Annotated in this window: 38 protein-coding genes (1 of these 38 only partly in view); 19 read left to right on the top strand and 19 right to left on the bottom strand. The window is 57.0% G+C overall.

All coding sequences use genetic code 11. The features are described 5' to 3' along the window. Nucleotides 1-43 precede the first annotated feature (43 nt). The gene (locus CHB87_RS04300) at nt 44-4,096 is read right to left on the bottom strand and encodes a TonB-dependent receptor (protein ID WP_142988209.1); all 4,053 of its coding nucleotides are present in this window, start codon (nt 4,094-4,096) and stop codon (nt 44-46) included. Between the two features lie 586 nt (nt 4,097-4,682). On the opposite strand from CHB87_RS04300, the gene CHB87_RS04295 reads away from it, so the two are divergent. Next, nucleotides 4,683-4,985: a hypothetical protein gene (locus CHB87_RS04295; RefSeq protein ID WP_142988208.1), complete on the top strand. Its 303-nt coding sequence runs from the start codon at nt 4,683-4,685 to the stop codon at nt 4,983-4,985. A gap of 182 nt (nt 4,986-5,167) precedes the next feature. On the opposite strand, the gene CHB87_RS04290 is transcribed toward CHB87_RS04295, so the two are convergent. Then, the gene (locus CHB87_RS04290; protein ID WP_217897001.1) at nt 5,168-5,791 is read right to left on the bottom strand and encodes a hypothetical protein; all 624 of its coding nucleotides are present in this window, start codon (nt 5,789-5,791) and stop codon (nt 5,168-5,170) included. Between the two features lie 482 nt (nt 5,792-6,273). Between CHB87_RS04290 and CHB87_RS04285 the strand changes: the two genes are divergently transcribed. From CHB87_RS04285 to CHB87_RS04235, 10 genes are all read left to right on the top strand, one after another. Beyond that, a complete protein-coding gene (locus CHB87_RS04285; protein ID WP_089407128.1) occupies nt 6,274-8,109 on the top strand; it encodes an alpha-amylase family glycosyl hydrolase in 1,836 nt (611 codons plus the stop codon). A gap of 131 nt (nt 8,110-8,240) precedes the next feature. After that, nucleotides 8,241-9,401, top strand: coding sequence for a patatin-like phospholipase family protein (locus tag CHB87_RS04280; RefSeq protein ID WP_089407127.1), 1,161 nt, complete (start codon nt 8,241-8,243; stop codon nt 9,399-9,401). Nucleotides 9,402-9,432: 31 nt separating this feature from the next. Beyond that, nucleotides 9,433-10,629: a caspase family protein gene (locus tag CHB87_RS04275; RefSeq protein ID WP_089407126.1), complete on the top strand. Its 1,197-nt coding sequence runs from the start codon at nt 9,433-9,435 to the stop codon at nt 10,627-10,629. Beyond that, a complete protein-coding gene (locus CHB87_RS04270) occupies nt 10,626-12,083 on the top strand; it encodes a hypothetical protein (protein WP_089407125.1) in 1,458 nt (485 codons plus the stop codon). The genes CHB87_RS04275 and CHB87_RS04270 overlap by 4 nt, the downstream gene beginning before the upstream one ends. Then, complete coding sequence (locus CHB87_RS04265) at nt 12,080-13,147, top strand: ComEC/Rec2 family competence protein (RefSeq protein ID WP_089407124.1); 1,068 nt, start codon at nt 12,080-12,082, stop codon at nt 13,145-13,147. The genes CHB87_RS04270 and CHB87_RS04265 overlap by 4 nt, the downstream gene beginning before the upstream one ends. A 131-nt stretch (nt 13,148-13,278) precedes the next feature. Further along, the gene (locus CHB87_RS04260) at nt 13,279-15,339 is read left to right on the top strand and encodes a CHAT domain-containing protein (protein ID WP_176441571.1); all 2,061 of its coding nucleotides are present in this window, start codon (nt 13,279-13,281) and stop codon (nt 15,337-15,339) included. A gap of 1,407 nt (nt 15,340-16,746) precedes the next feature. Next, entirely contained in the window at nt 16,747-17,403 is a 657-nt protein-coding gene (gene darT / locus CHB87_RS04250) for a type II toxin-antitoxin system toxin DNA ADP-ribosyl transferase DarT (protein WP_089407121.1), read from the top strand. A 7-nt stretch (nt 17,404-17,410) separates the two neighbouring features. After that, nucleotides 17,411-18,466 carry a type II toxin-antitoxin system antitoxin DNA ADP-ribosyl glycohydrolase DarG gene (darG, locus tag CHB87_RS04245; RefSeq protein ID WP_089407120.1) on the top strand — a complete coding sequence of 352 codons (1,056 nt, stop codon included), beginning with the start codon at nt 17,411-17,413 and terminating at the stop codon, nt 18,464-18,466. 495 nt (nt 18,467-18,961) lie between these two features. Beyond that, nucleotides 18,962-19,279, top strand: coding sequence for a helix-turn-helix transcriptional regulator (locus CHB87_RS22810; protein WP_089407119.1), 318 nt, complete (start codon nt 18,962-18,964; stop codon nt 19,277-19,279). Then, on the top strand, nt 19,264-19,743 hold the full coding sequence (locus CHB87_RS04235) for a hypothetical protein (protein WP_089407118.1): 480 nt from the start codon (nt 19,264-19,266) through the stop codon (nt 19,741-19,743). The genes CHB87_RS22810 and CHB87_RS04235 overlap by 16 nt, the downstream gene beginning before the upstream one ends. A 137-nt stretch (nt 19,744-19,880) precedes the next feature. Here CHB87_RS04235 and CHB87_RS04230 read toward each other — a convergent pair whose 3' ends face one another. Further along, nucleotides 19,881-20,924 carry a DUF4238 domain-containing protein gene (locus CHB87_RS04230; protein ID WP_089407117.1) on the bottom strand — a complete coding sequence of 348 codons (1,044 nt, stop codon included), beginning with the start codon at nt 20,922-20,924 and terminating at the stop codon, nt 19,881-19,883. Between the two features lie 144 nt (nt 20,925-21,068). On the opposite strand from CHB87_RS04230, the gene CHB87_RS04225 reads away from it, so the two are divergent. Next, nucleotides 21,069-22,874, top strand: a complete 1,806-nt coding sequence (locus CHB87_RS04225) for a DUF262 domain-containing protein (protein ID WP_089407116.1) — start codon at nt 21,069-21,071, stop codon at nt 22,872-22,874. Between the two features lie 86 nt (nt 22,875-22,960). Here the strand turns inward: CHB87_RS04225 and CHB87_RS04220 are convergent, their stop codons facing one another. Together CHB87_RS04220 and CHB87_RS04215 are read right to left on the bottom strand one after the other, a co-directional pair. Then, complete coding sequence (locus tag CHB87_RS04220; protein ID WP_176441570.1) at nt 22,961-26,866, bottom strand: ATP-binding protein; 3,906 nt, start codon at nt 26,864-26,866, stop codon at nt 22,961-22,963. A 479-nt stretch (nt 26,867-27,345) separates the two neighbouring features. Next, nucleotides 27,346-27,951, bottom strand: coding sequence for a siphovirus Gp157 family protein (locus CHB87_RS04215; protein ID WP_089407114.1), 606 nt, complete (start codon nt 27,949-27,951; stop codon nt 27,346-27,348). Between the two features lie 161 nt (nt 27,952-28,112). On the opposite strand from CHB87_RS04215, the gene CHB87_RS04210 reads away from it, so the two are divergent. The 5 genes from CHB87_RS04210 to CHB87_RS04185 all read left to right on the top strand — a co-directional run bounded on the left by CHB87_RS04210 (nt 28,113) and on the right by CHB87_RS04185 (nt 37,148). After that, nucleotides 28,113-28,376 carry a hypothetical protein gene (locus CHB87_RS04210; protein ID WP_089407113.1) on the top strand — a complete coding sequence of 88 codons (264 nt, stop codon included), beginning with the start codon at nt 28,113-28,115 and terminating at the stop codon, nt 28,374-28,376. Between the two features lie 26 nt (nt 28,377-28,402). Next, nucleotides 28,403-28,711 carry a hypothetical protein gene (locus CHB87_RS04205; RefSeq protein WP_089407112.1) on the top strand — a complete coding sequence of 103 codons (309 nt, stop codon included), beginning with the start codon at nt 28,403-28,405 and terminating at the stop codon, nt 28,709-28,711. A 2-nt stretch (nt 28,712-28,713) separates the two neighbouring features. After that, complete coding sequence (locus CHB87_RS04200) at nt 28,714-29,412, top strand: SOS response-associated peptidase (RefSeq protein ID WP_089407111.1); 699 nt, start codon at nt 28,714-28,716, stop codon at nt 29,410-29,412. Nucleotides 29,413-29,810: 398 nt separating this feature from the next. After that, nucleotides 29,811-32,249, top strand: a complete 2,439-nt coding sequence (locus tag CHB87_RS04195) for an alpha-galactosidase (protein ID WP_176441569.1) — start codon at nt 29,811-29,813, stop codon at nt 32,247-32,249. A gap of 1,116 nt (nt 32,250-33,365) precedes the next feature. Continuing rightward, nucleotides 33,366-37,148 carry a hypothetical protein gene (locus CHB87_RS04185; protein WP_089407108.1) on the top strand — a complete coding sequence of 1,261 codons (3,783 nt, stop codon included), beginning with the start codon at nt 33,366-33,368 and terminating at the stop codon, nt 37,146-37,148. A gap of 157 nt (nt 37,149-37,305) precedes the next feature. Here the strand turns inward: CHB87_RS04185 and CHB87_RS04180 are convergent, their stop codons facing one another. Then, the gene (locus CHB87_RS04180) at nt 37,306-41,499 is read right to left on the bottom strand and encodes an ATP-binding protein (RefSeq protein ID WP_142988207.1); all 4,194 of its coding nucleotides are present in this window, start codon (nt 41,497-41,499) and stop codon (nt 37,306-37,308) included. A gap of 267 nt (nt 41,500-41,766) precedes the next feature. After that, a complete protein-coding gene (locus CHB87_RS04175; RefSeq protein WP_089407106.1) occupies nt 41,767-42,861 on the bottom strand; it encodes a hypothetical protein in 1,095 nt (364 codons plus the stop codon). Between the two features lie 230 nt (nt 42,862-43,091). Here CHB87_RS04175 and CHB87_RS04170 point away from each other — a divergent pair, with 230 nt between their 5' ends. Both CHB87_RS04170 and CHB87_RS04165 read left to right on the top strand, forming a co-directional pair. Further along, the gene (locus tag CHB87_RS04170) at nt 43,092-44,207 is read left to right on the top strand and encodes a serine hydrolase domain-containing protein (RefSeq protein WP_089407105.1); all 1,116 of its coding nucleotides are present in this window, start codon (nt 43,092-43,094) and stop codon (nt 44,205-44,207) included. Between the two features lie 129 nt (nt 44,208-44,336). Then, nucleotides 44,337-45,371, top strand: coding sequence for a type IV toxin-antitoxin system AbiEi family antitoxin (locus CHB87_RS04165; protein ID WP_142988206.1), 1,035 nt, complete (start codon nt 44,337-44,339; stop codon nt 45,369-45,371). Nucleotides 45,372-45,406: 35 nt separating this feature from the next. Here CHB87_RS04165 and CHB87_RS21795 read toward each other — a convergent pair whose 3' ends face one another. The 12 genes from CHB87_RS21795 to CHB87_RS04090 form a co-directional block, all read right to left on the bottom strand. Beyond that, nucleotides 45,407-46,762: a hypothetical protein gene (locus CHB87_RS21795; RefSeq protein WP_142988205.1), complete on the bottom strand. Its 1,356-nt coding sequence runs from the start codon at nt 46,760-46,762 to the stop codon at nt 45,407-45,409. Between the two features lie 232 nt (nt 46,763-46,994). Next, the gene (locus CHB87_RS04145; protein WP_089407100.1) at nt 46,995-47,282 is read right to left on the bottom strand and encodes a hypothetical protein; all 288 of its coding nucleotides are present in this window, start codon (nt 47,280-47,282) and stop codon (nt 46,995-46,997) included. After that, nucleotides 47,282-48,001: a VirB8 family type IV secretion system protein gene (locus CHB87_RS04140; protein WP_089407099.1), complete on the bottom strand. Its 720-nt coding sequence runs from the start codon at nt 47,999-48,001 to the stop codon at nt 47,282-47,284. The genes CHB87_RS04145 and CHB87_RS04140 overlap by 1 nt, the downstream gene beginning before the upstream one ends. A gap of 9 nt (nt 48,002-48,010) precedes the next feature. After that, entirely contained in the window at nt 48,011-49,426 is a 1,416-nt protein-coding gene (locus CHB87_RS04135; protein WP_089407098.1) for a TrbL/VirB6 family protein, read from the bottom strand. Between the two features lie 7 nt (nt 49,427-49,433). Beyond that, on the bottom strand, nt 49,434-50,105 hold the full coding sequence (locus CHB87_RS04130) for a hypothetical protein (RefSeq protein ID WP_142988203.1): 672 nt from the start codon (nt 50,103-50,105) through the stop codon (nt 49,434-49,436). A 197-nt stretch (nt 50,106-50,302) separates the two neighbouring features. Beyond that, nucleotides 50,303-50,977, bottom strand: coding sequence for a hypothetical protein (locus CHB87_RS04125; protein WP_142988202.1), 675 nt, complete (start codon nt 50,975-50,977; stop codon nt 50,303-50,305). A 155-nt stretch (nt 50,978-51,132) separates the two neighbouring features. After that, entirely contained in the window at nt 51,133-53,781 is a 2,649-nt protein-coding gene (locus CHB87_RS04120; RefSeq protein ID WP_142988201.1) for a TraG/VirB4 family ATPase, read from the bottom strand. Nucleotides 53,782-53,970: 189 nt separating this feature from the next. After that, on the bottom strand, nt 53,971-54,315 hold the full coding sequence (locus CHB87_RS04110; protein WP_089407093.1) for a hypothetical protein: 345 nt from the start codon (nt 54,313-54,315) through the stop codon (nt 53,971-53,973). Between the two features lie 7 nt (nt 54,316-54,322). After that, nucleotides 54,323-54,772 (bottom strand): hypothetical protein, encoded by a 450-nt coding sequence (locus CHB87_RS04105; protein WP_089407092.1) that lies wholly within the window; start codon nt 54,770-54,772, stop codon nt 54,323-54,325. Nucleotides 54,773-54,781: 9 nt separating this feature from the next. After that, nucleotides 54,782-55,444 carry a hypothetical protein gene (locus CHB87_RS04100; protein ID WP_089407091.1) on the bottom strand — a complete coding sequence of 221 codons (663 nt, stop codon included), beginning with the start codon at nt 55,442-55,444 and terminating at the stop codon, nt 54,782-54,784. 15 nt (nt 55,445-55,459) lie between these two features. Beyond that, nucleotides 55,460-55,894 carry a hypothetical protein gene (locus tag CHB87_RS04095; RefSeq protein ID WP_089407090.1) on the bottom strand — a complete coding sequence of 145 codons (435 nt, stop codon included), beginning with the start codon at nt 55,892-55,894 and terminating at the stop codon, nt 55,460-55,462. A 602-nt stretch (nt 55,895-56,496) separates the two neighbouring features. Further along, nucleotides 56,497-57,671, bottom strand: partial view of a hypothetical protein gene (locus CHB87_RS04090; RefSeq protein WP_089407089.1) — the 3' portion only. It continues 142 nt past the right edge of the window; only the last 1,175 of its 1,317 coding nucleotides appear in the window; its start codon lies off the right edge, out of view; its stop codon occupies nt 56,497-56,499.

The raw sequence follows: 57,671 nt of genomic DNA, 5'->3' as shown, positions 1-57,671 counted from the left end.
TTCGTACCGATCAAGCCATCATGCCGACCGAAGCAACCATGCGCTAAAAGGTCAGCCGGAGAGTGAATTGCAGCTGCCGCGGTGTCCAATAAGACGAAGCCCCTACACCACCGGCTTGCACTTGCTGCGTACCGTCGGTTGCATTGGGGTTCGTGTAACCTTGAATGTTGAACGCATTGAATGCATCGACATTGGCTCGCAGAAGTACCGTTTTCGTGATGGGAAAGACTTTGAACAGCGATAGATCGGCGTTATAGTTCATAGGCCCATGCAGAAGCGTCTTCGTGAACGGATTCGTCGACGGGCCTGGTGAAAAACCAACTTTTTGAACGGTGGTGCCGTTAAGCAGCGTGACATTGACGTTGTTGGTGTTGTAGTTGGGGTCTTGCGCCGTACCGCCTGGGGTTGCGGGGTTGTAGTTGGTGTCGATCGGGCTGGAGTAAGGAGCCCAATTGCCTGGAAGTCCAGTGACGCCTTTGCTGGACGCGTTCACGACGCTCGGTGCAAGATACCCGTTGAACCACTCGTACGCTTTATAGCAATTCCCTGTTCGACAATCGGTGATCGGCGCTCGATGTTTATAAACATGGATGGGATTGGTCGGTCCCCAGTTGGCACTGGCCACAAAGAAGTCCTGCGAGACGACCGTTCCGTCGCCCGCGACCTGCCAGCCTCCAACTACTTCATCCACGAACCGATTGACACGCGATAAATATCGTTTGCCGCGGCCAAAAGGAAGATCGACAATGCCATTGAAGCTGATACGTTGCAGCGGTATGGCAGTATCCACCTTATAGTTCTCAAACCTGTTCAAGGCACGATTGTAGGTGTACGACGGCGCACCGCTAGAAGGAGAAGGCGGGCGGTTCGGAGCTGTCACTGGATAGGCCGACGTCATTACACCTTGAGTGTTGCCGATAAAATCGCCATAGGGGTAAATGATGTTGTCATTATTGCGGTTACCGCCAACACGGAAGGGCTTGGACCAAACGTAGTTGATCTGGTACGCAATTCCGCGATGATAAAGTCTTTGATAGGAAGCCTGAAGCGCATTGTCGTTCGACCATCCCGATTTCTGCTCATAGTAGATGTATTGAGAATATGCCTTGTTGTCGTAGGGGTCTTCCAGATAGTACGACGACGGCACCGCCGTTCCGGCATTCATCTGCCAAACATAAGAGGAAGGAAGAGTATTTAGGTAATACCATTGATCCAGATTGGTGCCGTGAACGTATAGCCATGACACGCGCAACGCCGAGCTTCCCTTCAAAGCCTGCTCTACAGTGACGTTTACTTGCGACACGTAGTCCGGCGGCTGATTCGGATTGAGTGCGTAGGCGTTGAGCGATCCCGCTGTTATAGCATTGATGGAAGAAGTATCTACTACATTTGCAGTGTTGACGCCCATGATCGGCGTGCCGGACGAGAGAGGGCCAGTTGCGGTTTGCGGGGCGCGCAGTTCGTAGTTAGCCAGTCCATCGGGCGACTGGTTTCCTACGATGTAGCTCTGAGAATAGGTCGCCTCGAACGGCGAGTACCTCGCGACGGTGTTCATGACTGAGCGCGTGGGAACGGGATAGATATATCGGCCATAACCTGCCCGCAACACGGTACCGATCTTATCGCCGAAGAGCTGATACGCGAGCCCCAGGCGGGGCGCAATCGTCAGGTCGTAATTACGCAGAATAGCTGCCGGCATATTCGCTTGAGCGGGGGTCTCAAGGTTAACGCCAAGATTTTGCAGATTCGTCACAATTGCCTGGGTCGTCAGTCCCTTGTTCACGTAATATGACGCGGGATTCGGCAGCACAAGATTGTGCGTCGGCAAGTCCAGGCCGAGCATGATGCCGTCTTTTGTCCCAATCGCTGGATGGGCTTCATATCGAAGGCCAAGGTTTATCGTAAACTTCCTTGTCACACGAAAATTGTCCTGGTAATAGGCATCGAACTCCATGTCGTGGAAGTGTACATACGGTGCCGGTTTCGACACCGAATACCCGGATGCGTCTCCAATAAAAAGATCAGCCAAATAGTTGCCAGTATTGCTTAATTGCCCATAAGTGGTCTTGGTCGTCGGATCTTCGAGTCCGGTTCCCTGTGCACCGATACCGACACCGTCGGACGATGAATTGGGGATCATACCGAACCCTTCGTGACGATAGCGGGCCCCAAACTGCATCTGGTGCCTGCCAAGTGTTTTCGTCAGATTTTCGTCAATGGTGGTCACTATCTGGCTGAGGCCATAGATGTTACCCTGCCCGCCTTGCAAATCATTCTGCAGGATTGTGTCGCCGCTGCCAAAGCTCGGAAAACCGGTTTCTCCAAAATTATTGGGTAAGCCCAGCATCTGTTCATAGTTCAGATTTGGGTTACCCAATGGAGAAACGTGCTGAGCCGCCCACTGCTGACTGAGGACTGTCTCCGAAACGAGCGAGGGCGAAAAGATGTGCGTGAAGCCGATGGCTCCGGAATAGGTGACGCTGGGGAGAAAGGACACACCGCTCACGCCAGCTGGGATACCATCCGCGGCAAGCGTGGCCGGAGCATTGCCGGGGCTGTTCGTTAGAGAAACGGCACTGTAGTTGTTGCTTCCATAGCGAAGGTATGCTCGATTGTTTTCGCTAAACTGGTGGTCGAGGCGCAATGTGATGGTGGGGCTGGTTGAGTTGGAGATGCCGGGAGTGGTTAGGTTAGTGCTGACAAAAGGATTGTTGGTATTGCTCGGATTCGGCAGGATATCGAAGAGCGCCTTGGCCGTGGGCGAGAGGCGGCTGAGGGGAATCTGATTGTTGAGGAAGGGAGCACGACACCACTGATTTGCCTGGCCCGTCCCATTGCAGTTAGCCGATGGGGCGGTCGTGTTGGGGTCGTAAAGTTGCTGAAATTGATTCGAACTGTTGTAAAGCCCGCTGAAATCTCCCCGCTTCATCGCCGGTGTCGGCACATACACATTTTCCGATGTAAAGCTTCTCAGCGAATAACGCTCGAAGGCAAAGAACCAGAAGGATTTGTTTCTACCGTCGTAGATGTGCGGCAAGACGATCGGGCCTCCCGCCGAAGCGCCGAACTCGTTACGAACGAGGTGTGGCGCTGCGAAATTTGAAGGATTCTGGCGTGAGCGCGCTATGCCAAACGCATTGTTGCGCGCGGTTTCGAAAAACGAACCATGGAGCTGGTTCGTACCCGATTTTGTGGTGATGATCACCGTGCCCGGTGCGGCGTACATGGCGCTGCTGTTGGACGTTTCCACGCGTACCTCTTGAACTGCGTCCGGGTCCGGCAACTGGCCGTTGGCCGAAGTGACGCCGCCAGATTGACGGTTCGAGAGGGGCACACCGTCGGCGACGTAATCGAGCGCCTCACCCATCAGCCCATTGGCACGGGTGCCTCCCTCGACACCCGGCACGGTCACGCCTATCAGGGTGGTCACCGACCGCCCATTCATGGGGAGTTGATTGATTCTGGCATTTTCGAGCGTCGAGGAGATGGTTCCGCTGTCCGTGGTTATCAACTGAACCTGATCGGACGTGACCTGTACGGACTGGCTGACGTCCCCAAGCGCCATCACTGCATTGATGGCGGCATGTTGTTCCACTAACAGCTCCAGTACAATCCGATAGCTCTTCATGCCCGGAGCCGTTATCGTGACCCCGTATTTGCCCGTGAAGAGACCCGGGACCTGGTAGAAGCCGACGCTATTGGTTTTGGTGTCGGACGTGGTATTCGTATCCTGCTGGACCACATGCACCAAGGCTCCGGAGATAACCGCGCCGGTAGGGTCGGTTACGGTACCTTGAATCGATCCTGCTCCGCTCTGCGCGACGGCACTTGAGCAGCACATCGCTATCAGCAGAGTGAATACGATGGCGAGGAGGGGCGCCGTCGACCCGCGGCGGTTGAGTGACGTGTCTTGGCTTTCTCCTTCACGTCTCCATCTCGCAGGGGTCAACACTCGGCTTTCCCAAAGACGTTCTTTCGAGGAGACCGCCTCAGTTGCTTGAGGGACCTGCCCGTATGCCGGCCTGAGTACGAACCGCGCAAACGCATCGATCGTGTATTTCATCTTCAGCTGATTGGCTTCGACTGTAGGATTCACTGTGTTCTCCTTAAGAAGTTGTTGCAATCCTGTCCGCGTCCGGTCCACACCACGAATCACGGCGAAAGACTCTCAAATGTTTGAATTTGAGAACGGAGAACTTCTAGTTGCTCGTTCGAGCAAATCGCAAGGCTTTTCTAGATAACGCGCGTATGGTCGCGTCTGGCGAATCTCACAGATGCAGCCCTCAAGACCAGTTCCGTCGCGCATGATCTGTTGCGTAAAGCATGTCTCGTGCAACTCGACGGAGCCGGCCGAGCCAAACCGTCGCAGGAACAACCTAGAGTTCATGCTTGAAGTGCCATCTAGCGACGGCAAGACCAGCAAGCCGCTCGTTGGCTACGCCAATGCCTGGCAAAGCGGCCTCGATTTGCACGGGCTTTTCTAGATAACACCCCCGTTATCGTTGCCAGTCAGCAGTTAACGGCCGATAAGTGGAATGGCTGTGGGATCTACGCCAGACGGCTCAGCCCTTGGCGACCGTGAGGTGTTTGGCGATGTCGCTTCTGAATGATTGAAAGTCAGGTAAGGATTATGAGTACGTTGGCTGGGCCGGGGGAGACTTTGACACTCCTTCCCTGCTGTCATGAAACCAGATTGGCGGGTAGCCGACTTCGAGTTCCCGGAGGGCGGCGAGCCAGTCCTTGCGCCTGACACGAACCGCACCGCTCGTCTTTTGGGCTTCGTCGACCGCCTCGCATCGACGCCCGTCGAGGAACGCTTCGATACCTACGTCGAACGCGCACAAACCTTCGTCGAAGCGGATGGGGGCATCACCTATCAGGTCACATGTCCAGCCATCTGCGAGGAATACGCGCTCCGCTTTGTCGACCAGACGGGATCCGAAGGGAAGGCTCGCCGAGCCGACCACGAGTTCGAGCGTCCATGAAGGTGTATAGTTCCGCTCTTCTGAACCACCGCGAGGATCGACGGCGAATCAACCAACGGTGAGCGTCCACTTCCGCTCACAACGCCGCAAGGTGGCCGCGCCGATCGAAGCAGGCTGGCCGCCGGGCTTCCAGCGTACTCCGTCTTCGCAATCCCGTAGACCTCGTCGTCAGCAGCGGACTTTCAAGGTTCAGCCAGCAATTGCAGGAACTCCGCAACTGCGTCCTTGCGTAGCCAGGGATCGATCTTATGATCTTTCACGGGACCGTTGTGGTTCACCGTGATGCGTAGCAATCGCGCAACGTACTCCATCGCGAATGGGTGATTCTGCTTCGTCGCGCGCTGAAAGTCGTTGCCGTCCAGGGTGCCAACTTGTCGGAGCACCAAGGCTCGAAGATCTTTCCCGAAGTGCATCGAGTCTGCGCTGATCTGCCATGCTCCGGCTTCCATCGTTGCGGCCGCCACGGAGCGGGGATTTGTCATGTCTCGACCTGCGTCCCAGTTCCACGAAGACTCGAAGCCGGCCAAAACCCGCATTACCTCCAGCATGGCTGCTCTTCGTTGCTCGATCCCCGACCAAGGTCCCAAGGCGTGCTCGACGTTCGCATAAACGTCCTTGTGTGCACTCGGGGTAAAGAGGTCTTCCGGCGCGGTGCGTCCCCACGCAATAAGCTCGTCCAGAAACGCGTCCGGAGGGACGCCTCGATTGTCGACCCTCTGCTTCGACGCAACATAACGAGGCTTCACCCGCTCAGCTTGGCCGAAGGCGCGGGTAAGAGATGGAAACGCTTGTAAAAAGAGACCCATACCTGTTGCTCGAAGAAAAGTCCTACGCTTCATCGTACTGGCGTCCTTCTGCAGGGGATTTACATCGCTAAGGTAGCTCGATCGGTGGAGACACAATAAGTCTGCCACGAGTTACCTTCCGCCGCCGCCAATTTTGTTGAATGCCAAGCACGATACGAGGACGCCTCAGAGCCGAACGCGATGCTTTGGGTAGCGAACCGGTTTAATCTGCATGCCGGATTGCCTTAGCCAATCATGGCGATCAAAAGAAAGGCATTCCGCGCCCGAAAGTTCCAGTGGGAAGAGTATAAGAACTGGCGCGGCCTTCAAGCGGTGAAGTTGCTATAACACCCGGCGAGATGAAAGCGAAAGAGCACCTTTCCCGGATTGCAAAGCGCGCCGAATTTTTGTGAGAGCAACTGAAAACCCCTGTTCGACTGCCGCGAATTTCCTGCTAATATCCTCACATCCAGTTTCCCAATAGAGCTTCTTCCGGAGACCATATGAATGCTCCGTCTCAAAAGCAAGACGGCATGGGTAGCCTTCTCTACCCCGACGGGACCGCCAGGTTCCGTGTCTGGGCGCCATCCGCATCTGGAATCGATGTCGTCCTCTGGAATGCCGTAGGAGCTTCGAAGTCATACCCACTTGCCAACGAGATCGGCACGCCGAACTGGTCCGCGGACGGCATTCCCGCCATTGTCAACACCTGCTATCAGTACGTGATCACCACGGCTCCCGGACAGGACAACGATGCGTCGAAGCCGCACTGGCGTACCGATGCGCGCGCCCTCCAGGTGGAAAACTCGACAGAGGCGGGACGGGGCTATGTCATCGACCCCACCCTCTTCACCACCAATCGCACAACGTTCACGACGCCTCCGTTTGAGGATTTTGTCATCTACCAGTTGCATGTCGGCTCGTTCACCGGCCGCAATGACAACCTCAATCGCACCGTCCCCACCTCCACATTTGTTGAACTCAAGAATCGTCTTCCGTATATTCGGAGCCTGGGCTTCAATGCCATCGAGCTGCTGCCCATCTCGAACTTCCAGGCGGATGTGGCGGGAGGAGCCGGCGAAGGCTATGGGCCGTCCGATCTGTTCGCATCGGAAAACTTGTATGCGACCTCTCCCGAGAAGGCAGTCGCGGAACTGATCGAACTGATTGACGCCGCCCATAGCATCGGTCTGGCCGTCATCTTGGACCTGATCTTCAACCATGCCGCGCTGAACAACAACCGCTATTGGCAGTATGACGGCAACTGCTCTGGCGATAACGGACACCCTGGCGGGATCTACCACGTTCACGGGCATCATACGGACTGGGGCGAAGGGTTTGCCACCTGGCAGCGCGAGGTCAGAAATTTCCTTCTGGATAACGCTCGCTTGTACCTGCGAGACTACCGGGTCGACGGACTTCGCTTCGATGCGGCGCAGGCCATCGACCCAGCCGCCGTCTCCGAGATCCTCTGGTCGCTTCGCATCGAATATCCGAGCAAGTACCTCATCGCGGAGTACAACCCATCGGATCCCGGAACGACGGTCGCTTCACCTCAGGATGCCTATGGCTATCTTGGATTCTGTGCGACATGGAACATGGACAGTCCGTGGAGGATGTACGACATTCTGAACGGCATCAATGTTATCGACTATCTCTGTAAGCGAATCGGCGACTTTTCGGATTCCAATCCCTGGCACCTCGTTCAGTACCTCACCGGCTCCCACGACCAGATCTATTTGGACGACAAAAACCCCAATGGACTGTACATTGCCCAGCGGTTCGGTGGTCGTTTGAATGGCTACGCTCGTGCGAAGAGCCGTCTTGCCTGGGCTCTCAATGCCACGCTCGCCGGCACGCCCATGCTCTTCATGGGGACAGAGGGACACATTGACGGTTACTGGAATCCGTGGGTCGAAGGGCAGATCGACCATCGACTCGATTGGCTCCGCATCGGGGACGATCTGGGTGCGCCAATGCAGCGCATGGTCGCGGACGTGAACAACCTCCGCTGGAATCACGCCGCGCTGCGCTCGCCTGCGGGACAGATCACGCACACTGACGATACGAACAACGTCGTCGCATTCAAGCGTTGGAACAACGCTGGCGATGTGCTCCTCATCGTCGTCCATGCCGGTGACGGACAATGGAGCGACACCTCCTATGAGGTGGGTCTCGACGGTGACGGCGGCACATGGCAGGAGATCTTCAACTCCCAGGCGCCGGTTTATGGCGGCGTCAACGCCGTGGGCAATCCCGGCTATCGGCTTGGCGCCAACGACGGTCGGCTGTCGGTCAGTCTTGCAAGCTGGTCGGTGCATATATTCGTCAAACTCTGAGCGAGTTTCGTGAGTTTCTGAAGCACCCGGTCGGCAAGGAACTTCGTTCCGAGATCGCATCGGAAGTCGATATGGAGCGGAAGTTCTTTCCCGCTCCGTCTCAATCATGAAGATCGAGGGAAGGAGGGCTTATGTCGGATTACTGCGAACCTGTTTTAGACCCCGCGGGAGATGCGCCCGCAGCCGGAATCGGCCTATGCCTCTCGGGCGGCGGCTACCGGGCGATGGTATTCCATCTCGGCTGTCTGTGGCGTTTGAACGAGATCGGTCTCCTCGGCGGTTTGAAGCGCATCTCAAGCGTCTCGGGCGGTTCCATCGCAGCGGCCGTGCTCGGCATGAACTGGTCGAAGCTGGGACTGTCTCCGGCAACGCCGACCACCTCCGCAGCTCTGTTCCGCCAATACCTCGTCGACCCCGTGCGCACCATGGCGTCTACAACCGTCGACGCAGGCGCGATCCTCGGGGGCATCTTTCTGCCCGGGACGATCGCGGACCATGTTGCCGGTAAATACGACAGCCTACTCTTTCATGGCAAGACCTTGCAGGATCTTCCTTCCGACGCGGAAGGGCCCCGCTTCGTGATTAACGCCACCAACGTTCAGTCGGGAAAGCTCATGCGCTTCTCGCGTCCCTACATGCGGGACTTTCGGGTCGGCCAGATCCTGAACCCCAGCCTCCCTCTGGCGATTGCGGTCGGAGCCTCTTCGGCGTTTCCTCCGATCCTGTCGCCCGCGGAGATCGATCTCGACAAATACGGCCTCGCCTTTGCTCCTGCGGACGGCACCGAGGATCTGGCCTTCGCGCCCTACACCACGAAGCTCGTTCTCAGCGATGGCGGCGTCTACGACAATCTGGGGCTCGAAACGGTCTGGAAGCGTTATGACACGGTGCTGGTCAGCGATGGCGGCGCTCGTTTCAGCGCGGACGCCGAACCTCATACCGATTGGGCTCGTCACGCCTACCGCGTCCTCGACATCATCGACAGCCAGGTGCGGTCGCTCCGGGTCAGGCAGCTGGTCGACTCCTACAGCAGGAAGGTGAGGCAAGGAGCTTACTGGGGCATGTGGCAGGACGCTTCGGTCTACAAACTCGACCTTCCGTTTGCCTGTCCGATCGCCCGCACAGCGGAGCTCGCCTCGACGCCGACCCGTCTGCAGGAGATGGATCCGACCCTGCAGGAGCGCATCGTCAACTGGGGTTATATGATCGCGGATACCTCCTTGCGGAAAAACTTCGCGGGGACGACGATCGCCGCGCCCACCGCTTTGCCCTATCCCGCTTCCGCTATTTAGTATTTGGTCCTAAAAAAGTCGAGGAATTTTGATGCCGTTCGAGAACGACCCCGCTCTGATCTATCTCAACAGCGAACGCCAGCCCGGGGATGCCGGCACGCACGTCTTCATCGTCGGCGTCGGCAAGTATCGATATGGACAGGGTCAGGATGCCATGGCCATGCACGGCCAAGCCCTGTCGCAACTGACCTCGCCGCCTCATTCCGCCCGAGCGATGGCCGATTGGTTTCTGCAGCACTTTCGCCGTCACGACAAACCGCTGACAAGCCTTGCCATGGTGTTATCCGAAGAGAACCCGCAAGGCTATACCCTTCCCGGTCGGCCGGAACTCGGCGCGCAGGCGATACCCGCTGCGACTCTCGAGAACGTCGAGGCGGCGGCCGACCGCTGGGCCATGCGGCTTGAGTCGAACCCGGCGAATATGGCCGTCTTCTACTTTTGCGGCCATGGCATTGCGAACGGAATGAACGCCGCAGCTCTGCTCGAGGACTTCGGGAGGCCACAACGCCCTCTCACGCCGGCCATCGACCTCATGGCCTCGATCGCCGTCATGAAGAACTCGACGGCTAGGGAGCAAGCGTTCTTCATCGATGCCTGCCGAAGCGATGCCGACGATCTCTACACAAATCAAAGCGCCATCGGACAGAAGTTGGTCGAGATCGTAATGAACCCCGCGATGGGCCGGAGGCCGGTCAAGCAATTCTCCTTGTTCCCGTCGATCCGCGGACATTTGGCCTACGCACGACCGAACCAGCCTAGCGTATTCTGCCGATCCTTGCTTGATGCCTTCAACTTCGCCGCGGCCGACGACAGGAGTCTGCCCGGCTGGAAGACCCGGATGGCGACTATTCTGGACGCCACGACGAAGCTGATGGAGCTGCGTGTGCCCGCCGACGCTCGCGATGTCAGTACGCCGAACGCCATGAATGCGGTTTCGTTCGACTTCAACGAGATCGATCCGCCCGTAATGGTCCATTCCTTTGTCTCCCTCTCCGACCATGCATACTGGCAGGATGTAACGGTCGAATGCGCTCCCGACAAGTATTCGGCCGCCACACATTTCCGCACAGGCCACGAGACGCTGCCCGAATGCTACTGCTGTTTTCCCCTTCCAGAGGGGCAGTGGAACATCCGCGCGACCGGCCTCGCGCCGGAGCGTCGTGTCGAGGAAAGAGATTGGTCCCTTCGTGCCCCGGTCGTTTATATCGAGCTGGAGGTGACACCATGAACGTATCCATCCTGCGCATTGGCGTCGTTCAACCCAATGCCTCCGGGTATGCGGCAGGAGCGGCAATCGTCTCCGTTCAACGGCTTACGGACGGGCGTGTCGGCCGACTCGCTCAAGGCTGGTCTCAGCAGAAGCCGGTGACCGTGACTGGCGACGCCCATGACGTTCGCTTCACAACCTTCGCGCTTCCCGGCGACGGTTACTATTCGGCAAGTTTAAGACGTCCGCGTGGATCGGATCTCACGCGCGAGTGTTACGTCGGCTCGCAGCAGACGTGGGACGAAATCATCCGCTTGAAAGACTCTCCGCATGAGTTCCTCTCCTGGGAGTTCTTCGCAGGCAATCTTCCAGCGGCGAAGGTAGTGCCCTCCTTCGCGCGGGATGATGGAGATTCCATGAACGAGACGCTGTACCGCTCAGACACCTCAGATCGAAATGCGGGTCCGATGCGATTCTCCTCGAAGACAACGCGGTCTTCAAGACGCGGCGGGATAGGGCGCGGTATACAGCGTATCGTACCCTCGGCTCCGGTTTCCCATCAGGCAAGCTTCCCGGTGGTCAAGGCTGCCGTGTTTCGGTCTGGTGTCAGCCCATGGGATATGGGGCACGATCGCCTCGAGGCGATCGTGCGCTTTAAGAATCTTCCTTCGACCGCCGACTTTTCTTCATGGCGCAGCGATCGAAACGAGGCCCACGCACTCTGGGAGTACCCTGTGCCGGAGTTCGACGAGGCGTTGTTGTGGATACCCAGCCCCGACGCTCAGCCCCACAGTGCGAAAGAGCTCGAGCGCTATCCACGTTGGCTGGCCTTTGAGAACGGCCGCAACGTCGACATCGTCTCGGTGCCATGGGGCTGGTGGGGCGGACGAAGGAGCGCGCAGGAAGAGATCCGCTTTATGTACGATCGGTCCCTCCAACGACGCTCGACCCCGGGCGCTCTGTCCTCGCTGACGATGACCTTGTTCGATCATCGTTGGTTCGGATTGCTGCAGTTCCTTGGCTCAGGCCGCCTGATCGAAGCTGGCGAAATCTACGACGACACTCCCGAAAGGGCTCTGTTTGAGAAGCTTGAGGCTCCGCTTCCTGCGGTGGCTGGCGCCATCGTTTTAGTAAGTCGCGTCGACAGCGTGGAGCTCCAGGAATGGGACGACTGGTTGGCGAACCTGAGTCACTGGTTTCCCCAAATACCCGACGGGCCAATTCTCCTGGGCTGCCGCGCGCTTCAGCGAGCCCAGAGCGGCGACGATGTCGAAACGGCCTTCCGACACCTCAAGCTGGGCATGGCTCGCGGTCTTCCATTTTTTTCGGCGTCGATTCGGATGCTCGCCTCGGCGCTCGCACAACTCGGTGGTAACTTCAGTCCTGAGGCGCCGGATCTCTACGCGCGCGTCGCGGCTTTAGCCTCGCACGCCGATCCAAGTCAGCCTTTCACCGTGCTACGGTTCGGTCGATGAGTACTCTCTTCGAACTGACCCTCCATGCCGCCGGCGACGGGGACTGTCTGGTGCTCCGTTGGGGAGACGCCGAGAAACCGCGAAGTCTGCTCGTCGATCTGGGGCGAGAGGCATGCTATCAATCGATCCGGCCTCAGCTGGAGCGTTTGGGTGACATCGAACTCTTCGTGATGTCCCATCTCGACGCCGATCACATTGCGGGCGCGATGCCCATGGTGCGAGCGCAGTCCGCTCCTTTTCGACCTCGCCGGGTCTGGTTCAACGCCGGTCGGCAGCTCGAAGGCGCAAAGGCGCGCATAGACGGGGTGGAGTCTTTCTCGGTCCTTCAAGCTCTGAACCTGCAAAGAGGGATCGAACACTTCGGCTGGAGTTGGAACGAGGGATTCGAGGATCGTATCGTCTCGACGGAGAGCGTCAATCCCGGCCTGGCGATCGAACTTCCGGAAGGTCTTATGCTGCATCTCCTCTCTCCAACGGATCTTCAGCTCGCGAAGCTGCTGCCGACTTGGCAAAGGGAGGCTGCGAAACTCGATCGGTCTGAGAGCGTTTCCGCCGCAGAGGGGTTTGAGACCTTCGGTCTTCTCCACGTTGAAGAGCTGGCGTCAAAACCTTATCAAGCCGACACCAGCGCGCCGAACGGCACATCGATCGCCTTCATTGCGGAGTTCGAGGACAGGCGTGTCTTGCTGGCCGCAGACGCGCACTCCGAAGTCTTGGAGCGTAGTCTGCGACGGTTGGGGGCTACTCCTGACAGCCCGTACAGAATCGACCTCTGGAAGATGGGCCATCATGGGTCGAAGGCGAATACCTCGCCTGGCCTTCTCAAGCTGATCGATTGCCAGCGATTCGCGATATCGACAAACGGAGAACGTCATAGCCATCCGAACCCCGAAACGATCGCCAGAGTTCTTACAGCTTCGACTCGGGAAAAAATCTTTTACTTCAATTACGGTCAGCCGCAGACGAACGCGTGGAATCAATCTCCCCTCACGCAGCGATGGAACTATCGATGCGTCTATCCCCGCGAACAAACCCAAGAGGGAACGCTGGTAATTCCGGTCTGATTTCTATCCGCCTCACCTTTCGATTAGCTCCTCAATATCCCGTCAGAGGCCGGACGCGCAATGGACCAGTCCGCGTCTTCGGCGTGAGTCCCTTTAGAACATATCCGCAACACCATGGAGAAGACCTGAGCATGCAACACATCCTGTTCTTGGCGGCAAATCCGTTGGACACCGGCAGGCTCCGGCTGGAAGCGGAGATGAGAGATGTGCAAGACAGCCTGGAGAGGGCCATCCAACGAGATGTAATTCGCTTCGATTCCAAGTTGGCGGTGCGGGTACGCGATCTGCGGCGCAGCCTTCTCGAGAACAAACCGCAGATTGTCCATTTTTCGGGTCACGGCTCGGAGACTGAAGGAATTGTTCTCGAGAACGACGAAGGGGATGGCGTTCCGGTCGGCCGAGAAGCATTGGCAAACTTCTTCGCGCTTCACAAGGAGAGCATTCGATGTGTCGTCCTCAACGCCTGTTTTTCGAGCGAACAGGCAGAGGCCATCGGCAAGCACATTCCCTTCGTCATCGGAATGAGCCATGAGGTCCATGACGATTCGGCGCGGGCCTTTGCGGTGGGATTCTATGAGGCGATTGGGGCGGGACGAGACTACGACGAGGCTTTCCGGCACGGCCGTAATGCCATTGAGTTGCTTGGATTGCCCGGCCATGAACTGCCGGTATTGCTACGAGGACAGGACACCGCAGTAAAGGACCTAGCTCGGTCAGACTCTTCCTCGGAACCGTTCCATGAAGCTCCGCTCCAAGCAGCGAAACCGGTCGAATCAAGATTCAACGATCTGATTGAAGATCTCGCCGCCCTTGGCTCGGAGATCACGCGCTACGTGCACTGCATCGGCATGCATAAGGCGGTGCCATTTGATCGGATCTACCAACCTACGAAACTTCTCTTCCGGTCTGGACTCGACATCTCGGCATCCTCGGGCTTCGCCGAACAGAATAGGATCGCCCAGTCGATCGCCCTGAGCCGGGAACAGCAGTACAATTCTCTGACGGTGGAGAACTTCCTCGAATCGCCCGAAGACGCGATCGTCTTCGCGGGCCCTGGATGGGGCAAGACCACGTTCCTCCATCATCTCTTCAGACGGAAGATCGAGGATCGAACCTTGAGAACCGTTCTCCTGACTTTACGCAGGGAACACGCCATCAACCATTTGGAAGAACTCTGTAGAGGTTGGTTCAACGACTCAGCTCGGGTCACGGAGAGAGTTCTGCTGCTAGTGGACGGCTATGACGAAGTCGCGCTCGCCGACAGAAAACGAGTATCGGAGGCGCTCCAGCGCTTCGGAGCATCGAACCGAGGCCGATTCATCCTCACCTGTCGCGACTATTATCCAGTGATCGGCCTGACGGCTTCGCATGTTCGCATCGATGGATTCGACCGTAAAGATCAGTATCGCTTTGTAACGGCGTTTCTCGCAGCACAGGGATCGTCGGCCGATCCAATCAAGCTGGTGAACGAACTGGAGGAGCGGCAGTTTTCCGAGTTCCTCTCGCACCCGCTGCTTCTCGCCCTGGCCTGTATCGTCAACTCGGGCCATCGCACGGACCAGCCGCGCAGCGCACTCCGCCTTTTGCGGAAGGCCTTGAACGCCCTGCAACACACATGGGATCTGGACCGAGGCGTGTCGCGCGAGAGCCTCACGGCCCTCGATGGAGAAGACCGGATGCAGATCCTCAAGAGGATCGCGTATGCGTCTCGAACACCGTTCATGAAGGCTGAAAGAGTTGAAAACATCACTCGGAAGGCGCTCGACAAGATGCAGATCAATCGGGTGAACCCTGGGCTCGTTCTACAGGAGACCGCCCAGTTCTATGGGATTCTGGTGCCGTCGGCGGATGGCTGGGAGTTTGTCCATCGCTCGATTCAGGATTATCTGGCAGCGCAATATTGGGTCGACTCAGGAGGCTTTACGAATCGCGCGAGTTACGAGTGGGACACGCGCACGGCTTACGCCGCCTGCATATCCGGCGATGCGACGCGAGTACTCGAAGGCGCCCTCGCGGTTCCGGAAGGATTGACCTGCGCCATCGAAACCCTCACCAACTCTCCGGATTTCGACAACCCACGTATCACGAAGGCACTCCTGAAATTTTATGCGGCTGAGGAACGGGTCACCGTATTCGAACGCTCAAGCGACGGTCTGTCGGCACGGTGGATGATGACCTGTTTGCCTACTTGAGCTTTCGATATCTCAATCATTTCATCGAAGAGGTAGTCAAGAAGCGGACACCGGCAACCGACGCGCTCATGGGATGTTGCCTGGCTGAACTGAGGACGAGGAAGCTTCGGATGGAGTTTTCGACCTACGAGACGGTCAAGGCCTTCTTTCCCAACCAACGATTCCAATTCAAACTCCACAACCGCGGGTTCGTCACTCCCGAAATGGCAAGACCTGTGTAACTGGTACCGCTGGAGGTGGAAGAGCGGCATGCCTTTCCGAACGAAGCACGCGCCGAACGGCTTGCGGGAGCCCCGCAAGGTGCAACCGGCTCCCGTTCTGTAACAAGGACGATGGTTCACGCCGACCGCGCGCGGTCTTTGAGCCACAGCGTTGCACAGGGGCCGAGGCTCTGCCTCAAGCTACGCGGAGATGGGAACCCAGGCGTACCTCCGCTCTCTGAACCTGCTCCTGACGTGACACTGCCGCCTTGATCGCCTCGACATCGGGTCTACTGACAGTGACGCAGCGCTCCAGGGAGCGGTGGAATATCCAGACCAGCAGATCTGTTGGACAACCTTCCGTAAAGCGGAATTAGGTTGATTCGGGCAGTACGCAATGCCCTGCGTTCAGTTGCGCGCGTCGTTGATGCTTCGAGACGTTTCATCAGTAGATCCAGAAAGAGGATGTTGGCTAGTTCCGCTTCGATCCTTTCTATCCATTGCACCACCAGTGAACCGCTTGGATGTTGTCCGGATGGTCATCTCTCTAGGCTCCTCCCATTCCCCGGGGGCTGATGTGATCGGGGACGACATCGGCAATATCGGTGAAGTTAACGCCGCAAAGAGCACATTTCCTTCCCTGTGAGGCGATCTTGCGGTTGAGCAACTTCCTCATCTCTCCCTGAGATCGTAACTCCCGGTATCCTCTCGGGTGATGGGAATCTTCAACTCGGCGCACTCCAATCTGCCTACTGATTTTCCGCTTCACTGTTTGTTCCCTTCCGCAGCAGGAAACAGAACTATGAATCGGGCATTTCTGGTTGCGACGAAGCCTCATGGCAGTTCTCCTGATTTGCGAATTTGCTTGAGCTTGCTGCCGGAGCCCGGTGCGCCGGAGCCCAGTGTTTCGCACTGCAACTGTCAACGCTTCTGTGGTTAGCGAGCTCCGCCTGAACCTTGCTGGTTTTCAAGTCCAAGAGGTTTTCGCCTTCGATTTCCACCAACGAAGGCGGATTCATAGGTCGCGATCCGGGCGCATAGCGAGGGAGCTGCCCAAAATGTCGCCCCAAAACGCCGAAAACAGAGAGTTTTGCGCATCTCCGCGTGTAAAATCAGCGCTTTCCGGTTGGCCTATCACTGCCCCTGCGCCGGCCCGGAGCGAAATCAGTAGAATGGAGGGATATCGACATCATCCGCAAACCCAACTATGCCGACCCCTCCCGCACGGCCGAAGATCTACCACATCACGCATGTCGATAATCTCCAGGCAATCGCTGCCGTGAGCCGGCGCCTGCTGTCCGACATGCGTCTGGCGGGACTGGGTGGTCCGAACCAGATGGTGGGTATGTCCCACATCAAGGAACGCCGGATGCTGGAAATCAATATGGAGGAGTGCTATCCAGAGGATTTCGTCGGTGAGTACGTCCCGTTCTATTTCTGTCCGCGGTCGGTCATGCTGTACCTCATTTATATGAGGAATCACGAACTGACATACAAAGGCGGGCAAGGGCCCATCGTCCACCTGCAAGCCGACCTGCAGACTGTCGTTGATTGGGCGGAAGAGAACGAACGAAGATGGGCTTTTTCGCTTTCAAATGCGGGCGCGTACGGCGTTGAATTCCGAAACGACTTGAATCAGCTGGATGAGATCAACTGGCCGGCGGTCGCCGCCAAGGATTGGCGCAGTTCCTCGATCAAGCATGGAAAGCAGGCGGAGTTTCTTCTGCGGGATTTCTTTCCGTGGCATTTGGTGGAACGAATCGGGGTGCAGTCCAACGCGATCGCGCAGAGAGCGGCGCAGGCCATCGCTGCGGTTGCGCATCAACCGGGTATCGAAATTTTGCAAGAGTGGTATTACCCTTAGAGGAAGCATGATCGACTACGTTACAGGCGACATCTTGACGGCGGACACAGAGGCACTCGTCAACACGGTGAACTGTGTCGGCGTGATGGGCAGAGGCATCGCGCTTCAGTTCAAAAACGCGTTTCCTGAGAACTATAAAGCGTACGTACGAGCGTGTGACCTGAAAGAAGTTCAGCCGGGCCGTATGTTTGTATTTGAGAATCACCGTCTCCACGAGCCGAAGTTGATCATCAACTTTCCGACCAAGAGGCATTGGAAAGGCAAGAGCAGGTTGGAGGACATCGATTCCGGACTGGTTGCGCTAAAGCGTGAGATCCAAATGAGAAATATACATTCGGTCGCCATCCCTCCACTTGGCAGCGGATTGGGTGGGCTCAATTGGGCGGAGGTAAAGCCGCGTATCGAAGCAGTATTAAAGGACATCCCAAATCTGCGAGTCGTCGTTTATGAACCGAAGGGTGCGCCGACGCCTGAAGAAATGGTTTCCTCTAAGTCCGTTCCAAAGATGACGTCCGGCAGAGCTGCGCTGGTTGTCCTCATCCATCGCTATCTGAATGGACTGCTCGACCCGTTCGTCACCCTCCTAGAAGTCCACAAATTGATGTACTTCATGCAGGAGGCTGGTGAGCCACTCAAGCTTCGATACGCTCAGGCCAATTACGGCCCCTATGCCGAGAACCTTCGCCACGTCTTGAAACACGTCGAAGGCCATCTCATCAGCGGCTACGCGGATGGCGGAGACGCGCCGGATAAACAACTGGAACTTGTCCCAGGGGCTGTCAAAGATGCACAGGAGTTTCTGGCAGCGGATCTACATGCCAAGGATCGATTTGATCGAGTCGCGACTCTCGTCGATGGTTTTGAAACACCTTACGGCCTCGAGCTCTTAGCCACTGTCCATTGGGTTGTCACGCGATTGGGAGCAACTTCATTGAGCGACATCGTGAGCAAGACACACGCATGGAACGAACGCAAACGACAGTTCACAGATCGTCAAATCAAGCTCGCGTATCGAATGCTGCACGAGAGAGGTTGGATTCCGAATCCGGTAGCGTCTTCGTAAAACTTGGAAGCCAAGAATCGGTGAATTTGGCCTAACGCCGATATCGATGGCCCGTCGGTAAGAACGTTGCCCTGGCTCCCCGTCAACCTGCTGACAATTGGCTTCCACGTCCGTAATTATTTCGCATAGCATCAACCCTGTAGACAGACCCGCAACAGACCTGTTAGGAACCGCTGTAAGAGCGCTTGAAACGAGCGATCCCCTCGAGGAGGGCACTCCGGACACCCGTTCCTGGCGGACCCGGGTAGGAATCGCATGACAGGCCCGACGGGCTCGGGAGATTCCAACTGGGTACCACTTCGAGTCGTCCGCATGCTAGGTCATCGCGCTCGTTGAGAGTCTCGGGCGAAAACAATAACGAGCCGGCCGCTATCCTCGCAGCCTGGATGGCAATCGAAGCCCTTTCGCCAGTACCTATGGCGCGCCCCAAGATCTTGTATACCAGCTTTCGCGAACGCTTGACATAGCAACTACCCCCTATGTAGAGTTTCGACTATGGGTATTGGACCTATTCGGATAACTGCACAAACCCTCAGCGTATTGACCCTCTTCCTAGCTAGTGCCGACACGGGGTTCGCCGGGGCAGATATCGCCAGGGAGACTGGTCTTAGGTCTGGAACTCTCTATCCACTGTTGTTTCGTCTTGAACGCGCAGGATGGTTGTCGAGTGCATGGGAGGATGGAATCGCATCGGAAATGGGAAGGCCACGTCGACGCACCTATCTTATGACCGCCCAAGGTAGGCGGCAGACTCAAGCAATTTGCGCCCAGCTTTCGGAGATGATCGGGGGTACTGCGTGGCAAAGCATTTAGCGGTTGCAGGAATCGTTACAGCGTTCCTGCTGAAGTACTTGACCGATGAAGCAAAGGCGTGGCTTCCATGGTGCGCCCGGCGTTTCTTCGATGTCTCGATCTGTCTTCTTCCCCAGTCGGAGCGAGAGCGCTATAGCGAGGAATGGTGCACACATCTGCTTTCTTTTCCCGGCACTGGCTTTGCGTCCCTCCAGTTCATATGGGCAGCGCTTTCGATTCGTGCTCTGATCCTGAGAGAGGAATTGGTTACGATGTGGAGCCAACTCCGGTTACTAGCTGTCACCTACCGTGTACTCTCTTATTGCTGGCTGAGGATGAAGATATCCCGCATTTTTGGCGGTGCGACGATAGGTGCTCGCGATGGTTCTTCGGTCGATGCGAATGTGATCGGCGTTCTGATATTTCTGATACTGGCATTGGCGTGGTGCAAGCAGTCGGAGAGGCAGCAGATTGCTGCCGCCTGATTTTGCGATGTTGCAGCGTTCTTGTTCGCGCCAGGCCGGCGTTGGGGTAGCTTATGTCACCATGCTCTCCCACTCGGTGAGCGGCCGCTCCCGCCAACGGATAATACCTCCGGTGCGTGATGAAGTGCAGAAAACGCTCAGCCGCCGGGCAACGGGCGCTGCATGTCAAGTTCGGCGTCGGCCTGCTCACGAGCCCACTTGCTCCATTCTTCTCTCTCCTGCTTGTACGCCTTCAAATTAACATGCCTGGGCCTCAGACGAGAGATGGATTCATCCTGCGTAGGGGAAAATATATGGCGAAATGCGTGCTCCCGGATGAGCTTGGCAAAGATCTTTGCTGCACTTGAAGCCAGAACCGTCCCCCTTGCGACACACTTCTGTCCGATGCGCGTATAAACCATATGCTTCGGATCAAGAGGCATGAATATCTCGGTTCCCTCGGAACCCCAGCCCCCGCCGAAGTCATACGAATGTTCATGATGGAAGTTCAACCGGATCACAGGGTTGTCGGTCGCAGACCATGTCACGTCATCCGGTGCCACCAAAATCGTCCACTCGTGCTGGTGAAGGTGCTCTGCGATTCCATTGAGGACGTGGCGTTGTCCCCAGATCCAGAGCCGCCTTCCAACCATTGATTCAACACGAACCTCAGCCATGTTGTCGTCGTCCGAAGGTTTGATCAATACTCGAAGCGGAAATCCAGGCTCTACTGTTCCATGCGGTTCGCGCGGCGGCCGACCGGCCTTGTGCGCAGCTTTGAACTCTTCGATGGATTCTTTTAGGTTGCTCTCCATCAAGGATGGTCCCACGGCGCGCCAACGCTCCAATTCCTCTTGAAGGCGAGCCGGCGTTCTTACGTCCTGAGCTGCTACAAAACGAACGAGACGACGCCAGTGTTCCTTGAACATCCTTTTTCCGGTCACAGCCCGTTCGATTGCTTCTTCCGCCGGAGTCTCATATTCCCGATTCAGCCACCTCTCGTGCGTATCTACCTCGTCCCCGTCTTCGAGAGAGGTATAAAGATCCGTTGCCGAAGCAACGCGGTCGATGGGTTTTTCCGCCCAGATCGGACATCCGGCGTTCGGGACGAGCAGGTCGTAGCGGAAGATCCACCCCGGGCGAGATTCAAACCGCTTCAAATACATGCACGGCACGTAGTGGTTGTTCCTGGTAATACCCATCGGAGGCTCCTTCACAATATTCCCTCACTGATCAATGAGTTTCTTAGCATAGCGCAGTAAACGGGATTCTTGTCTGTAGATTGAACAGGACTTCCCGTGCCGCGGTTTGGCAATTTACGTGCTTCCTGACATCATCAGAAGACGATGCCAACCCAGTCAATTAAGTCGGAAGACATGACCCTGAAGCGAGCGTTTCAGGACTTCTATACCGTCCCGCACTACCAACGGGAGTACATATGGGGCGAGGCGGACACCAAGGGGCAACGCGGAGACGAAGTCGAACAATTTCTTCGAGATGTTCTTACCGAATACGAGATGGCGACCACGCAGGATGCACCGGAATACTTTATCGGGACCATCGTTGTATGGATGAATGCAGACGGCATTTACGAACTGATCGACGGTCAACAACGGATGACGACATCGTTTCTGACACTTTGCGCGATTCGGGACGCTATGCTTGAGATCGGCGGGCAGTTGCCCGATGAACTGCCTGGGCAAATTGCGGCGGCCAGTATGGACTGGCAGGGCAATACGACACATCGGGAGCGCTTGAGCCTACAGTACGATGACAGCCAAGGGGTACTACGGCAATATGCCAGGGCAGAGTCGGCTACCGCTCCCAAATCTGGAACCCGATCGATCGCCAACATCGCAGGTGCCTACAGGACTGCGCGTGAATTTCTCCTGGCCCAATTCCATAGCGATACACGGCAGATTCTTCGCTTCTATGCCTATCTCACGGCCAAGGTCAAGCTGATCCGTATCGAAACTCCCAACGTCGCTAAAGCCCTCAAGATTTTTGAAACGGTGAATGATCGTGGTGCGGGCTTAGATGCAATGGACTTGCTCAAGAATCTTTTGTTCATGAGCGCTTCCCCCGCCCAGTTCACTGCCCTGAAAGATAGATGGAAACAGATTGTCGACGGTATTTATGGCGCCGGTGAAAAACCTCTTCGCTTTCTGCGATATTTCGTCTTCGCGGACTTCGATGTCGCCGATCTGAAGCTGCAAGAAGACGGCATATACGAATGGTTCCTCACCAACGCTCATCAAACCTCCCACCAGACCAATCCTCTGGGCTTTGTAGAGAGGCTCCTTGAAGCGTCGAAGGCATACGTCGGTTTCACCAAGAATCAAAATCCGGACGGGACTCACAGCCGGGGTATTTCAAACACCAGAATTTTGGGAGGGAGCGCGATTCGGCAACATTACATCCTTCTCTTGGCAGGCCGCAAGTTAAGCAAGCTGAACTTCCAGCAGCTCACCGAAGAGATCGAAAATCTGATGTTTGCATACCTGATCACAAACACGGCAACGCGCGACTATGAACGCTCCGTGGTGGAGGGGGCAAGACAGCTCCGTAAGATCTGCGACTCCGACTTTTTGAGCTTTCGCGCCGAATACTTCAAAGATCGTAAAGCTCAGCTATCTCGAGATTTTGGCGACGCCTTAAACAAGATGTATTCGTGGGACACACGAGCCTTTCGCCTTCGGTACTTGCTCGCAAAGTTGACCCAGGCGATCGATGTTCGGGCCTACGGCGATGCAGGCAGCTACGGCGACCTGATGCATTATTACAACGCCAATAACGACGTCGAGCACATCTATCCAATCAGCCCAAGCGAAAGCGCACGGCTGGAATTTGGGGACGCCTCAGATGCGGCCATCGCAAGTAAGCTCGGAAACCTCGTCCTGGTCGAGCAGGCCATTAATAGACTAATCAGCAATGGAGCTTATACGCAAAAGAAAATGCTTTATGCACAGTCACAGTTCTTGATTGTCCGATGCCAAGCTGCCCGTCCTTCATTTGGCGTTGCGGATCAGATCACGCGCGCCATAACTTCCATCCCATCATTTCCCATCTGGAATGAACGTGCCGTTTCGGAAAGGCAAAGTTTTCTTACCTCCCTAGCAAGGGAGATCTGGGGCGTCCCCGCGAACCCGTAGAAACTGAGCTAGGTGCAATTCGCGATCATGTATTTCCATTCCTATTGGTACCAGTCCACGGCTCATCTCGTCGTAGAAAATCCCGCTCAGCCGTGGTAGAGCACCCCGAGAATCGCCCGCGCTTGAACGACGCTTCTGAATCCACTGGCAGTTTTACCAACCGCTAGGAGCTGTGACGCGCCAAGGCCGCCAATGCTTTCGAACTGGCGTAAATGATTCAGGCTGCCTGGAAGGGCTGGCCCTAGGCGCTTGAAGATGCCGGATCCATCGTCAAGCGCCACCGCGACAAGCTTCCCTTCATACTGGGCTAGGTTCGACAGCTCAATGTTCTCTCCGCCCAAGACAACCTGCTTCGCAAGTGCGAGGGGTACTGCACTTTCATCCACGATCCGAAACGCAATCTCCACACGTTTTAAAACGTCGTCGACATCAACCTGGACTGCCTCGTCGGAGCCCGGCTGAACCTTTAGGGAGTGATCGAAGATAATTCCAACGACTTGGTGCAGCGCGACGGCATTCTGGTGAATCATTACAGTCTTCGGTGTCCTGGTCCGCGGGTCCGGGACTTCTGCGGTCAGACCAAGGATAGGACTGGTTGCACCCCGAATCAAACGCCGAGCATAGATGGCGTTTGCGACCCGTGCGATCACCAGTCTGCGATCAGCCGCTGGACCATCGATCGCTTCCACCAGGGCGATCGAGCCAATGGGCGCCGCAAACCCGAAGTTCGGTCGTCGCAGAACGAAAGCACTCTTGTTCTGCAGTACGCCAGGGTCGAGCAACTCCAAAGGTTCCTGAGAGCCACCAGAATCGTGTCTCACTGATGCTGCCAAACTGGGCCATATCGGGATGTTAGTTCCCGCATCTGCGGAGGCAATTAGCGTAAGAGGCGCTAAAACAAGATTGGGATTCTCATCCTTCGGCCGATCTCTTCTTTTCCAACGGAGACATTCTTCATACATCTCTTCCACAATTTCGAGCAAGTCGCTCAGCTCATCCGCACAGATTGCCACATCGGCAGCTCGGATCTCATGTCTCCTTCCGTGATGCGCCTTATTCATTAATAGAGTTACTGGCGATCCTTCTGACAACGCGGCATGAGTCGCAAATCTTTGAAAGACATGCTGATTGAACATGCCCTCCGATCCAGCTCTCACCAGGGGACGAAGGCGTTGGACGAAGGTGACCAAGGTCGGATCTCGGTTCGCGGTAGCCCATGCCGCATGTGCGGGATCGTCAAACAGGTCGCCGAGCTTTGCCTCAAGAAACACACGGCATGCATCCGCGTAGTTTCTGGCGCACTCCTCGTCGTTGTGATCTGCGTCAAAGAGTTTGCGGCGCTTTTCCAACTCTGGCAGAGGCTCACAAAGTCGTATCGTGGATTGAATCTCCGTGGCCGGGTATACCCCAAAATGCGATATTCCAGCTGGTATCACGAGCCGAGTGATTCGCAGGCAAAACCGAGCGTCATATGAAGTGACAACAAGTTGTGCCCCGGCGGCTACAACCTCCGCCAAGGCGCTTGCAAAACGATCTCGGTTTTCGTCGTCAAGGAGTTCTTGCGGGTCATCCAGCAAGAGTGTTGTGATCCCACCTCGTTGTTTCAAAACATGCTCCCAAAATGCGAAGAAGAAGCCGACGAGGCTTGCCCTAAGCGCCGAGGCGTTGCTTACATGTTCGGCCGGTGCAGACACTCCTCCTACCCGTACTGACAGTCCCAGCTCGCCGTTCCGACCCATCGGGGTATCGACAAGCTCTTGGGCTGTTCCAGGAAATGCACCTAGATAAATCCTCGAGCGCCATCCTGACGCTCGCCCACTTAGCGTCCTTCTTAGTCCCTCCACCTGCTCATCGGCTAGACGCCCAATCTCCGCGACTTGGCCGAGAGCGCGATCTGCGATGGCATAGGCACTCAAACGAAGTTCTGCGGCGCGGCGCCTAGCTACGCATCGCTTCAGGCGTTCGCATTGCACGAGAACATCAGAGATCGGCTTTGTCGCCTTGACCAAGGAGTCAAGCTTCAACAGCTTACTGACGAGGCTTTGCTTACCGGGCGAGTCGTCGCCGAGTACCTTCCCCAACACTTCTGCAAGCACTTTCATCACAAGAGCGTCATTGGAATGACGCCAACGAGCAAAGCGCATCGCGAGGTCCAGGCGCTTCAATGTGTCTTCCAGCAGCTCACAACCCTCTGGGAGCGTCAGGTTTGGTGCATCATAAAGAGGAGCTCGATTCTTAACAGCCTCGTCAAACGCAATCGCGGTTTGCTCTTTTAGATTTGCTAGAACGCCAAGCAATGGTTCGTAGTTGAACAGCTCCTCGATGAGAGCGGCCCGGAGAAGATCACATGGGTGACTCGGCAAGCTTCGTGTGGTTTCCGAACGAAGCGGTTCAGGCAATGTGCGCATCAATTCGCCCTGTGCTGCGACCGCCCACCTCTTAAGCGTCAGCGAAAAGAGTTCAGCATTCGCATGCGCTTCCTGAAGATGTTTTGTCACGAGACGGCCACTGACCTGATCGACCGCCTCACTGATTTCAAGCCCACACACGACACAAGCCGAATCGCCATTTGTATGCTCGGGGTGTTCAACCAACCACGCGGCGATCCGGGCATAAAGGCGGGTGCGAGCTGCCAACGAGGGATCGCTAGCAAGTTCAAAGAGTGTTACGCCTTCCGCCAGCAGCTCTCGAAGCCGCTCCTCAGAGGCTTCGAGTTCCACCTCGGTAACTCGTCTAAGGGCGCCAAGACGTTTCGCGCATTCCAGATCCTGAGGCCGGCTGGCTCGCTCAACCGCCCGGCCAACGTTTTTTTCCAAGTCCCCCAGCGACTGAGGATTGCTCGGATCAAATCGTTGACCTAGGATTAAGCGTGCCGATTGAAAAATACTCAATTTCTCTGCTTCAAAGTATGCTGCAATTTCAAGCAGCGCAGCCGCGGCATTTTCATCGGAAGGTTCTGGTACGCCTTGCGGTGGGGTATGCTCAGGAATGCACGCGACCGCAGCGGCAAAATCTGACATCGCCGTGCGATACTCCGAGTCTATCTGGTTGATCTCGTTAACCTTCAACTTCACCAGATCGGTTTTGATTTTGTTCCTGCTCCTGCGTACATGATCCGCAAGGTCTACTAGCGCCGAAAGTCCCGTGAGCTGTGCAACTGCTCGACCAAGCTCTGATTCACTGCCGACTCGGATTAAAGAGAGCAGCCCCGGCATAACGGTTCCTAACCGGAGGGCGATTGGGTCGACCCGCAGAGCGGTAAAATCCGGCGCGGTCTCTTGCAACTTCCCGAGACGACTGCGGCTTTGGCTTCGTCGGATCGGCGGCAGCAAGCGGCCCTCTTCATCCTCAAAGGTGAGCTCAACCCAAGTGTCCGCGAGAACAGTTGATCCTGGCCGATGGTTCATAGCATGTGGCAGCGGCGTGACCGCCGAGATCTTATGGGTCGTAGCCTCCCCTTCGGCAGAATCGGAAGCGAAGGAACATTCAAAATCTGCCGCGGTCTCGGGTTCTCGTTGCGGCCGCAACAGTTCCCCTGTAAGCGCCCACACGATCGCATTCAGAAGCGAGGTTTTGCCCGATCCGTTTCTGCCTTCAAACAGTGTGAGATCCGTTTTGAACTCAAATAGGAATCGCTGTGGAGGGGCTGAAGGCGTCCCGAACTTATGAAGTCCCGCAAAACGATGTGCCTCAACCCGCTTCAAACGCAGTCGGCGTCGGCTCGATGAATCTGACGTAAAAGGAAGATTGGCTAGTTCAATAGGTTTCTGCTGGATGGTATCTACTAACTCTTCGGTGGACGGCACATTGATATTGGCCAACCAGACCTTCTGACCCTTTTTGCGGTACCATTCGAGAGCGCTCCGCGTCTCATCGCTCTCAAAAGCGAACGGCACCCCGTTACTCGTTATAATCGAGCGACCGCTCACAAGGTCGGTAAGCAGTATTTCAAGCGTGTAAAGATGCAGCGGACGAGCTTCGTATTCAGGCAAGCGAACTCCTGACAGCGAACACTTTTGATACGGATTGCATTCGCTAACAAAGTAACGCGAGGCGATTTGCAACGCAATCCTATCACCAACACAGCAAATGCGGTGAAGGCTTTTCAACTAATCTACACTTGAATCTCAAAGGCGGCCGAATCGATTGACCGCAACTTCAGCCTCCCCCTGCTTTTGTCTGTTCTTTCCAAATATCTGAAGGCCGTTAGACTGCCAGCCAAGGGCAGGGAGTCAAGAACGGTCGTCTCGAATCCCTGCCAGTCCAGAATCCGCGTACATGCAGCGAATCGTTCTCTCTATCGACTAGGCAGCGGGCCGCCGATCATACAGTGTACGGTAAAGATGATAAAAAAAACAGTTGAGCCGCTTACAAGTAATGGTAAAGCACAAGCCTCCGATCGAGTTAGGAGCGACTCCACTGGTTAGGAACGACTAGTCTCACAAAGCCGACGCCAATAAGGTCCGTTTTCTCATGCCACTCGAAGATGCGATCCCCGGCGAACCTCAGCACCTGGAACACATTCACGCCGAGCGACAGCAGCCTTGATCGCTTCAGCATTCGGCTTACTCTCCACGACGCAGCACTCCAATGCTCCAACTAAGCCAGCAGGCAGATAGGAGACGATCGTCTCCCAGAGGACGCCGTCGATCCGCGCCTCGATCCGCCGGTACCCCAACGGCAGCGCCAGATCGTCGAGGATCTTCACCGAGTCCTGCCCGTTCTTCTGAACTCGTAGGGTGAACTCTCGCCCTTCGACCTTCGAGAGACTCTTGCTCAAAAGGTAATAAAGCACCATGGACTTGGTGCGCTCCACCTTGTTGGCAGCGACCCTGGCTCGATCCGCGAGCCGGCTGGCTTCGCTTCGGCAGAACTGCTCTCGCGCCTCCATGACCCTCACGAAACGTCCGATGCGATCGACCTTTTCTCCATGTGCTGCACAAAACGCGTGTAACCTGTCGACAAGTTCTCCGGGTATCTCCACCCCGTTCTGACTCTGCTCTTGCATCTCCTCGATGAGTGAATCCAGTTCAGCATCGATCTCAAATAACGAGTGCGATTCGGCGGTGACGCTCATAGAAGTAGTCTCCTTTGGATTTCTCCTGCTTGTTTCGTTGTTTGTGGGTGGACTGGATAGGCGACCCGCGTTGGAGGGACCTCGCCTTCGGAATTCCCGATCACGCGTGGTCTTGGGAAATTCGAATTCGATTTCAACCAACGTGTCTAGGACATAGACCTGTGGATGACTTTCGCCTCATATTCGCCTACACTCAGGACGTGTTCGACCCCTTCGCCAACACGCCGCGGATAAACCGGGGGCTGGTCTATCTCGGCGCCTGTCTCATCGCCGGTATCCGCCTGGCGCGGGAGAAGCAGGTGAACACTCGCGTCGTCCCAACCAGCAACGCCGTGGACGAATCGGTCGAACTCGCGCACGAAATCTTCCACCGGGTGTTTCGCAGGGTGCCCGAGGCGATGGATAAACCCAGGCGTCTGGGCTAGAGTGGTAGCCAATCCGGAGGCAGACGATGGTGGAGGCGATCGACGAGCACGACATCGAGAAACGGAAGGATCAGGAGTTCACGCGGCAGTGGGAACGTTTGAGGGATGCCCCCGCCGATACCTCGCCCGTGAGCATTCTTTCCGTCGAGGACTTGCCTGCCTGTCCGGTGGGGATTCGACTGCTGCGGATCTTTGCCGAGGCCCATCCCGGCCCATACGAACTGGCGCTCCAGAAAGGTCTCTACGACCTCACCCCGCCGGTCTTCGCGAAGCTGCCCCGGTGGCAGGCATTCGTCCAACATCGCAAGTGCTGCGCGGACTGTAACGAGGGTTAGATATGTGCGGGAGATATGTCCGGCGTTCCGACAAACAACGGCTGGCCGAAGCCTTCCACCTGGGAGAACTTCCGGTTGATTTCGTTCTTCCACCTGAGAACTACAACATCGCGCCACAGAGTACGCAACCGGTCGTCCGCGTCAACCCCGATTCGGGCCAGCGGGAGATGAGGCTCATGCGTTGGGGGCTGATTCCTTCGTGGGCGAAAGACGCCGCTATCGGTAAGACCACCACCAACGCCCGAGCGGAGACCGTGGCGACGAAACCCGCTTTCAGAGGTGCGTTCAAATCCCGGCATTGTCTCGTACCGGCGGACCTCTTTTACGAGTGGCGGAATCTCGATCCCTCCGACCCCAAACGGAAGAACACGCAGCCCTACGCCATCGGTCTGAAGAACGGCTCGCCGATGGCATTCGCGGGCCTGTGGGAGACTTGGACGGATAAGACGAACGGGTTGCCCCTCGAGAGCTTCACCATCATTACGACCGACCCCAATGCCCTCATGGAGCCGCTGCATGATCGGATGCCGGTCATCGTACCGCCCTCGGCGTTTGACCGATGGTTGGCGTCCTCCCCGGACAGGCCGCCGGTGGACATGCTGCGGCCCTACGATGCCGCGGAGATGACAGCCTGGAAGGTCGGAAAGGCCGTTGGAAACTCTCGTGTCAATGGCGCCGAATTGTGCCAGCAGTGGGAGTAAACTCCGTCTCTGTATCGCCATGGGAAAGCACCGATGCATCGCGCTTACTGGATCGGCTGTCGACCAGTGAATCGCGCCGTTCAGGTCGCCCGTGGCGTTGAACTGCTAGCTTCAACTCTGCGACGGCAGTCCAAAAGGGATCCGCCGACTTGGCGCGGGAACCGCCTTCCTCGCACCAGACCGTGGATGCATCTCTCCCATCTTCGATGATCTGCAAGCCAATTTTCGAGTAGCGTGATGACGTTTTGAGGAGCCTCTCGTCCCATCACCGTAAATAAAACACATGGCAACACACTTGCACGACTGAAGCTATCTGGAGCGTCAGGATGTCAAAAGTCAGGTTTCAGTCAACGGAATTCGTGCGCCTTGTGAGCCGTCCAGCGAGGCTGTTCGGTTGGTTGGCCATCATCGCCGCCATCCCATTCCCTCTCGCATGGGGACAATCGAGCAGCGTCGCGGCGCATCCCTATCTCGGCTGGAGCAGCTCCAGTTCGCAGAGCCAGTCCAGCGGTTTTCTGACCCAGGCCAATCTCCAGGCACAGTCCGACGCGTTGAATACCTCGGCACTCGAGGACCACGGCTTCACCTACATCAACATCGACGACGGCTGGCAAAGCGGCTACGACTCGAACGGACGCCCCACGCCGAACGCCGCACTCTTCACCGACATCGCGGGACTCATCACGCACATCCACCAGAACGGCCAGAAGGCCGGCATCTACTGGCGGCCCGGCGTCGCCAGCGAGGTCGTGCAGTCGAACCCGCTCATCGCGGGGAGCACCCACCATATCAACGACATACTCGCCTCACCCAAAGCCGCGGGCAACGCCTTCGCGGCATCCGACGAAACATCCTCTCTCTCCAACTACAAGATCGACTTTACCCATGCGGGTGCCGAGCAGTACGTCGAGTCGATCGTCAACCAGTTCGCCTCCTGGGGCGTGGACTACATCCGGCTCGGCGGCGTCGCGCCGGGCGCGGGCGTCTCCACCGTGGACAACCAGTTGGAGGTCCAGGCATGGTCGCAGGCCATCGCCAAGGCAGGACGCCCCATGTGGCTCACCGTCTCGACCGATGTCGAGCTCAGCGACTTCAGCACCTGGGGCGCCTACACCAACGCCCGTCGCATCGGCGCAGCCATCGAGTGCAACGGCGCATGCGGCACGCTCACCGACTGGGCCCTGACCTCGCAGCGTTGGTTCGATCTCATCGGCTGGCAGACCTTCACCAGCCTTCAGACAGGCTGGAACGATCTCGGCCCGCTCGAGATCGGCGCACCCGCCACCACCGGCCTTACCAGCGTGGAGCAGCAATCGGCCATCACCCTCTGGGCCATGGCCAATGCGCCGCTCTATCTCGGCGGAGACATGAGCGCCATCGACGCCAATGGAATCAACCTCCTGACCAACGATGAAGTCCTCGGCGTCGACCAGGCCAACGCGCCCGCCACGCAGATCGCCGGCGGCCTCACGCCCGTCTGGGTCAGCGACATGGGCAACGGAGCCTACTACGTCGCGCTCTTCAACCTCAACGCCTTCCCCGCGGAGGTGACCGTGCGTTGGAAGGACATCGGCTTCCCGGACGCAACCAGTGTCCGCGACGTATGGACCCGCAAGGATCTCGGTGAGGTCAAGCAGAAGTTCTCAAGCGTCATCCTCGGGCACGGCGCGCGTCTGCTCCGTGTCACGAAACACGGCGCCGTGGACCTGCAGAAATCGCAAAGCTATGTGGCCTTCCTGGGCAGAACCCACGGCAAGACCGCCTTCATCCGTTGCCCGACCTACTGCGCCTCCGGGCACGAGGTCATCAAGCTCGGCATGGAGGAGCAGAACTACGTCGACATCGAAGGCGTGAACGCGCCGCACACCGGCATCTACCGCATGAAGATCGACGCCGCCACGATCGGGCCGAGCGACCTCTTCTATCAGGCCAACGGCGGCGCGCAGGTCGCGGTGAAGCTCGGCGGCGGCAGCTTCGGCGTCCCCGCATACACCATCGTTCCCGTACCGCTGAAGGCAGGCGACAACACCCTACGCTTTACGAACCCCACCGGCATCGCCCCTTATCTCGACCGCGTCACCATCATCGGCGAAGGCGACCTTCCCGCCTCGCCGATCTCGGTCTACGACGCCGAGGTCGCCACGCTCGCAGGCAACGCGACGCACGCGCCGTGCCTATACTGCTCGGGCAACACGCAGGTCGCGCCGCTCGGCGGTGAGTTGAAGAACAACGTTCGCTTCGACAACATCGTCGTCTCAGGCGCGGGCATGTACGCACTGGAGATCGACTATGTGACCAAAGGGATGCGCGCGCTTTGGGTCAAGGTCAACCGCGAGAAGCCGTTCCTGCTCAACCTCTCGGGCGACAGCGCGTCGCTCCCGACCAGCATCGTCGTCCCCATCCCGCTCCAGGCCGGCAAAAATACCATCACCATCGGCGGCGGCGAAGAAGACGCTCCCGCAGTCGACAAGATCGTCATCGGCCCCACCACGCAAGCCAACAACCTCGCCATGGGCCTCGTCTCGCGCAAGGGCTCGTCGGACGCACGCATCTGGACGCTGGAGCTCGCCAACTTCGGCAAAGACGACCTGAAGGCAGCCCAGCTCAACGCCATGACGCTCGTCCAGGCCGACGGCCCAGGCGCCTGCCAGCCCACGCTCTCGACGGCTCTTCCCATCGTGGTTGGTGACATCCCAGCGCACTCCTTCAAGACCTTCGACTTAGCGTTAGACTTCTCCGAATGCGCCGGTGATGCGCGTTTCAACACGAGCGCCTCGTACTCCTCCGACTTGGGGACGATCGCAGCCGGCGTCATCGACGTTGCGCTTGAGCAATGATGCAGAGCCGGAGGGTATGTGACGGAGTGCAGTTCGGCCTGACTGCAGATTGTTGCCGATGGTGATGATCATTTAGTTTGTGATGTGGGCGGGACCACCGCTCGTAGACGAGCAGCAGGGGGATACGTGACATTTCAATTGAGTAACCGGAAACTTCGCAAGATTCTCAAGAGGGTGGATAGACAGCGCGTCGGAGGGATCCTCAGCGTTAGGGCAGCGAATGTTCGACCGGTCCACATCATCGAATACGCGCTTCCGGATGACGAAGAGTTCGTGTGTGGGCTGCTGACCTGCGAGTTTAGGGGTTGGGTGGAAAGATTTGGGGAGGAGGTTCCGAGGCAGGCTATGTCGAATGGCGAAGTGACATGGGGTGAAAGCTGGCGAATTACTCAAGCAGGGCGTGCAGTGCTCGATCGCACTCAAACGATCTCCAATGTGGCGTTAATCGTAGCCATTGCCAGTCTGCTGTGCTCCATCGCGACGGGCCTATTGACCTATCATTAGTAGAGCCGCTCAACTATTGAGCTTGGCTTTCGGAAAGCAAGGCACAGAACTGATTTGTATGATTCAGACGGAGGAACAGGAAACGATAGAAAGCTGCTCCCCGCGCTCCGCGCACTCACCCCCCAAGGTCAAGCACATGCTCACCCCCAGCATGCTCACAACCGCTCAGGTTCGCGAATTCGGTGGATAAGTGTTGGCTCATATTGAGCCGCGTAAGCGTTTCGAGGCCACAGCGGCTGGGATGGCGCAGAAGGATGAAGACGCGATCCAGGAAGTACGGCTAGGAGGCGTTGTCTTCTTTAAACCAGGAGAGCATTGAAACGGAGCGCCCGCGCAGGTTGACATGACGCACATCGCGATCACCGAAATCGTGGACGGCCAAGGGATAGACTGGCTCGAAGCCCTCTCTCAGGAGCGGTACATAAGGGGAACTTTCGCACAGTTGAGTCCAGGAGTGTATCGCCGCATAGAACCGTCTTCATGAGTCGGCTTATCGTAGTCGGACTCTTCGAGATCGAGTTCGTAGCAGCCTCGCTCCCCCACTTTCCACTTTGTATAGTGCCATCTCGGCAAACCGAAGTAGAATGGCTACTTCCAGATGGTCACCTCCCTATGTTCCAAGTCACGGCTCGCGACGTTTTATCTCTGACCGATCAGGATCTCCGCACGGCAATCGCTTTGACTGCCGAAGCTGAAGCACGTCGATATGGCTTTGCGGGCACGTCCATTACATGGAGCGGCGACCAACGCGCCAACGATGGCGGCGTTGATGTTCAAGCCAAGTTACCCTCTGCCCCCACTCGAGGCATGACCATCCCGCAAATTTTTACCGCATTTCAGGCAAAAGCTGAGAAAATGCCCGTTTCGAAAATTACTAAGGAGATTCGACCCAAAGGAATCGTGCGCCCTATTTTCAAAGAGCTGGCCGATGCGCACGGGGCCTACGTAATCATCAGCTCCAAGGAGAGCCTAAGCAAAACAGCTCTGGCGGAGCGCGTGAAAGCCATGCGCGCAGCGGTGCATGATGTGCCTGGTCATCGGGATCTTCATCTCGACTTCTTTGATAGCGGAGCTCTTGCTACATGGATTCGAGGTTACGCAGGTCCGAGTGTGTGGGTTCTCGAGAAGGTCGGGCGAAGCCTTCGCAATTGGAAACCGTTTGCAGCGTGGGCTTACCCGAAAGAGGGAGTCGAGGCTCCTTACCTTATAGATGAGCAGGTTCGCGTCCACGTTCCCGATACCGATCCGGAAACTGACTTCGACGCCCTCGTTGCGCTGGAGAAGATTCGGGCACGACTTGCCGAAGATAAGGCCTCTGTGCGAATCGTCGGGCTCTCCGGTGTAGGCAAGACCCGCTTCGCGCAGGCACTGTTCGATGCCAGAGTCGGCAGCAATTCTCTGGACCATACACTTGCCGTCTATACCGATGTCGGCCATAACCCCGATCCAGAACCCAACTCGTTGATCTCCGACCTCATCATCGCTGGAACCCGGGCCATCGTTATCGTCGACAACTGTAGGCCTGCAGTTCACAGGAAACTCTCGGCCACTGTTGCGGACCGTGCGAGCAAGGTCAGCCTGGTCACAATCGAGTATGACGTGCGTGACGATGAATTTGAAGACACCGACGTCTTCGAATTGAACGCTGCGTCCGAGTCTCTCGTTGAACGGCTGCTTGCGCAGCGTTTTCCAGCTCTGTCTCATTCGGATATTCATACGATTGCGAAGATGGCTGGCGGGAATCTCCGTATCGCTATCGTCATCGCTTCAAGTGGCGGGCGATCGGGATCATTCGCTTCGCTGAAGAGCGACGAACTAATGGATCGGCTCTTTTACCAGAAGAATGAGGTAGACCCGGACTTACGGCGTGCCGGTCACATCCTTTCACTACCCTATTCTTTCAGCGTCGAGAATCCGGAATTGGAAAATAGCGAACTTGCGTTTCTCGCCGAGCTTGCCGAAACGAGCGTTTGGCGTCTCTACGAACACGCCCGCATTCTGCGAGACAGAGACTTGATTCAGCAGCGCGGTATGTTTCGGGCTTTACTCCCTCCGGGAATTTCTAATCGCTTGGCCCAAGTAGGTCTAGAACGCATCCCAGCAGAGCGAGCCCGCGACTGGCTGGCAAGAATCCCCTTTCGTTTGCTGAAGAGCGTCGCTCACAGACTCAGCTTCTTGGACGGAATGCCTGAAGCTGAGCAGATTGCCGACGAGTGGTTGTCGCCGGGGGGGCTTGTCGGATCTCCAGACCGACTGACGGAAGACCTTCAGCAAATCTTTCTCTACATCGCCCCCCTGCGTCCGGCTTTGGCTTCAGAATGCTTGGAGCGCGCCTTTATAAATATGGACGACGCACAGACGGCGAGGTTGTGCGCACCCTACATAGATTTCCTACAGTGGCTCGCTCACGATGCCACGCTCTTTGGTCCTTGCGTGAACCTCTTAGTCCGAGTTCGGGCAGGTACGGAGCGCAAGCCGGGTTCGAAATTAGTTCACGATCAGTTCTTCCATTTATTCCAGGCCTACTTATCAGGAACGCATGCGACAGTTGAGCAGCGCATTGCGATCCTCGAATCTCTGCTGCTTCAACCAATTCGCTCGGCGCGATTTGCCATAGGCATTGCGGGACTGAAGTCTCTACTGAAGTCACGCGACTTTACTGGCAACGACTGGCGTTTCGGAACGTCGTCACGAGATTACGGGTTATGGCCACAGGGTGAGGGGTTTCGGCATTCGTTTCGAATGACGCTTGCATTTTGCGAACGCCTTGACAGACGCGGCGGCGAGCTCGGCATACAGGTGCGTGCGGCCGTTGCCGAAGAACTACGGGATCTCTGGCTCTGTGAGGCCGTATACCCCGAGCTTCAATCGCTAGCAAAGAGCTTTTCGAAGCGACGTTTCTGGCCGGAAGGTTGGATCGCAGCAAAGTCGATCGGAAAATGGAGAGAAGACGAGCTCGCAAAGAGTTCTCAAGCCACACTCCCGCAGCTCGTCTCCGCACTGCGACCTAACACTTTGGAAGATCGCGCTCTTACGTTCGCGCAGCGGAAGATGCAAACCCTGTATTTCGAGATGCAGGACTATGAGGAAGACTACACGGCCGTTGAACGGCGCGTCTCGGACGAGGGGGTAAAGCTCGGCGGCGAACTCGCGTCAGACCTCGAAACCCTTCGCGCCGTGATGCCGGCTTTATTGAATCGGGAAATGTTCGTCCCGGTTCATTCGCTAGCAGCCGGTCTCGCAGAAAAGCTGCGAAACCCGGCCAGCGTTTGGGCGTTGTTGCAGCGTTCCTATCGCGAGCTTAGTGAAGATGAACGGAAGCCGGAGTTCTTGGCTGTCTTCTTGTCGTCTCTACAAAAGAAGAGAGCCACGTTTGTCGAGACAGCCTTGGAGAAGCTGTCTCACAACCCTGACTTTGCGCCTGACTTCCCAAGTATCCAGTGCGCCGTCATTCCGGGACCGAACGGCGTTGCGCGCCTTATTGAATCGATGAAGTCCGACACGGTGGCCTCATCTAGTTATCAGGCCATCGCGAACATCAGTGATTGCCTGACCGACAAAGAGTTCGGGAAACTATTTCGCCCTTTGGCAAAGCGCCCAGGGGGATTCGATGCATGTCTTCATTTGATTTGGCTGCGACTCGCTCGGATGAAAAACCAGCCGTCGAAACCGACGACTGGCTTGAAGACGCTTGGTCGAGACTTGCTTCTGCAGTGGGATTGTGACCCGCATGGCTCGATGATGGATTACCGGCTCGCCGAAGTGGTTGAGAAGTGCATGCCAAGCCTCGGAAGCGAAAAGGTCGCATATGAACTCTGTGCCCGGTGTTCAAAGAAGGCACACATGAGCCTCTTCTTCCTCGACCAGTATCCACGGCTGTTTACTGCGCTGATGAAGGTTTATCCAGAAGACACTTTGAGCGGTCTCCTTGACAGCGGATCAAAATTCCAGCGTCGGGGGAGTGCGCGACGCCGGAACCATGAATCCGGCTCGCTGTTTGCAGCATTGCCAGAGAAAACTATCATTGATTGGTGCGAGAAAGGCAAACCCGGTCGATACGTTCTGTTGGCTTCAGTTATCGATGCCATCAGCGAAGGGGACAAAGGCGATACCGCATGGCAACCGCTGGCGCTGGCAATTCTAGCGAAGGCGCGGAGTAAGGAAAAGGTGCTGGCCGCGTATTTCCATCAATTCCGGCCGATGAGTTGGAGCGGATCGCGCGCTTCGATCATGGAGCGCCGTCTCGGGCTTTTTGACGACCTTCTGCTGATGCCAAAGCTAAACCGGTATTACCCCTACATTCAGAACGAAAAGGCCAATTTCTTGATTGACATTGAACGAGATCGCGTTCTCGATAAGCGGTTGCATAGCTCTGGTGCCGCAAGTTTTGAATAAAGTCGAAATCTGAAGCAATTGGCACGAGTTGTAGCATTCCCGTAGACTTGCTGATGAAAGGATCTCATGAAGCGCAAGCTTCCCCCGACAGTGTACAAATACTTTTCAAGACTTCGTGCTTAATTGGCTGATTTTAGTGCGAGCAGGTCGCACTCGCTCAGCCCCGACCGAGCCAATTCATCGTATCCTCCGGCAGGGCCACACCGAGGCAAAACCGGATTGAGCTCAGAAACTTTCTCATCCCCTCCGGAGTTCCATCGAGCAGGTCGAACTGGCGCTTCGTGTATGACATCCCAGTGCGGAAATCGGTTGAGGTCGCCAGAACATGTTGCCAATATGCTCGAAACATTGGAGTGATGATCTCGCGGTAGATGGACCGTGCGGAGCTGAACCATTGGGCGAAGTTCTGCGCGAGATAAGTCTGCACGTATAACGACTGAATGAGCGGAGCCTTCTGCATCGCGCCGACAAGCAGAATGAACGCCCGAGCATACCGGCAGTTTCGCATCGCATCATATCCTTCTACCTGCAGAACGTCCCAGGCCGTTTCTTCCAGGATTGATCGTCGCAGCGCTTCCCCAAAAGATTCCGGCTGCTGCCCAATTGGCATGATCCGCTCAATGTCGGCAAGGCTTGATTCCATTTCCGCCCTTGTTCGGCCGAGGATCTGCAAGTGGGCCAGTCTGATCGCTATAGGTACGAGAGGTCCAACTCGGAGCGCCGATTTCTGTCCTTCGGTAGGGATCGCGAATCGAACCATATCGAATTCAACCATATGTTCGGCTTGGCCGCTCTCCTCAAGTCTCTGTCGAATCTCCTGCGGCTGTACCGAGGTCATGACCATCGCCAGCCTGGCTGCCCCCGCAAAATCGTTAGCCAAAAGGGTCGCCGCAAGACCATACAAACTGGTCAAAGGCACATCAGCCCACGCAGTAGGTACCTCCTCAGCGTATTGAATGGCCTTCCATATCGCGTCGGCGGCACCTCGAATATCACCGACGCCATCTGCAAGCATCGCCTGGCGGATCCAGATATAGGACTGCTGTTCAGGTTTGTAGTAGGTATGCGCTACATCGTTGTTCGCCAGGAATAGTCCTTGTTCGGGTGCAGTGTAGGTTGTTGATCCTTTGCCGTGCTGCGCGATATCGCTGTAATACGACAGCACATGGAACGTGCGATAGAAAAGTCCCTTCCAGCTATCGTTGTCTTCCTCGAAAGCGAACAGGCGGCCAAGGATCTCAGCGAGCAGATCGGATGCCCGCCTCTCTTCGCCCGCGTTCCATAAGGCAATGACATGCTCAAGCAGCGTCTCAATAAAGATCGGCTCAATGAGGACGCCGTCCCTTGCCATGTCGACTGCTGCGGCAGTGAACTCAGCCGCCTTTTTAGGATCATGCTTGCTGTGCAGATCCGCTTCGGTCACGAGTACATTTCTGCGCCAGAGACTTTTTTTGTATGCCTTACAGGCGACGGCGCGGTCAAGCCAATCGATGGCCTGCTCATTCTGACCCGTGTATCCCAACTGCCGCCCTGTGACCTCTAGGATAAGGAACCTGGTGTCATCGCCATCGAAACGGTCGAGAGAGGTAGTCGCCAACGCGACCGCTTCATCAAGCCGATGTTGCCACTCTGCAAGCAACATAACGCGTGTCCGAATCGCCGCAGCTTCGAGAAGATCGAATTGGATCGCACGAGCAGTTCGATCAACATAGTCAAGTTTTTGAGCCACATGGTCCCAATCCCGTTCAGCTTCGGGCTTGAAGAACTCGCGGCGCCAGTATCCGTCGCAGAAAATGGTGACAGTGTCTTCGGTCATCTCCGACGCTTTCAGGGTCTCTAGTTGCTCCGGAGTGAAGCGCGCGATCGTTTCGAGCCATGAGTCTGCGTCCTCGTCCGACTTCGCGCTGTAGCCCGACATCCAGAGCATAACTTCGATTGGATGATCACCCACTGGCAGCGGCGAGCCGTCCGGAAAACGAACTGTCCCTGCTCCCGCAAGCGCCATCAAAAGGTAGCGGTTTGCGAGAGCCGGGCGTGTCCAGACCAGGCGTATCGCGAGAGTGCTCGCCGCCAAGACAGTTCCCCAGCCTTCGTAGTCTGCCTCGGTCAACAGGCGATCCATCGTACCAATCATTAAGTCGATCTCGCGCCCCTGTTTCAGGCGCACCACGATATCCAAGGCACATAGATATAGTCGTAGGGCTAAAACGATATTCGAAGCCAGCACCGCAGCAACCGAGATTCTTAGCAGTCCGAAATCTTCGTCCGGCGTCCCTTCCATTTCGAGAATGGAGGAGTAAGCCTGAATGAGAACGATGCAGGCGAATTCCATGTCCTCCGCCATTATCAGATGATGAACGCAAGTGACAACATCGATCGATGTCAATGACTTTCGAGCCAATATCCGGAGTGCAAAAACATAGTGCACGCCTGTGCGGGTACGTGGATCCAAAGCTGCGCCGAGCTCGGATGAGATTAGCGGTGAAGTCAGAAATCTGCCGCTTCCTATCTCCTGAAACCAAAGCCCGGCGGCGCGATCCACCTTTTCCCCAGGCAGCGGGACGGCCTTCGGCACTTTCGCAACGCTGGCGACGTCATCTCGGCTGAATGAGCCGGTTGCCAGGCTCATGCGAATCAGAAGCTCTCGCTCTTCGGCATCCGGGACTATTGCCTGGAGGAGCGCCCCGGCATCGGCGCGGTTGTCCGCTGCGAACTCTCCGCGCAGCAGCGATTCCATTTCCGTCTCGGAAAACGACCAGTTGCAGTCGGACAGATAGCGGACTCCCGCCATCGCCAATACTGGAAGTCCCTGAGAGAGTGCGATCAGCATGCGGCTGATAGATTTTTTGGGAAAGCCTTCAGGAGCGCCGGCGGAATGCAAAAGCTCCACGGCATCTTCTTCTGTAAAGCGAGGAACGTCGAACTTGATCTTGCCCAGGCTCTTCCTCATGTTTGCAGGAGGCTGATAGTAGCTCGAAAGGAGCAGAGCAGAGTGAACATTTGCGAGGCCGGCCGCAAGCGTCTGCAGTTGCGCCGCGAGAGGACTGCCCGCAAGAAGCCGGGGCAAATCTTCGATCACGATGATTGCATCCGGGATGTTCGACACTGCGGCCGCATAGCGCTCCCGGAGTGAAGCTCCAGTAGCTTCGGGTGCGAGAGATCGAATCAGCGAATCGATCAACAGATTTGCCTGAGCCTCTGTCGCACCCCGTGGAATATTCAACCAGACGATGCGGCGCGGAGATTGCTCGACGAGAAGACGCAGCAGTTGTGTTTTGCCTGATCCGGGCTCGCCGAGAAGGAGTAGTGCTCCGTCTGCTTCCTGCTGTGTCAGCAACGCATCGATAAGAGCTTGACGATTGGCTCGTGGAGTGACAAGTTCAGGTACGTCCGTTGAAAGCGTGGCAGCGCTCAGGGCAAAAACATTTGCAAAACCATAGGTTTTGCCGATGATTTCGACAGTCTGCTTGAGAGCGTTGACCTCTGTTCCCTGGAGATCGAGGTGTTTTCTAATTGCACTGACATCCTTCCTGAGTGCCTCGATCTCTCCCCTGATGGTGTCGATAGTGCCACGCTCGTTTAGAGGGATGGTTGGTGTGGCAAGCTCCGCCGCCAAGCCCTCGATCGTCAGAACCTTTGGTCCAGCTTTGGTCAACAAGCGAAACGCAAAGGTAAAGAGATGGGCATAGATCGGCGCAGCTTCAGCGATGGAGGCACCAAGCCCGCGGCCGACCAGAGCGGCGAGAACCTCGGCCTCGCTTTGATCGGGATCCCCATAACCGAGCGCCCATTCAAATGAGAAGACAAGTTCTCCCAAGGCATCGTCATCACTATCGAGGACGAGCTGCAGGGCCTCCCATGCTTTCTGTGAAACGCGCTCCGGTTGTTTGCCCAGTTTCAGGAATCTGCGAATCTCTCCCAGAGCCTTGCTCCGCAACTTTTCGTCATACCCTCCGCGGCGCAGCTCTATCCAGGTCTCGATTCCGCCCTCGGGAAGAGTCCAGCCCTGCTCGACGCCGGCAGCGGCAGTCGTCAGATAGCGAAACTGAAGCTCTAAGTTGGGATTGGAAGCGCGATGTTCGCAGAAATTGGAAAGTGCCTCAAGCGCTTCAGGATTACGCAAAGTGACTGATTTTGTGGAACGTACCTTCAGTTGTTCAAGCAGGCGCCGTTCCGCTGATCCAGGGTCGCTGTCCGCTGGCTCGACGGTATCGATGTCTTCTCCAGCCTCAAGCTCAAGGTGCTGTCCGGGCTGAAGGGCCATCCAGCGGAGAAGCGTGATATTCGCCTGATAGAAGAAGCCCGCGATCGTCGCGTGGGCATCTCGCAGGGGATTGGCTTGGAAGGACATACACAGAAAGTTTACGACGGTCCCCCACGCCGTACGATCCATCCGTTAGGGATGGTGGCGGACTATTCCTTATAAGTCGGCCTGGCGGAAATGTTTAGCCAGACGCTTTGAGCGAACAATTATAGGCTCGCGATCCCACTCAGATCGCCGAGACGGTAATGTGATCGGCGAAGACGCAAACCTTGTCATAGGATGAGTGGTTTAAGAACTGCGGCATGTTAGCGGTGAAAAAGGACGGAGCCGGTCGGCCCCGTCCCTCGACTAACCTCACGCCGCCTTCGGTAGTACTTCGCCGGCGAACTTCATCAGCTCCAGTTTACGCTCCGCGTCTTCGGTGCTGCCCGCAATCCAGGAGATCGCGTTCGAGAGCCGCCAGGTCGTATTCCCTGCCGGCATGTTGTAAGCATCCGGCGAATTGTAAGCTTCGATTACAGCATCGGACTCGGACTTCAGCAGCGTCTTACGAAGCATCTCTCGCGCCGAACCAGGGTCGACCGATTGCTCATTGGCATGGCGAACCGCCTCCATGCGCCGGCGCAGAGAGTCTGCATTCAACTGCGAGGAAACCACATCTCTCAAAGCGCTCACCGTCGTCTGCGCATCGAGTTCGTAGGTTCTCTGGGAGTACAGCATGGAGTCATCCAGACGCTTGCCGAGGTGGACCTGCCGCATCTCTTCCTGCGTGATGGCCAAATTGGAGCACCAGATGCGAAGAAGGTAGGCTCGGATCGAGAGAGCACCGTTGCCGAAGTCGGAGTTCTCGAGGCTCAAACCATAGGCCACCATCTCGCCCGGAATAGGCTCATAGACCTCCGGCATGATCGCCTGGAGGGCGACCTTCGTGTCGGTGACGTAGCCATCGTATGGAAGAGCTCCCTTCTGCTGCACCGCCGTCGCGAAGGCCTCGATGATCGGTCGGGAGTCCAGCCGGCGGTACCGGTCCGAAAGGAAGCCGCGCACCTCGCCCTGTACGGAACGAAGCAGATACCGACTCCGATCGAATCGGTTCGCGAACACAGTCGTAAGGTTGTGGGCCAGCAGTTCCCGGCCCCACGGCGCGCTCGTCTGCTGCAGTCCGTCGATGAACTTCAGCGGTAGATCCGTGGTCTGCGCCATCTGCTGAATGGAGTGGCGATGCAGCCTTTGACGGATGGCCGAGGCTTGAAGATCGGGATAACTGATCGTGATCGTCTTCGCCTCCGGGTCGGCCTCGAAGCTCAATTCCCCGCCTCGAGCCAGTCGGTCGCTGGGTTGGTGATTCATCACGTGATTTACCACCTCGCCAGCCTTCGATCGGCCTCGGGCGATGAGTTGTTCGAGCTTATGGGAAGCGGCGGTCTTCGACTGCATCGTCAAAAGCATGAGAGTGCCTCCTGTCTTACGCTGGTTGTTTGTTGTCTGGGGTGGCGAGACAAAGGATCCTGTCCCGGGGAAAGAGTCTGAGAGTTGCCAGGTGAGCGGGAGATCCCGAATCGTTCAGCCCGCTGCCTCACGACCGAGGGGATCCTCCGCCTGTCTCTTTTTGGCGATTGAGCAGTCTGGATTCGTACGGATAGTGGAACCTGCCCGCCCCTTCATCCGTATGCAGGCTTATGCCGAAACTCTGGATCATTGCCAGCAACATCGTAGTCGTGGCGTGCATGACCATCTCCGTGCCCGCCCAGACGCCGCGGCAGCCCGCCCCTGTGGACCTTCCCCACGGAGTCCAGTGGACGCCCACTCGAGGCGACGCATCCCAAATGGACAGCGCGGCTTTGGATGCGCTCTATCGCGACATGGCCGCGGAAGAGCATCACGATCTCAAGGGCATCGTGATCCTGCGTGACGGCTCGCTCGTCAGCGAACACTACTTCAATGGAGACTCGGCAGACACGCTTCACGATATTCGTTCCGCCACGAAGAGCATTACCTCCCTGTTGCTGGGGATAGCGATTGACCAGGGGAAGGTCCACGGAGTCGACGATCTCATTGCGCGCTACCTTCCAGGACTTCCCCATGACGGCAAAGAGAAGATTCGGATCGAAGACCTTCTGACGATGCGCTCCGGCCTGGATGCGGACGATACCGATCCATCCACGCCCGGCAACGAGGACCGGCTCGACGAATCGACGGACTGGATCAGGACCGTTTACGCCGTTCCGATGAGGCGGGCGCCCGGCGAACGGTATCTCTACACCTCGATCAACGCCTTTCTTGCCGGCGCGACCGTCGAAAACGGCACCGGAGAGTCTCTCGACGAGTTTGCGCGAACATATCTCTTCGCGCCGCTCAACATCAAGCTTTTTCACTGGAGACATGTCCCTGTAAAACGAACGACGGGCCAGGGAAACCTGGAGATCACTGCCCGCGACGCGGCTGCGCTCGGCCAACTGATCCTGAATGACGGAGTGGTCGACGGAAGACGTCTTGTAAGCCACGCCTGGCTCGAGAAGAGCACCGCAAGCCTGGTGCCCATTGGCGACAGCGATCCTTATGCCGACTCTTACGGGTACATGTGGTACACGAAGGCGGAGCAGGTGGGCGCCGATACGATCGTTGTTCACTTCGCTTCGGGAAACGGTGGCAACAAGATTTATATCGTGCCTTCCTGTCACATGGCGATCGCCATCACCTCCAGCGCATACGGTACGCGGTGGGGTCAGCGGAGATCGCAAGATATTCTGCGCAGGATCCTCGCAGCGACGACCTGCGGCGCGGACGGGCGGTAGAAGGCGTCAGGCAGGCATCGTCAAAGTGGGGGAAACTTCAGGGGGCCGAAGAACGAGTGTGCACTGTTCGCTTTATGGTATTGTTCGTATCGTACGAACAATGATAAAGTGCGAACAGGAGCGGATGGCGTGAACTCTCGAATCGAATTACGCGGACAAGGTACATTGACCGAAGCACTCGGTGCTGTCGCGCGTACCGCTGCTCTTAAACTGCGTCATGCCGTCAAAACACGGACTCCAGGGCACGGAGAGGTATTCCTTGAAGCCGACGCTCTCGCAACGAAACCTCAATTCGTGGCCGTCATCAAAACGGTGCGAAACTTCGCCACCATTGGGATGGTCAAAGAGCAACTGAACGGCCTCCCGCCCGGGGTCTACCCGCTGTTGGTCGCGCCTTATATGACAAGGGCGCTGGCGGAGCGCTGCCGCGACTTGCATCTTCCTTTCATCGATACAGCCGGAAACGCATTCATTCAGGTCCCCGGCTTGACCATTTACATCACCGGAGAGCCACAGCCGGCTCGCCGGAAGAACGATCTGGAACGGCGCCGGGCATATACCGAAGTCGGGATGAAGGTGATCTTCGCGTTGCTGTGCGACCAGAAACTGGCGGATGCGACCTACCGTGAAATCGGGCGAGTCGCTCAAGTCGCCCTGGGAACCGTTGGACCTGTCATCAAGGAACTCGCAAACCGCGGCCATTTAGTACAACGAGGCGGAATCGCCACTCTCATCAACACGCGGGAGCTGATGGAAGCCTGGGTCGCCCGTTATCCCGAGGCTCTTCGGCCAAAGCTCTTCCAAGATCGCTATCAGGCGGACGTTGACCGGTTACAGGCTCTGGATCTTCACGGCCGGCAGGCAGTGTGGGGCGCTGAGGTGGCTGCGCAGCGATTGACGGGGTACCTCAAACCAGAGCAGTTCACTCTCTACGTGCGAGGAGACGCCAAGTCCCTTCTCACCAAGGCAAGAATGCGGCTGGATCAGAATGGCAATACCGAAATCCTGCAGGCCTTCTGGAATCTCCCGGAAGACCCGACCCACCCAGACCTGGTGCCCCCGTTGCTGGTCTATGCGGATTTGATGGCGACCGGCGATGGCCGTAATCTGGAGACAGCGCGTCTCCTCCATGAACAACTCCTCGAACCCCTATACCGTAGCTGACGACCGTCCCGTCCCCGGCGCAATGGTCCGCATCCTCACCGTGGTTCACCAAGTCGCTTCGGGCCACGAGTGCCCATACGTCGTGGTAGGGGCGACAGCCCGCGACCTGCTGCTGTTCCATGTCTTTGGGATTCCCGGAAGCCGAGCCACCCTGGATGTGGATTTTGGGATCGCGGTCGAGAGTTGGGATACGTTTTACAGTCTCCGCGATGCCTTACTGGCAACAGGAGAGTTCGTTCCGAGCAAGATCGAGCACCGACTCTTCTCAAAGACGACGCGCATACCCATCGATCTGATTCCCTTTGGCGGCCTGGCGAAAGACGATATGATCGCTTGGCCACATACGGAAACTTAATACTGTTCCCGCTGCGATCCGCCAGAAGCACCGCCTCCGCTGGTTCACACTCTTCCGAAACACCAGAGCCGTTTTGCTCCAGAGCTTCTGGATCGAAGCTGGCATCGTCGTCAAGCGATACCGCTTCCGACCTGCCAAGGACCTCGAACAACGCCTCATAGTCGCCGTCGTCCCAGGCCTTCTTAACCTTGCGGATCTGTTCGATCGCACGAGGCATAATTTCGAGTTGCAGGCTGTCATCGGAGGCGTGTTCGACCAGCGTGTAGCTGGAACCGAACTCGGATTGCCGCGATATCTCCTTAATTCCGAGAATCGCTGGCCCCGTGTATATGCGCCCCGAGGTTCCAAGCAAAGGCAGGAAGTGAACTCCTCCCTTCAACGATGGTTTGCAGGCGCTCTCCGGTAGCACAACGTCGACCTCGAGCTTGTCAGCCACGCGATCGCTCATTGCCTTGAGTGCGCCCTTCGCCTGCTTCGGTTCGCGTGTGTCGAAGGCCAGACGGAACTGGCAGAATCGATTCGTGCCGATCTTTAGCTTCCGATAGAGGGACTCACGCACCCAGCCACGGCAGTCGTTAGTGCCAAGGACATGATCCTTGACGACAGCGATGCGCAACTCGGGCTCCTCGACCATCAGTTTGCAGTCGGAGACCAGGATCGCGAAGTACACGATCGCAGCTTCGGGCCAATGCTGAAAGCGCTCAGCGATCTGACGGGCATGGGCCTGATCGACGAAGTAGAATTTACCGTCCTTCGCCGAACCGCTTGCGCCTACCAGTTTGTATTCGACCCCGCCGTAGACGAGACTAGCCATGCGGTTCTCCACCACAGACTGTTCATACGGCGTCAACTCGTACGGCACACTAACACGCGCTACTCGGATACCGGGATAGATCTGCCCAAGGAGCTTGCCCTCAAGCGTATCCTTCCGTCCGAGTTTGGTTGGCTTACGGGTCACTTCTCCCGACGCATCAATCTTCAGTTCGAGAATGAGCCGCTCATCGATGGTCGCTTCCTGTGTCCTATTCGCTGTCATGTTCTCCTCACTTGTCTGGCGCATCGAACGAAGTGACAAGAGACCTGCTGACGTCGGTCCTCCTGATCACTGATTGGCCGCCTGGGTTAGAGGTGGGTGTGGGCCGAACCAGGTTCAAGAGCGAAACCGGGTCAGCGGAATTCCTCATCGCAAAGCGATAAGGCGTCAAGGAGAGACAGGAGCCATATTTCAGGTCTGTCATCTCTTTGAATTCGCACTGACTTGTGAACTCCTACCGCTGTAGGGGTCGCTTAACTAAAGTTGGCGTACCCGATTGCATCTCGGCTTCCGCCTTGTAGGCATGAAGTACGTACACTACGCCCGACTTCGACTGAAAGGCCTTGATCAGTGCCTCTCCTTCGTTGGGAACCTCGTCGCCAAGCTCGGGTTTGACCGGATTCGACCCGTCCTTCGCCAGAAAGTAACGAACAACCTCTTCGACCGGCTGACGAGGCTTGCGAGGACGCTTTGCTGTCGACCCGCCTGCTGGAACTGCACCTGCTCGCGTGGCCGCATCCATCACTGCTCTCCTTTCCTGGTGCCTGCGTCGTTGTCAGGCGTCGATAGGATCTGCTCCCGCCGCTCTCCGTCGATGGGTCGTTCGCGGTACTCCGCGATCCAGAGGCCATCTGGATTTACCTCCGAGCGCCGGTCGGCGATCAACCGCAAGCGGTACTCGTTGATGAAGTGATCGGTTGTCTCGCTGCCTGCCGAAAGGTGATGCACGTCCTTCACCCCGTAGACGACATAGGTCATCGGCTCTCCAGCCACCGGATCGATCTCACGCAAATGAAAGACCGACTCGATTTCGCCGTCGTCGACCTTGCCCCGGGTGTTGTCGTCCGCCATGGCCTTGATGGTGTACGTCCGAAGATTTCGGGTCATCATGTTGAGGCTTACCGCCCAGCGATCGTCGACATTCGAGGGCGCGTAGTTGAGATAGCTGGATAGGAACCGCTTGACGAATGCCTCGTTGAGAAATTCGTCGGAGCCTGTGCCGTTCTTCTCCCCTGCCTTCACTGCCTTACCCAGGACCGTCGCCTCTCCATCCGGCCCGATGCGGATAACGGTAGGCGGCTGCATGCGAACAAATACTGCGAAGCCGATTGCAAGCAGCGCAATGGGAATGGTGAGAAAGGCGAGCAACCATGCACGATTGGCGTTCGCCTTCAGAGCACCATCGACCTCGTAATACTTCGGTTGCGGGTTATCCGTCTCGATGACTGCCGTGTTCTTCATAGGCATCTCCTATTCTTCCTTCGCCAGACCTGCGGCTCTCGTCACTGTGCGCGTCGCCAACCGCGCGGCATGATATGCGCCCCATGTGCCGATGTTGTAGCGATGTACGCTGGGTCCACTACCGCGACTTGCAGGTGGTCGCCCGCTGAGGGCACTACTTGCGATTGCGCCCGATGAAACAGGTGCCGCGGCATCGGAAGTGGTCGTGGATTCGTCAGCAACGTTTGCGTTGCTCCCTTGCTCCACTCCCATGGCGTCGCTGAAGGCAGAGCGGATCTGCTCAGCGTGCCCGTCCGCAGTCGAGCTACCACTGAAAGAGGGAGAACTGTCGGCAGGCTGATTGCCATGCCCAGCATCCGCTCGAGCCGGTGGCTGTGGAGGATTTGGCTGATTGCTTCCAGTGGACGAGGTCATCGGCCGCACACCTCCTGCTGATGCCGTCCCGGCAGAGCCCCCAGCCTGAGACCCTACGGCGGAGGTCGCACCTCCGGATGCGACTCCGGCTGCGGCTCCCTCGAATGCGGCCGCGCCAGCGGTGACCGCAGTCATGGCACTTCCAATCAGAGCACCAGCCGTGCTCCCCACATCTCCGGTGACGATTCGCTTCGCGATAAACGGAATCACCGCGATGGCCAACGAAAAAATGATGCTCGCCATGCCAACGAGAAACGATCCTTCGAGATTGCCCAAGCCTCCCAAGAAGTTGTTCTGATTCAGCATTTGGCCTACTTGACCCATTTGCACGGCGCTCAACAGCGCTCCGAAGCCGCCGTAGAGAATCGGCCACGAGTTCCAGATGAAGACGTTCTCGACGTATGACTTGGCAATACGATTGGTGGCGCCAAGCGGCATGAGCGCGATGACGATCGGTCCGAAGATATAAAGCACGGAACCGTAGAAGATATAGAAGAAGCCGAAGATCACGATGACGATGGGATAGAGAATGTACGCAATCAGGATGAGAATGGCATCGAGCAGGCCCGCAATCGAGCCGGTCACGAGTCCCCACATCTGCTGGAACCCAACCTGATTGAACTGCGTTTGCAGATCATTCGCCCAATTCTCAAAAAGATTGCCCGCACCGGAAGCGTTGCTGATCCAGTTGCCGCCATTCACGAAGCCCTGGTTGACCGTCGTGAAAACTGTCCCGTAGTTCATGACAACGATGGCAGTGACCACGTACTTGATCAGTCCTGTGCTAAGGCCCCGTACATCGCCACCATGAAGCGCAGACTGATAGACCTGCCAGAGGAAGCCGATTAGGAGCACGACGTATGCAACGTTCTGCATTCCGGAGGTGATGCTGGTGGAGTTGATGCCGGCAACGGCTTGGGTGAGAAAGCGTTCGAATAGACTCAACTGCGTTCCTTGAAAGAACGCCAGAACGGATAGATCGGAATGAAAGACATGGGCGCTGACGATCATTGCTACCTCACCGATGAGTTAGAGAGCCGTTGACCAAACCGTTATTTGAGGTGCTGTCCGACGCCGCGAGCTTGGCGGTCTTGCTTTGATTCGCGAGATCGATTCCACGGGTACGCATCAGCTCCGCGAGCGCTGCCTGCGTATAGGCGTTCGCGCGCACCACCCATACATCGGCCTCCGCCTCTAGAATCTGTGCGCTCCCAGGAGCCGCCAGCGCTATCTGCTGCCCCATCTTGTCCGCCGCGCTCAGTTCGGTGTCCGCCAGGGCGTCGATCTCTATGGCTCGTTTCATCGCGTCCTGCGCCTGCGCATCCGTCATATCGGTCATGGTCCGGGTTGCAGGCGATGCCGCGTTCTGCGGCATCACTACGCCATAGACATTCTGGAACTGAGAAGAGACGGTCGGCACATTGCCAGCGTTCCGCGAAAGGAGCACCGACTCGAAGCTCTGCGACTGTGGCAAGGTAGCGCTCGAGACATTCGTACTGAACATCCCGCTGACTTGACTGAACTGGTTCTCGAACTGCGATACCGAACTCTTGGCCTGATTGATCGCGGCAATGGGATACATTACTTCTTGTTCGTACTTCGCCGTGCTCTGCTCGTACTGGTTGATCGTCTTGAGCGGAGCGGCTATGTACGTGTTCATGAGGGACTGCATCTTCGAGAGTGCTGCCATGATCGCGGCTGTATCGATTCCGAACTGCCCTGTCGCACGCGATGGCAGGATGAGGAGGACGACCAGCACTACGATCACCGTGTTTGTAACGGTCGGACGATACCACTTGGAGCACTTGCGCTTCGGCTGGCTACTCCTTGCAGGCTGTGGCAGCTCCGGATTGGAATCGGTCGTAAATTCAGGCATGCTGTACCTCCTCAGTGTTTGGTGAGTGCTCCATTAACCAGGCTGTTGATTCCGCTCGTCGCCGTCGTCCTCCGCTTCGTGAGGACGTTATCGTGAGCGACGCGGCCCGCCTCTTGGCGCAACTCCGCAGCCAGCATCTTTTGCATAAAAGCCTGGCAGCGCAGGTTGGCGACCTGAGCTTGCGCGGTGAGATATGGATTCGATCCGGGTGTACTGACCGCGACCTGATTCTCCATCTGGTCGGCTATCGCGAGAATGACGTCGCCGCCTTGATCGGCAATGAGCGTGGTCTTGAGATTCTGTTGACCAAGAGCGTCGTCCATGTCGATCATCACGCGGTCCTGCGGTGACACCACATTCGCTGGGGGGACCGCACCGTAATTGGCTCCGAAGCTGCTCTGCAACGAAGGTATCGACGCCGACTGCCGACTGTGTAGGACCGCCTCGAACTGCTGTGGGCCGGGGGTCACTGCGCTGTTGAAGGGAGTTCGAAAGACCTGATTCATCTGCGTGCGGTACATCGTGATCGAGCCCGCGACGAAGCCACGTGCTTGATTGATCTGCGCCAGCGGCCAGACCGTCGTCTGGTAGAGTTGCTGAACCTGCTGCTTCATCTGGTTGATGGTTTTGAGTGAACTGCCCATGTCGCTTTGAATCGAGCTGAAGATCGAATCGAAGACGCTCAAGAACTGTCCGTGAGCGAAATGAGGCGTGACAAACGCGACAGATAACACTCCCGTCAAAAGCCCGGGCCACCGCCATCTCCTCGGGCCAGTATCGTGAGGGACCCGCGGCATCTGGCCCCCTTCGCGCGGCACATCTGCTTGGATGGGTTCATGATTCATCGTGAAGTAACCTCCTGCATCTCGCCCGACAGCTCAACTGGCAACGGCGGAAGCATCGCCAGACCTCGGGGGTATCGCGCGGCTAGCTGTTCGTAGGCCTCAAGCTTGGAGAGCTGCCGATGTTGGTGCAGCCACCACCTTCGATAGTGGCGCTCGCGTGCGTAGGTCGTGGTAATCCAGTAATCGACCGGACTTGGAACGACTCGGATCGCATGTGTGGACTCGGCCTTTTCACCCACGGCGATGAGGAACTCCGCGCTGTACCCCTTCTTGGGATGGGCAAAGGTCTTGATCTGATTGAGAGCCGTCTCGTTGAGGTGGAGATGGTCGCGCAATGCAGTCATGTCGCCCGGCTGCTTTCCAATGATCTTGGTCGTCGCGTTCTTTACGATACCCGCCCCGTACTCGTTAGGCCGGTCCGGCGTCCCCACGAAGTCCTCAGGGGTCTGGCTGATGCCCCACACACTGGCATTGCGCTTACGGGCGGTGCGAAAGAGCTGAACAACGACGCTGGCGAGGATTGGCGACTCAAGGAGCGCCCAGCATTCATCGAGCAGCACGATGCTCGGTTGTCCTGTGAATCCGGAGGCCCGGTACGTCGCCGTGTGGGCGATAAGCAGGCTCATCGCCCGCTCCAGACGCGGATCGTCTTTGAGCTTCTCCACATTGAAGTAAAGCCAGGGATTATTCAGCTGCACGGTTGTCTGGCGATCAAACAGACGCGCGTATGGACCATCCTCGACCCACGCGCGAAGCTTCGTCGAAGCAAGCTGCGCCATCGCGTTGATCGTCTGATTGCGATCGCGGTCCTGCCAATGAGCGAGTTCTGCGGCAAGGTCACCGAAGAGCGGGATGGGATTTGAGGTCTTGGCGCTGCAGCGTTTATAGGTAGAGGCGATGGCCTCGATAAGCACGCTGTCGAGCAGGTCAATGTCAAGATTGGGCGGTGTGTTCTCCCCCAGCATGTGGCGGGTTAGATTCTTGAGGAACGAGATCTGGTCGTTTGACGGCTTGCTTTCGCCCTTCGGTAGGTCCCACGGATTGATCGTCTGGTCGCTATCGAGCGACATCTCGATCATCTCGCCTCCCATCAGTTCAACCAGAGGCTGATATGAGTCGCCGCGCTCAAGAATCGAGATGAGAGGGTTCGCGCGGGCCGCCATCAGCAGCATCTGTTGCGCCGCAAGTGTCTTGCCGCCTCCGCTCTTCGCCATCAAGAGGCCATTTGCATCCGACAGATCGGGATCGAACATCGAGAACGGAATGAGCTGCCGGAATGGGGTCTCAAAAAGGATGAGCGGGCTGCGGCGTGTCCCAGTCCATGGCATCTCAACCGGAACAAGATCGGCCACATTCGAGGTCAGCATATCCTGATCGCGCTTATCAGGCTCTGCCATACCTGGGAGTGTCCCGATGAAGATCCGCCGCTTGGCGATCGTCTCCATCACGGCCTTCGCACCGTTCATATGGGTAAAGGCATTGAGCACCTCCTGCGTTCGATTCGCAAGATCCCGCTCGGCCTGTTCAAGATCGGCAAACGTGACTGCCGGACGCGAGGTCCGCACGACCACACATAAGCTCAGCTTCGCGGTCTTGAGAGACGACGAAATGATGTCGCGTTGGACCTGTATCAACTGCGCCTGCGCGACCTCGGCCTCGGGGTTCGATTTGAAGTTTCCGTTGGCATCCTTCTGTGCAGCAGTCATCTTCTGCAGGCGCTTTTTGTAGCTCTTGAGCACCTTGACCTGATCGGGGATGACCACCTGTCCGCTCACCACCAGAGGGAAGCCAAGAGCGGAAAAGCTCTGTAGCATCCCGGGAAACGTCGCATCGGGCAGGTCTTTGAGGCTGATCACCGAGTAGAGGTAGCCATCGATATTGAGGTAGGTCTCACTCTCATGCAGAATGCTCGCGTGCACCACTTGTTCACGTGCACTGCGATAGGCGATCCGCTCTTCACCCGGCACATAGGGCCGAGTGTTCCGACGCACCGGATGCTGCGAATTCGACAGTTCGTCGAACAGATCCTGCGTTGAAAGTCGTCGGGGCTCGAGGTCAGCCGATTCCATCGACCCCTCGATGCCCCGCAGGATGGACTCCAACTCAGCCAGTTGAGCTTCATGCTCTTTGCGATTCTTCCGGATCGCCTTGGTTTGACTGAGGGTGAATCCACCAGCTTTCCGCCTCTGCTGCGCGGAGTGATAGAGCTTCGCATGGACACGTGGGTCCCATACAAAGTAGACGTGGAGCCTGTTCTCAAAGAAGAAACCTTCACTCTCCTTCTGCTGCCACATACGAAGGCGATGCCCGTCGAGAGCGACTACCTCCAGCTGCGCGTTCCTCTGCTGCGCTACGTAGCTATCCAGCAGGCCGCCAAGACGTTCCGATATCTCATAACGGAACTGAATCCTCATGCTCACATCAGGCACCGCTCGAAACATCGCTTCAAGCATCGTCTTGGTCTGATTGCGATCCTCATCGGTCGCGAAGTAGGCAAGCACCCCACGGAGCTCGTAGCCGGCGACGAAGGCTCCGTTCGTATGGACCATCACGTCGTCACCTGCCGGCAGATCGCGCAAAGGCAGGAGTTCACAAACAGCGGGCGATTTCATCTTCTTCTCGTGGTCGCTATAGGTTATTGGCATCGCAGCATCCTCTTTTTCTCCCCGTTGTCACCTTGGAGCCAGGACTCCATCGATCGCGCGATAGGGAGGATCGCCTTATGAAAGCGCGAGGCGAACATCACGCTTGCAAGAACGGCCTGAGCGGCCTCGCCGTCAAGTCGCATCGCCACTGATCCATCGTTGCTGGCTTCAATCTCCGCATGCATGGCGTCACACCTCGTCTTCGGTGAGATAGGGCTCCCTCAGTTCGGAGTCCGACTCCGCGGCGCACCACGCGCGTGCCGCCAGAAACGAACGGAAGAGGTCGGTGAGATACCCGCGCGGTCGGCCATACTTGAATAGGATGAGAAACGGCACCGCCAGCACAGGGACCACGAACTCCATGAAGACGTTGAGCGGCATCCCGAAGAGATGGGCGTTGTCGTTGGCGAAATGTGCGGCGAGATTCATCAGCGCCGCAAGCGCGAGAACCAGAATGAGATCCTCAAACTCAAGCCCGAGGAAGGTCACTTTGGTATGAAGGTTGCGATGTACCGGCGTAAAATCGAGACTCATGACATTCTCATATTCCGTGCGCCTGTGTGACCATGGATTCGGCCAGACGCACCATTCCTGAAACCATCAGAGCTCCCATAGCGGCGATGAACTTTCGCATCCAGGTAGACCCTGGATAGATCTCATCGACGACCCCGCCCATATGGAGCGCCATGGCACCGAGTTGCGTGAGCGCGAAAACCGGCAGAATGACATTGGCCACCCAATTGGTCAGGCTCATGACCGCAGTCCAAAACCCATCCGCACCGGTAGGTCCCGCCTGCTGCACGAACCCTTCGAGCGCACGCAACATACCCGAGCACATCAATGAGGCGAATCCTCCATACAGCAGGTGCTCGAAGGGACCGCTCCTGCTGTAGCGATAGACCGCGCTCGCAAAGAACATACCGGCCAACGTAGGCATGACAGTGTTGCCGCCCCAGGAAGCAAGATTCGTGATGGCTCCATCGAAACTCATGAGAGGCTCCTATGCGGTCATGGCGCGAAACAACGTGAGCAAACCGCTCACACTCAGAAAAGAGATCGCGGCGAAGACCAGTCTGGTCCAGGGACGGCGCTGAACGAAGTTGATGACTGCACCTACACATGCCAGACCGGCAGCGGCAGGCAGTACCTGCCCGGCGACGTAATTCCAAAGAGAGGTCAGCATATCGGTAGTGGCATACTGACCGCCGGAGTTCCATCCCTGGAGTAGTTGCATCGTTGCAGACAGAGACATCAGAAAGAGTGCGGCGACGATCGAACCGATGGGGCTCTCTCCCGCCGCGCCATCGAGCGTTGCCTTCAGGACAAAGTAAGCCGCCAGGATAGGAACAAGCTTGGCGACAACGATCTGATTCACAAAGTTCTTCAGCACGGTCTCCATGCTCGCAAGCCACGTAGTTCCGACCGTTCCACTAGCCGACGGCACCGTGACGCCTTGTGCCGCGACCCACGAGAGCAATTGCGGCAAGGTCAGTAGAATGACCGTCCACAGCACCCACTTCCCGGTACGCCCTCCAACATGAAAATTGGTTCCTCCTTCGTGGCGGAGGCTCACGCCAGCCGCGGCCAAGGTGCAGAACGCGGCTGGTATCGCGAGATCGAAGAGCAACTGGAGTAGATCGAGGAGAAACTGCGGAACCGGCATCGTGGCTCGCTCCGTCTATTGAATTCCCTGCGACTGAGTGATGAAGCCTTCGGCCATGCGTCCGAGACCCGAGATGACCATGAGGGCGACGCCCGTAACGCCCCACCCCATGTAGCCACGCCCGCTCTTGAAGTGCCAGCCGGCGACGCCCAGGCAGGCGACCGCCAGCACGGGAGCGATGACGTTGCATCCCCAGTTCACGATGTTGAGGACAGTGCCTTCGACGGTCGTCGCCTGCTGGCCCTGTACCGCCTTGCCGAACTGAGGCGAAGTGCCGAGGTTCTGGGCGCTGGCCGTAAGCGGCAGCGAGAAGCTGAGCAGAAGAATGAGGCCGAGCGCGAGAACGAGCAGCGCCCGAAGTGGAAGATGGCTGTCCGGACGTTGCATGGAAAGAATGGATGAGGCCGCAGCCCCGTTCGAGTTCCGCCACACATGGCTTGAGATCTGCATGCTGTACTCTCCTGGACTCGTCTGCTCAAGGCATCCGTGTCGAAGAAGAGATTGCGTCTGATTGGGATCTCGGTCAAATCGATATAGCACCTTCGGAAAGAAGATTGCGTAGCGTGGGCTTTGGTCATCGCTTTGTATATCGTGGACCTCTTCAGGAACACACGTTTTACCGTACGAAATCCCCGTGAGGTTCTTCGAACGGTCCCTCCTACGAGCTGAAAATCCGCCCTCTGTGCACGTACAACCCAATCGCGCGCTTGTACCCCTCAAATAGACGAGCAGGCGACTGTCGCAAGGCCATAGTGAGATATGCGATCCGGCGCTCTCTCACAAGGTGTGAGGGGCATAGAGAGCGCAAAGCGACTAAGCGCGTTACGTGGCCTGGCAGCGGACGTTGTCACGATAGCGAGCCGGGATGGTCGCCATGTAGATGGCTTGTTGAAGGCCAACGTCCGCAAAGCACAACTCGTATGGTGCGAATCAACAGCCTGCGCAATTCATCGCGTCGAGAGAGGACGGTTCATATCTCATGCCTATTGAAGAACAAAAAATGCCCCGGCATCAGCCGGGGCACTGTAAGACTTACGAATCGAAACAAGGGTTTATTGATCGATCTTTCTGACAGTCGCGTTCTTCTGCTCGTGTTTTGCGAACACGACGTAAATCTTGGTATCGGCGGGCACTGACACAACGACACGACTATTCGCATTCAGGTTCATGATTTGCGAGTCCCCTGCCGCGCCAATATTTGCGGCGAGCCGTTCTCGCAACATGTCGTCTTCAGAGAAGGCACCGCTGCTATTGTTCCCTGCAAGCTCCGCAAGTAAAGAGCCCATGCCAGTGGCGGCCCGGACCAGGATATTCCGTCCCGTGTTCTTGCCAGTCACCTCTCCCTTGATGGGGCCAAGGTCGAGTCCCACGCCGATGGCATCGATCTTCTCGCGCTTACCATCGAGCAGCTCAATTTCGTCAAAACTAACGCCGATCAAGCCGCTTCGGTCCGCCTGCTGCAGCTTTCCATAGACGCGAGCGCCGGCGGGGATCACAACCTTGTCACCAAGAGCGTACGTGTACTCGATGACGGCAACGACAGGCGCCTGAACCGCACTCGATATCTGTGTCTGAAGCTTTGCCTGAACGCGTGTCCCTGGGTTGATGTGAAGCGTGAGGCGGTCGCTTGTATCGCCCGCCATGCTTTGAGCAGACGAGATGGCAGGGCTCGACGACAACGGCGCGCGCACGAAGACGAGAGAGTTCTCTTTCAGAGCGCTTTGCTCATGTGTCTCTCGTGAGGGTCTCGCGAGCGCTACATTCGAAGCGGCGGGATCATTTGCTGACGGATCTTGCCAGTGTTGTTGCGTGTCCGCAAACGATGGAATTGAGCCGAGGGATGGTGGCGGTGGAGGATTGTCACCGGCGGTGCCCCGCGTGGGGTTTGGGATATGCGGCGCACTGGAGCCCTTCACCGCATTTCGGGTGCGGCGGATATCGTTTGGTTGAAGTTGGCCGTTGGAGTTTTCATTCGCTGGAACGGTGTGCTCGGAGTCCATGAGAGGGGTGACGCTCCCTTTTGGAGGCGCGACAACCTGTGATTTCGCTGACGCCAAGGCTGCGGGCGGGGTGGCGGCCTTCTTTGAGGATTTACCTACAAGCGCCGTGAAGACGAAGAACATGATCGCCAACATCAGTCCCGCGCCGAGGACAACAAGCCGTTTCGTGTCGGGCTTCTCGGAGTTCCTGACATCCGCTCGCGTGACAGGCTCATGTAGCGCGCGAT

Source organism: Granulicella rosea, from assembly GCF_900188085.1.
Lineage (GTDB): Bacteria > Acidobacteriota > Terriglobia > Terriglobales > Acidobacteriaceae > Edaphobacter > Edaphobacter rosea.
Note: the sequence above shows the minus strand (reverse complement) of the source record. Positions and strands in the feature narration are given on the sequence as shown.

Excerpts from the sequence above, each read along its gene's own strand:
- CHB87_RS04270 (WP_089407125.1), top strand. The coding sequence starts at position 10,626 with ATGAACGTATCCATCCTGCGCATTGGCGTCGTTCAACCCAATGCCTCC.
- CHB87_RS21795 (WP_142988205.1), bottom strand. The coding sequence starts at position 46,762 with ATGACAGCGAATAGGACACAGGAAGCGACCATCGATGAGCGGCTCATT.
- CHB87_RS04140 (WP_089407099.1), bottom strand. The coding sequence starts at position 48,001 with ATGAAGAACACGGCAGTCATCGAGACGGATAACCCGCAACCGAAGTAT.
- CHB87_RS04110 (WP_089407093.1), bottom strand. The coding sequence starts at position 54,315 with ATGAGTCTCGATTTTACGCCGGTACATCGCAACCTTCATACCAAAGTG.
- CHB87_RS04225 (WP_089407116.1), top strand. The coding sequence starts at position 21,069 with ATGCCAACCCAGTCAATTAAGTCGGAAGACATGACCCTGAAGCGAGCG.
- CHB87_RS04290 (WP_217897001.1), bottom strand. The coding sequence starts at position 5,791 with ATGGGTCTCTTTTTACAAGCGTTTCCATCTCTTACCCGCGCCTTCGGC.
- CHB87_RS04095 (WP_089407090.1), bottom strand. The coding sequence starts at position 55,894 with ATGCAGATCTCAAGCCATGTGTGGCGGAACTCGAACGGGGCTGCGGCC.
- CHB87_RS04285 (WP_089407128.1), top strand. The coding sequence starts at position 6,274 with ATGAATGCTCCGTCTCAAAAGCAAGACGGCATGGGTAGCCTTCTCTAC.
- CHB87_RS04130 (WP_142988203.1), bottom strand. The coding sequence starts at position 50,105 with ATGGCAGCACTCTCGAAGATGCAGTCCCTCATGAACACGTACATAGCC.
- CHB87_RS04175 (WP_089407106.1), bottom strand. The coding sequence starts at position 42,861 with ATGCTTTTGACGATGCAGTCGAAGACCGCCGCTTCCCATAAGCTCGAA.
- CHB87_RS04135 (WP_089407098.1), bottom strand. The coding sequence starts at position 49,426 with ATGATCGTCAGCGCCCATGTCTTTCATTCCGATCTATCCGTTCTGGCG.
- CHB87_RS04295 (WP_142988208.1), top strand. The coding sequence starts at position 4,683 with ATGAAACCAGATTGGCGGGTAGCCGACTTCGAGTTCCCGGAGGGCGGC.
- CHB87_RS04100 (WP_089407091.1), bottom strand. The coding sequence starts at position 55,444 with ATGCCGGTTCCGCAGTTTCTCCTCGATCTACTCCAGTTGCTCTTCGAT.
- CHB87_RS04215 (WP_089407114.1), bottom strand. The coding sequence starts at position 27,951 with ATGAGCGTCACCGCCGAATCGCACTCGTTATTTGAGATCGATGCTGAA.
- CHB87_RS04260 (WP_176441571.1), top strand. The coding sequence starts at position 13,279 with ATGCAACACATCCTGTTCTTGGCGGCAAATCCGTTGGACACCGGCAGG.
- CHB87_RS04105 (WP_089407092.1), bottom strand. The coding sequence starts at position 54,772 with ATGAGTTTCGATGGAGCCATCACGAATCTTGCTTCCTGGGGCGGCAAC.
- CHB87_RS04185 (WP_089407108.1), top strand. The coding sequence starts at position 33,366 with ATGTTCCAAGTCACGGCTCGCGACGTTTTATCTCTGACCGATCAGGAT.
- CHB87_RS04275 (WP_089407126.1), top strand. The coding sequence starts at position 9,433 with ATGCCGTTCGAGAACGACCCCGCTCTGATCTATCTCAACAGCGAACGC.
- CHB87_RS04280 (WP_089407127.1), top strand. The coding sequence starts at position 8,241 with ATGTCGGATTACTGCGAACCTGTTTTAGACCCCGCGGGAGATGCGCCC.
- darT (WP_089407121.1), top strand. The coding sequence starts at position 16,747 with ATGCCGACCCCTCCCGCACGGCCGAAGATCTACCACATCACGCATGTC.
- CHB87_RS22810 (WP_089407119.1), top strand. The coding sequence starts at position 18,962 with ATGGGTATTGGACCTATTCGGATAACTGCACAAACCCTCAGCGTATTG.
- CHB87_RS04145 (WP_089407100.1), bottom strand. The coding sequence starts at position 47,282 with ATGGATGCGGCCACGCGAGCAGGTGCAGTTCCAGCAGGCGGGTCGACA.
- CHB87_RS04205 (WP_089407112.1), top strand. The coding sequence starts at position 28,403 with ATGGTGGAGGCGATCGACGAGCACGACATCGAGAAACGGAAGGATCAG.
- CHB87_RS04200 (WP_089407111.1), top strand. The coding sequence starts at position 28,714 with ATGTGCGGGAGATATGTCCGGCGTTCCGACAAACAACGGCTGGCCGAA.
- CHB87_RS04170 (WP_089407105.1), top strand. The coding sequence starts at position 43,092 with ATGCCGAAACTCTGGATCATTGCCAGCAACATCGTAGTCGTGGCGTGC.
- darG (WP_089407120.1), top strand. The coding sequence starts at position 17,411 with ATGATCGACTACGTTACAGGCGACATCTTGACGGCGGACACAGAGGCA.
- CHB87_RS04120 (WP_142988201.1), bottom strand. The coding sequence starts at position 53,781 with ATGCCAATAACCTATAGCGACCACGAGAAGAAGATGAAATCGCCCGCT.
- CHB87_RS04230 (WP_089407117.1), bottom strand. The coding sequence starts at position 20,924 with ATGGGTATTACCAGGAACAACCACTACGTGCCGTGCATGTATTTGAAG.
- CHB87_RS04180 (WP_142988207.1), bottom strand. The coding sequence starts at position 41,499 with ATGTCCTTCCAAGCCAATCCCCTGCGAGATGCCCACGCGACGATCGCG.
- CHB87_RS04265 (WP_089407124.1), top strand. The coding sequence starts at position 12,080 with ATGAGTACTCTCTTCGAACTGACCCTCCATGCCGCCGGCGACGGGGAC.